Here is a 53,951-nt window from a genome sequence, read left to right as displayed (position 1 = left end):
ACTACATGCGGCACATGACCGGATCGGTCTATGGCATCTTCGACAAGCCGGTGCGGATGTGGCGCGGCACCACCATGGCGGGGATCATTCAGGACGAGGCGCGGCACGATCCCTCGCGCGGCTTTGTCGGCGGCTACGAGATGGAGACGCTGAGCCTTGGCATCCCGTTCATGGCGGCCTTCCTTGATCCCGGCGGCTGGGGGCGCGAGTTCACCTCGGCGCTGGATGCCTACGAGAACATGGCGGGCATGTGGCTGGTGGGCGAGGACATGCCGCAGGAGACCAACCGCGTCACCCTGAACCACGCGGTGACGGACCAGTGGGGCCTGCCGGTCGCCAATGTGCATTTCAGCGACCATCCCAATGACGTGGCGATGCGCGCCCATGCCTATGGCCGGGGGCAGGCGGTCTATGAGGCGGTGGGGGCGACGCGCACCCTGCCGACGCCGCCTTATCCGTCGACGCATAACCTTGGCACCAACCGCATGTCGGAACATGCGCGCGACGGGGTGGTGAACCGCTGGGGGCAGACGCATGACATCCCCAACCTCTTCGTGTCGGACGGGTCGCAGTTCACCACGGGAGCGGCGGAGAATCCGACGCTGACCATCGTGGCGCTGGCGATCCGGCAGGCGGATCACATCGCGCGGGAAATGTCGGCCCGCAACATCTGACGGTTTGGCCGCAAGGGCAGGGGGGCGCTGCCCCCCTGCACCCCCCGGAGTTTAGGGGCAAGATGAAGGGCAGGACCGTCAGGGCAGCGGATCGGGCGCGGGATTGGCGCCGCAGAGCAGCACCGCCACCCGTTCGCCGGGGGCTGGCACATAGGCGCCGGAGCGCAGCGCGGCGAGGGCCGTGGCGCCCGCCGGTTCCAGCAGCAGGCGGTGGCTGTGCCAGAGCGTCCGCTGCGCCTCGAGGATCGCGGCATCGCTGACCCGCACGCTGGCGGCAAGATGGTCCTGCGCGAGACCAAGGCAGATCTCGCCGATGCGCCGGGCGCCAAGCGCGTTGGCGGCCACGCCCGAGACTGCCACATCCACCGGATGCCCCGCCTCCAGCGCCGCGTGCAGGGTGGGGGCGGTGTCCGGTTCCACCGCCACGATGCGGCGCGCGCCCCTGCTCCAGGCCAGGGCCCCCGCGATCAGCCCGCCGCCGCCCACGGCGATCAGCAGCGTGTCAGCCTCGAGCCCCTGCTCCTCCCATTCGCGCAGCAGCGTGCCCTGTCCCGCCACGGTGGCGGGGGCGTCATAGGCGTGGATCTGCAGCGCGCCGGTCTCTGCCTCCAGCTGGCGGGCGGCTTCGAGCGCGTTGGAATAATCGCCCGGCACCACGGTCAGGTCGCCGCCGCAGCGGTCGATCAGGGCGATCTTGGCGGGGCCTGCAAGTTCGGGCACGAAGATGCGGGCAGGGTGGCCCAGACGGCTGGCGGCATAGGCCACCGCCGCGCCGTGATTGCCGCCCGAGGCCGCGACCACGCCCGCCGCCGGCACGGGCAGGGACAGCAGGGTGTTGAAGGCGCCGCGCGCCTTGAAGCTGCCGGTGTGCTGCAGATGTTCCAGTTTCAGCGCCACGGGGTGATCCCACAGCACTGCGCTGTCCATCACCGGCGTGCGCTGCACATGGGGCGCGATCCGCGCGGCGGCGGCGGCGATCTCTGTCGTCCAGTCCATGGTGAATTCCCTTGTCGTCCGATCCGCCGCGCAGGCTATAGTTGGGAAAAGAGCAGGACAAGGACAGTCAGATCATGAATGACGACCGCCATTCCATCTTCCGCGATGCGGGCCATGACCGGAAGACCGCCGACCAGATTCCCGACACGCCGCAGACCCGGGCGCCGTCCTATCGGCTTGCCTTTGCCGACGAGGAATTCCTGTGCCGCGAGGAACTGCGCCCGGTGCGGCTGCAGCTGGAACTGCTGAAGCCGCAGATGCTGCTGGACGAACGCCGCATCACCTCCACCGTGGTGCTGTTCGGCGGCGCGCGCATTCCCGCCCCCGCAGAGGCCGGGCAGGCGCGCACGCAGACGCTGGCCGATCTGTCACGCTTCTATGAGGAGGCGCGGCTCTTCGCGCAGGCCATGACCGAGAAATCGCTGGCCAGCGGCAACCGGGATTTTGTGATCGCCACCGGCGGCGGCCCCGGCGTGATGGAGGCGGGCAACCGTGGCGCGCAGGAGGCGGGCGGCATTTCCATCGGGCTTAACATCGTGCTGCCGCATGAACAGGCGCCCAACGTCTATGTGACGCCGGATCTGTGTTTCAACTTCCATTACTTCGCCATCCGCAAGATGCATTTCCTGATGCGGGCGCGGGCGGTCTGCGTGTTTCCGGGCGGGTTCGGCACGCTGGACGAGCTGTTCGAGGCGCTGACCCTGATCCAGACCGGGCGCATGGACCGGGTGCCGTTCCTGCTGTTCGGGCGGGAGTTCTGGGAGCGCATCATCAACTGGGAGGCGCTGAGCGAGGCGGGCACCATCAGCCCCGAGGATCTGGACCTGTTCCGCTTCGTGGAAACCGCGCAGGAGGCGGTGCATGTGATCGAAGAATGGGATCCGGCGCCGCCGCGCGATGACATTCCCGGGCGCTGAGGCGCGACCATTGGGGGGGGCGGGTTGCCGCCCCTCCGCCGGGTCAGACGGTCTGCTTTTCCTCGGCGCGGACCGGGTCTTTTTCGCCGCGTTCCACCCAGCGCGCGATGATGGCGCGGGCCAGCGCCTCGTCGCGGGTGGTGATGGCGTGGCGCAGATCCTTGACCGCCGTCGCCACCTCGAATTCCGACAGATAACCTTCCTGCGCGCGCAGGATCTTGTGATGCGGCGTGGTCAGCATGTCCGGAGAGATCAGCAGTTCCTCGTGCAGCTTCTCGCCGCTGCGCAGGCCGGTGATCTTGATTTCGATGTCACCATCGGGGTTGCGGACGTCGCGCACGGTGTAGCCCGCGCCTTCGATCATCTGCCGGGCCAGTTTGCGGATCGGCACCGGGTTGCCCATGTCCAGCACGAAGACATCGCCGCCCCGGGCGAAGGATCCGGCCAGCAGCACCAGCCGGGCGGCTTCGGAGATGGTCATGAAATAGCGCGTGACGCGGGAATCGGTCAGCGTTACCGGGCCGCCACGGGCGATCTGCTCTTCGAACAGCGGAATGACCGAGCCTGAGGATCCCAGCACATTGCCGAAGCGCACCATGGAAAACCGGGTGTCGGCGCTGCGCGTGGCCAGATCCTGCACGATCAGTTCGGCCAGACGTTTCGACGCGCCCATGACATTGGTGGGCCGCACCGCCTTGTCGGAGGAGACGAGGATGAACCGTTCCACCCCGGCATCGCGCGCGGCTTCGGCGATGACCTTGGTGCCCAGCACGTTGTTGCGCATGCCGGAGATGACGTTGCTTTCGACGAGCGGCAGGTGCTTGTAGGCGGCGGCGTGCAGCACGACATCGATGCGGTATTCTGCCAGAAGCTGGGTCATCAGCGGCTCGTCCAGCACCGATCCCAGCACCGGCGCGATGGTCAGGCCTTCGGACAGGTCGCGCAGTTCCTTGTCGATGTTGTAGAGCGCCAGTTCGCTGTGATCGAGCAGCACGATGCAGTCGGGTTTGCAGCCGATCAGCTGGCGGCAGAGTTCGGATCCGATGGACCCGCCCGCGCCGGTGATCAGGATGCGGCGCCCGGTATAGGCATGGCTGACGCCGGGCAGTTCGCTTTCCAGACGGTTGCGGCCCAGCAGATCGTCCAGCGACACCGGGGCCACGCGCTTTTTCAGTTCGCCCTCGCCGACCAGTTCCGCGAAAGAGGGCAGGGCATGCACCTCGCAGCCGATGCTGCGCAGGCGGTGGGCGATTCGCGCCAGTTCCGGCTGACGGATCGACGGCATGGCCAGCACCACGCGGTCGATGCCCTTGCTGGCGATCAGATCCTTGATGGTCGAGGGGGCATGAACCCGCAGGCCCGAGATCACCAGCGACTGCAATGTGGGGTTGTCGTCGACGAAACACACCGGCTCGATCGCATCGTCATGGCGCAGGGCGGCCACAAGCTGCTGGCCGGTCTGGCCCGCGCCATAGATCAGCACCCGCATCCGCAGAGCGCCCTTGCGGTAGATCTGGATGGTGGCGTGCAGGGCAAGGATGCGCCACGTCGCGCAGAACACCAGCAGCAGCGTGGTGAAGATGAAATAGACCGCAGGCGGCAGCGGCGGGGCGATCAGGGAATCCAGCACAAATCCCGCAACCCCTGTCAGGGCCGCAAAAAATGCCGTGCGTGTGATGCCGCGCGTCTCATAGGCGGCAAGCTTGATCCGGGGCAGACCCAGCCGCCACGAGATCACGCCCCCCACCGCCATCAGCGCGCCGATCAGCGGCAGCAGCGCCATTGCCATGGACAGATCCGTGCGGACCGTCGCGTTCAGCACCAGCGCCGCGAACATCGCCAGCGCCACCATCGCCACGTCGAAACCGACAAAGACGATTTCTTTCTGGGTGCGCGTTAGGGTTGTGACAAGCCGGTAAAACATGTGTCTTGTCCTTCGCGACCGGAGTCGCCTGACCATTAAACCGAAACCAGCGCGGCCTTTGGACCTTGAACGTCTGAGGTGTGGGCGCTGCGTCATACATTCTGCCTGATTGGCGAGCAAAATCACATCCTGTGTAATCGTCTGCCCAAACTATGGACAAGGACCGAGATGCTGCACCTGCACAAATGGGCGGGTTTTCTCCGATCCTGACGTCTTCATGCCATGAATTGCAGCAGGAAGATACAGCCAAGGCCGGACGGCAGGAATTCCTGACCCTGTCTTTCCGGCGCTTCGGGGCGCCCGATCTGACGCGTCAAGTGGGGTTTGGGGCCAATCGGGCCTTCCGCCGCCGGGCGGCATGGGGTATGACCCGCGCTTGTCCGAAGCCGGGATTCACCCGGCGGCGGCAGTAACGAAGGGAGCCAGATCACATGGGCTACAAGGTCGTCATAGTGGGCGCCACGGGGAACGTGGGCCGCGAAATGCTGAACATCCTCGCCGAGCGCGAATTTCCGGTGGACGAGATCGCGGCGCTTGCGTCGCGCAGGTCGCTGGGAACCGAGGTGAGCTTTGGCGACAGGACGCTCAAGACCCAGGATCTGGCCACATTCGACTTCACCGGCTGGGACATGGCGCTGTTCGCCATCGGCTCTGACGCCACGAAGGAATATGCGCCCAAGGCCGCAGGCGCGGGCTGCGTGGTGATCGACAACTCGTCGCTCTATCGCTACGACCCCGACGTGCCGCTGGTGGTGCCCGAGGTCAACGCCGACGCGGTGCTGGGCTATACCAAGAAGAACATCATCGCCAACCCCAACTGCTCCACCGCGCAGATGGTCGTGGCGCTGAAGCCGCTGCATGACCGCGCCCGGATCAAGCGCGTGGTGGTCAGCACCTATCAGTCGGTGTCCGGCGCGGGCAAAGAGGGCATGGACGAGCTGTGGGACCAGACCAAGGCGGTCTACAACCCCGTGTCCGACGTGCCGCCGAGCAAGTTCACCAAGCAGATCGCCTTCAACGTCATTCCGCATATCGACGTCTTCATGGAAGACGGCTCGACCAAGGAAGAGTGGAAGATGGTGGCCGAGACCAAGAAGATCCTCGACCCCAAGATCAAGCTGACCGCGACCTGCGTGCGCGTGCCGGTGTTTGTCGGCCATTCCGAGGCGCTGAACATCGAATTCGAGGAATTCCTTGACGAGGACGAGGCGCGCGACATCCTGCGCGAGGCGCCCGGCATCATGGTGATCGACAAGCGCGAGGATGGCGGATACATCACGCCGGTGGAATGTGTTGGCGATTTCGCCACCTATATCAGCCGCATCCGTCAGGATTCCACGCTGGATAACGGTCTGAACCTGTGGTGCGTGTCCGACAACCTGCGCAAGGGCGCCGCCCTGAACGCGGTGCAGATCGCCGAGGTTCTGGGCCAGAAGGCGCTGAAAAAAGGCTGACCCGTCGGTCATGACAGATGCAGGGCCCGTCTCCGGCAGGAGGCGGGCCTTTGTCTTGGGCGCCCTGCGCTTTGGGATAGTCGCTTCTCTGCGGCAGAGCGCGGGGCCTATGCGGCGCCGGGCTGGGGCGGGGCCTGCGGGAATGTTAGACCTGCGGGACCAGAGCCCGTTCCCGCGAAGGAGAAGACCAAGACATGATGATCGATCTCACCGACATTGCCCGTGGCCGCCGCATCGTGGCACTGGCCGCGCGGGACATGCTGAGCCGGAGACGTCACCCGCGCCCGGTGCAGGACATGCTGACCCGCACGCTGCGGCGTCTGCGCCTGTCCTTCTAGACCGCTGGTCCGGCGCCCGTCTCTCTCCGGGGGCCGGGCTGGTGGTCTGCCGCGGAGGGGTGCGCCCCGCTCCGCGTCTTGCCGTGGTCTTTCAGAACAATCCCAGGCACGGGTCGGCGTGACGCCGTGCCATGGTCCGGGATCGGAACAGCCTTCGGGCTGAACCGAAAGGTCCGCGCCGCGCTGCCCCAATACGCCCCCGACGGGCCGCGCGGCGCGGGCCCATTGCCTCTGCCGCTGTCGCAGGATCAGACTGCGACGAAGCCGCCCGTTCTGGGATCGTAGCATTCCAGCGCGCCGCCGCCGATTTCGTGCCAGAGCCCGTGCAGCGACATGTCCCCCGCCTCCACGGCGGAGCGCACGAAGGGGAAGGTCATCAGGTTTTCCAGCGACACCACCACGGCCTCACGCTCCAGCAGCGCGGCGCGGCGGTCTTCCTCCTGATCCTTCACCCGTTCATAGCCGGGGCGCAGGATGTCCATCCAGCGGCCGACGAAGCTGGATTTCTCCTCCAGATGCGGGGCGTTGCCGGAACACATGTCCAGACAGCCCTTCACCCCGCCGCAGCCGGAATGACCCATCACGATCACATGCGCGACCTTCAGCGCGGTGACCGCATATTCCACCGCCGCAGAGGTGCCGTGCTGCTGCCCGTCGGGCAGGTAAGGCGGCACAAGGTTGGCGATGTTGCGATGGATGAAGAATTCCCCGGTATCCGCCCCAAAGATCGAGGTCACATGCACCCGGCTGTCACAGCAGGAAATGACCATGGCCCGCGGGTGCTGTCCTTCGGAGGACAGGCGTCGATACCATGCGGCATTCTCCGCATAGCTTGTCGCCTTCCAGCCATGGAACCGCTGGGCCAGATAGGTGGGAAGGGGTTTGGCATGCTGCATCACGAACCTCCACGCGCCGTCACGGCTTTTGGATTACGCGCAATTCGGCAGGAATTCGAGAGAAGAAACGCTGTGCGCCTAAGGTTTTGGGAACTTCGGGGCGCTACTCAGGGCAGGCCGTGGGGGCGGATCATGGGGATGCGTGTGGTGGAACAGGTTGCGGTGCTGTCTCCTTGCGAAAAGGCCGGGCTCGACCCGGAGCGGCTGGAACAGCTTTTTGCCCGGCTCGGGCCGCAGGAAGGTGAAAATGTCGTGTGCCGGGCGATGGAAGAACTGGCCTGCCGGCTGGGCCATGCCGACCGGCTGTTCACGCAGGGCGACTGGCCGGAGATGCGCAAATGCACCCGGGCGCTTGGCCGGATCGCGGAACAGATCGGCATGAGCGGGCTCAGCCGCATCAGCCGCGACGTGGTGCAGTGCATCGATGATGGCGATGGCGTGGCCCTGTCGGCGACGCTGGCGCGGATGGTGCGGATGGGGGAAAGCTCGCTTTACGCGCTCTGGGATCTGCAGGATCTGTCGGTCTGACCGGATCCCCTTGCGAGTGGCGCAGGCTCGGTTAGGCTCTGCGCTGACGTCCCAGAAGGAGCCTCCGCCATGACCCTGACCTTTGCCCCCGCCGGATCCGACGCGCTGCCGCTGCATGTGCTGGAGCCCGCCGGACTGGAGGCGTGGCTGGAGGATCAGCCCGAGGCCACCCGCGCATGGGTCGCGGCGAACGGCTTTCAGGCGGATCTGGGCAGCGCGCTGATGATCCCCGGCCCGGACGGTCGGCCCGTGGCGGGTCTGATGGGGTATGGCACCGAAGCGGCGCGGCGGCGCGGGCGCTTTGCGCTGGCAGGTGCGGTGGGGCGGCTGGGGCAGGGCCCTTGGCGCATCGCCAACAACCTGCCCGGCGGCCGCATCGAGGAGGAGGCGCTGGGATGGCTGCTGGCGGGCTACCGCTTTGCCCGTTACGCGGGCCGGGTGCCCGAGATGCCGCAGCTTGTCGCCCCCGAGGGCGTTGATGCGGCCCGGATCGAAACGCTGGCCGCCTCCGAGGCGCTGATCCGCGATCTGGTCAACACCCCCGCCTCTGACATGGGCCCCGAAGAGCTGGAGGCGGTGGCGCGCAGCCTTGCCACGCAGTTCGGCGCGGCGATCGAGGTGACCACCGGCGACGCGCTGCTGGAGCAGAATTTCCCGATGATCCACGCGGTGGGCCGTGCCAGCCCGCGCGCGCCGCGGCTCATTGACCTGCGTTGGGGCACGCGCGGTCCGCGGCTGACGCTGGTGGGCAAGGGCGTGTGTTTCGACACGGGCGGGCTCAACCTGAAATCCGGCGCCTCCATGGGGCTGATGAAAAAGGACATGGGGGGCGCCGCCAATGTGCTGGGGCTGGCGCGGTCGATCATGGCGCTGGATCTGCCGGTGCAACTGCGCGTGCTGATCCCGGCGGTGGAAAACTCGGTCTCTGGCAGCGCCTTCCGCCCGCAGGACATCCTGACCTCGCGCAAGGGTCTGACGGTGGAGATCAACAACACCGATGCCGAAGGACGGCTGGTGCTGGCCGACGCGCTGGCGCTTGCGGATGAGGAAAAGCCCGATCTGCTGCTGTCCATGGCGACGCTGACCGGCGCCGCGCGGGTGGCGGTGGGGCCGGATCTGGCGCCGTTCTACACCGGAGACGAGGCGTTTGCGGCGGCGCTGTCCCGTGCCTCCGGCCCGGCGGCGGATCCGGTCTGGCGCATGCCGTTCTGGGATCCCTACGAGGAAAAGATCGAGCCGGGCATCGCCGATCTGGACAACGCCCCCGCAGGCGGCATGGCCGGGTCGATCACCGCCGCGCTGTTCCTGCGCCGCTTTGTCACCGACACGCCGCGTTACGCGCATTTCGACATCTATTCGTGGCAGCCCGCCCCCGCGACGGCCCGCCCCAAGGGCGGGCTGGGGCAGGGGCCGCGCGCCATCCTCGCCGCCCTGCCAGAGGTGCTGGGCCTGTGACAGACCGTCGTCTGCTGCCTGCCAATGGCCGGGTGGCCGCCGCGCATCTGCGCGATCAGGTGACCGCCCCCCGCTATGAGCAGGGCCAGCCCGCCAGCCTTGGCGCGGCGGTGACCGATCTGCTGCGCGCGCCGGAGGGCGCGCGGGACCGGCAGCTTCTGCATGGCGCGGCGCTGACCGTCTATGACAGGCATCAGGGCTTTGCCTTCGTCCGGGCCGAGGCGGATGGCTATGTGGGCTATGTCGCGGAGGCGGCGCTGGCCCCGGCCTGCAAGGCCACGCATCGCGTCAGCAGCCGGGCCACCCATGCCTATCGCGATCCTGACCTGAAATCGCCCGACCGGCTGCTGCTGAGCCTTGGCGCGCGGGTCCGCGTGACTGCGCGGCAGGACCGGTTCTGCCAGACGCAGGCGGGCTGGGTGCCGGAGAGACATCTGGCCCCGATCGAGACCCCCGAGACCGATCCCGTTGCCGTGGCGCAGCGCCTGCTGGGCACGCCCTATCTCTGGGGCGGCAATTCGGCACTGGGGATCGACTGTTCCGGGCTGGTGCAGGCGGCGCTCTTGGCCTGCGGCCTGCCCTGTCCCGGCGACAGCGACCAGCAGGAGGCAGCGCTGGGGCAGACCCTGCCTGCGGGCAGCGCGCCTGAACGCGGCGATCTGCTGTTCTGGAAGGGCCATGTGGCGCTGGTTTCCGATCCGCAGACCCTGCTGCATGCCAATGCCTTTCACATGGCGGTGGCGCGCGAACCGCTGGCCCCCGCCCTGTCCCGCATCGAAACCACGGGCGGCGGGGCCGTGACCCGCCATGCCCGCCTGACCGGAGTCCTCTGATGACCAGCGATCCTTTCTTTCACCCCGTCTCCGGCATGGATCTGCCGCGCTTTGCGGGGATCCCCACCTTCATGCGGCTGCCGCTGGTGCAGCCCGACCATGCCCGGTTTTCCGAGGTCGAGATCGGGCTTGTCGGCGTGCCATGGGACAGCGGCACCACCAACCGCCCCGGCCCGCGCCATGGTCCGCGCCAGCTGCGCGACTATTCCACCATGATCCGCGCGCAGCATGCCGTGTCGGGCATCCGCCCGTTCGAGGCTGCGGCCTGCGCTGATCTGGGCGATGTGGGGCCGAACCCCGCCGATCTGCAGGACAGCATGGAGCGGATCACCGCCTTTTACGACAAGGTGGTGGCGGCGGGGATCCAGCCGCTGACCGGGGGCGGCGATCATCTGGTCTCGCTGCCGGTGCTGCGGGCTCTGGGCAAGGCAAAGCCCTTGGGCATGATCCATTTCGACAGCCATACCGACCTGTGGGACAGCTATTTCGGCGGGTTCAAATTCACCCACGGCACGCCCTTCCGCCGCGCGGTGGAGGAAGGCCTGCTGGATCCGAAGCGCGTGGTGCAGATCGGCATCCGTGGCCCGATGTATGACAGCGAGGACCGGGATTTCGCCAAGGCCGTGGGCATCCGCATCATCCCGATCGAGGAATTCCACGCCCGCGGCGTGGCCGACGTGATGGCCGAGGCGCGCGAGATCGTGGGCAGCGCGCCCACCTATGTCAGCTATGACATCGATTTTGTCGATCCGACCTTCGCCCCCGGCACCGGCACGCCGGAAATCGGCGGTCCGAACAGCTATCAGGCGCTGCAGGTGGTGCGCGAACTGACCGGCGTCAGCATCGCGGGCGCCGATCTGGTCGAAGTCTCGCCGCCCTTCGACAGCAGCGGCGGCACGGCGTTTCTGGGTGTGACGATCATGTTTGAACTGCTCTGCGCCATGGTGGCCCAGCCCGCCTGACACATGCCGCCCGGGGGCTAGTCCACCGGGCGGATCAGCTTGCGCTCCAGCACGCGGAGCACGGTCTTCAGGTCGTGCCCGCGTTTCAGCACCTGACCTTCCATGCCGAACACGGCATATTCGCCCTGACGGCTGCGCAGCTTCGGGCGCTTTTCGATCCGATACAGCGGATATTCCGCCGTGCGCCGGAACACCGAAAAGATCGCCACCTCCTTCAGCGAGGAGATGCCGTAATCCCGCCATTCCCCGGCGGCGACCATGCGCCCGTAAAGCGACAGGATCACGGCCAGTTCGGTCCGGTGAAAGGCCACGACCTCGGTCCCGGGACCGGAAAGCGGGGTAAGACTGTTCATCCCCGAAAGCTGCGCCCGATTTCGAGGAAAATCAAGATGCCGGGGCGTGGTCCGCCTTGCGCCGCCGGAGGGGCCACGCCACATAGGCGGCGCAACAACAGGAGCTTCCATGTCCTTTCGTGCCCGCCTTGATGCCCAGCTTGAGACCCCGCTTGTGCGTCACACGATCCTTGGGGTGATCCTGTTCAACGCGGTGATCCTTGGGCTTGAAACCTCGGATCAGGCGATGGCGGCGGCGGGGGGACTGATCCTTGCGCTGGATCTGCTGTGCCTTGCCATTTTCGTGGTCGAGCTTGCCGCCAAGATCCTTGCGCGGGGCGGGGCCTTTTTCCGCTCCGGCTGGAACATCTTCGATTTTGTCATCGTCGCCGTGTCGCTGGTGCCGGCGGGGCAGGGGCTGGCGGTGCTGCGAGCGCTGCGCATCCTGCGGCTCTTGCGCGTCGTGTCCATCGCGCCGACGCTGCGCCGCGTGGTCGAAGGTTTCCTATCGGCCCTGCCGGGCATGGCCTCGGTGTTCCTGCTGATGGGGGTGATCTTCTACATCGCCTCGGTCATGGCGACGAAGCTGTTTGGCGACAGCTTCCCCGACTGGTTCGGCACGCTGGGCATTTCCGCCTATACGCTGTTCCAGATCATGACGCTGGAAAGCTGGTCCATGGGCATCGTGCGCCCGGTGATGGAGGTGCATCCCGAGGCGTGGATGTTCTTTGTGCCCTTCATCCTTGTGACCACCTTCGCGGTGGTCAACCTTGTGGTGGGTCTGATCGTCAATTCCATGCAGGACGCGCATCAGGCCGAAAGCAACGCCGCCACCGATGATTACCGCGACGAGGTGATCCGCCGCCTGCGCGCCATCGAAGAACGGATGGACCGGCGCGACTGACCCGCGCCGCCGCGTTCCGGCACAGGAGTTTCCGATCGGCGTCAGGCCCGCGCGGTGATTGCGCAAATGCGACGCATCGCGCGCAGAATCCGGCTTGCCAGCCCGCAGGGGGCAGCGTATCCCCCACGGCGGGACACCCTTCCCCAACGAAGGGCTTGGTTCATTTTGATATTCTCCTTTCTTTACGGTCGCTTAGATTTGGCGCGCTCTCATTTTGTGCCAAATCCGTGCCAAAAATCGCATCAGTCACGGTCACATCGTCAAGCGCATGAGAATATGTGCGCAGGACGGTTGCAGCGTCTTTCCAGCCGCCACGCTTCGCGATGGTGGCCACGTCATAGCCTGCGCGCAGCATTGTAGTTGCAAAGCCGTGTCGGCAGCAGTGAGGCGACAAGTTCGCGATTTCTGCGCGCTTGGCGACGTTCGCCCAGACCTTGGCGGCAGAGCTGCGTTCCGCATATCCGAAAACCGTGTTCTCCGGATCCCGATTGCTGGGAATGTTGGCGAGCGCAGCGACGACACGCGGGGGCATGTGCGCGATGCGTGCCCACGGCTTAGGCTTGAATCCATATAGGCGGGCAGTGCCCTTCGACAGGTCTACATCCTTCCACTGCAAGCGGAGGGCTTCACTGATCCGTGCGGCGGTGCCGAACATGAACAAGCATAGCGCGGCAAGATGCGGCAGTCTGTCCTTGGTCGCTTGGGTCGCGAAAGCGTTGACCCATTCTAGCGTTGCCGGGGCCTTCTGTGCCGGATCGTGGTCAAACTTTCTTATGCGGATAGGGCTGCACCAACCCAGTTCGGCGGCATAGTTGATGATTGCCTTTGTGGGCGTCAAAACCTGCCTGTTCCACGTCGCGGGGGACACATGCGGATAGATTTTCCGCGCGGACAGCCGCACCGCCTCTCCGGTGATTTCCCGGATCGGTGTATCTTTCCAGTGGTCTTCGATCTCTTCCAGAAACCGCGTGGCCTTGCCCGCCTCACGATATGCGATTGCTGCTTGTGCCATGGTCACATGCGTTGCCGGTCCATCGAGGTGACTTCGCCAAGCCCTGTTTTCGACTTCTGCCGCGATCCTCTGCGCGATTGCTTTGTCCTGCGCGCCCGTAGAGCCTCGTAGTCGCCGGTTGGCAACGGTCCCTCGGTAGTGCCAGACCTTGCCGCGCCGATAGAGTTTGAGGGGCATCGCATCGCCTCCTTTAGGGCTTCGACATGCTCGGGAAAAATGACCATGTTCCTGCCAAGTTTCGCAAACGCGCCGATCTCCCGCAGCTTGCTGCGCAGGGTTCGCTCGGGCACCCCCAAGTGAGCGGCAAGCTCGGCCGGGGTGGTGTATGCTGGCAGAATGTCGGGGTTGCCTTGCATCGTCTGCTTCCGGGGTCAGTGGGGGCGCCAGCGTAGGGCGGGCGCCCGGTGTCGTCAGGCCTGCGCTACGCCATTGAGGCGGACGGCAACGGTCGGCGCGTCGGTGGTCGCGGCCTCGGTTGCCGCGCCGATCAGGGCGTTACCCGTGGCCGTGCCGGTCACATTGTTTGCGCTGGCGTCCCAATAGGCCTTCTGTCCTTTGGTCAGCGCGCCTGTTGCTTTCGGCAGGTCAAAGACGCCGGTCAAGGCGGCTTCAAAATTCTCCCCAACGGCGGCGCGGATCGTGGCGATGCCGAAAAGCGCGCCTTGCATGACGCCTTGCCCTGCGGTCACGGTGTCCTCTGCCGTGAACGTCAGGAAGTTGCCGGAATGCAGAAAGTTCCTCATCTCAAAAGCCTTTCGAGGATTTGAAGGTGACGCGGCGGGGGCGCTTGCCCCCGTCCGCCGCAATGCGCCGTTCGAGGTCTGCAATCGCAGAAGCCATCTCGGCGTCGCTTCCATATTCGGTGCGGTGGCCGTCATACATGACAACCCGGAGCCCCGATGCGCGCGCTCGCACCAGTTCGTCGCGCAGGGACTCCAGTTCTGTGCGGCTGATCGGCATCAGCCTACCCGGTGCCATCCGCGATGGTCGATCCAGCCGCACCCAAAGTCGAGCCGGACCTTCATCTGCACCCCGTCCACCTCGAAGCCTTGGCGGGTTTCGACCTGCGGTCCCGGCGCGCCTTCAAGGTAGGCGTATTCGAGGCCGTCAATCGTGGCCGGATCAGCGGTGATATACCACTGTTCGGCATTGGTCAGACGGGCCTCCACCAGCAGCGTGAGATTGTCGAAGGGGTTCACGTCTGCGGTTTTGGTTGCCGCGATCTCTGCAAGCGCCTGTTCCGCCGCCACTTCCAGTTCCGGGGGCACAACCACAAAGCGCGGGGCAGCATTGATAAGCTCACCCGCCAAGCCCTTCTGCCTGCGCATCGCGAGCCGTCCTGCCGCAAGGCTTGCCAGACTGGGGTCTGCAAAGGCTGCGGTCAGGTTGTGGTGGTCAGCATGAAAGACGGCGATTCCGTCGCTCATGGCGGGGTTCTCGGTCAGCTTGTCCACCAGCTGCTGCGCCTCAAATGCCCGCGCGGCATCGCCCAGCTTGGCCGGGATTTGGGTGAAGGCGCCCAGATCATCGTTCACAAGTGCCTGCCGGGAAATGGCGAAGATACGTCCGAAGGTTTCGACGCTGTAACCCTCTGCGGCCTCTTGGATGGTGCCGCGCTGAAATTCACCGCTTTCACCAACCTTTTTCAGGTCCGGGCCGGTGCCGAATTGCAGAGCGCGCTTGGCGCGAAAATCGCGGGCAGTCGTCTGCCGGGCGACCTGGCGAACGGCAGAGGGCGCGGCCTCATAGGCGCGGCGCAGTTCCCGGTTGACGGCATCGCCAAGGATCAGCGGAAAATCTGAGGTGGTGTGCAGCGCCCGCGTGATCACCGTATCAGCGGCAAGCCCGGTGAAGCTGCCGCCGGATCGCTGCAGACAGTCGCGCGCCAGATCCACGAACGAAAAGTTCGCATAGGGGCGGGCCGCGTCGGTCAGCTGGTGGTCGGGATGCGACCGGGCAAACAGTGCCTCACCCGCCCTTGTGGCGATCACTGCCGGGTCGGTGTGATCGGCAGTGATCGTCGCGCGGGTGGTGCGGGTTGCCGTGGTGGCGCTGCGCCGCTGCATCGCCTCGAAGGCTGCCCGGCGGGCATCTTCGGGCGTCACCTCGGCGTCGATCTGTTCATCCGCCCATGCGCGCGACAGACCGGCGGTTTCCGCGATGCTGCGAATCTCCACATTGATCTGCGCGCGCGTCATGGTCGGCGGCGGGGTCGGGGTGAGGGTTTCGCCCTCGGGCGGTGCATTGTCGGGCATTGCCGGATCTCCATTACGAAAGTGGGCGCCCGGATCTGCCGGGACGGGAACAAGGGACACCTCAACCGGCGTCCAGCGTTTGGCGGTGCGGACAAGGCGGCTTCCGTCGCGCCGCTCTTGCCAGTCGTTCACTTGGTAGCCGATGGACAGGCCGCGCAGCGTGCCGTCCTGAATGTCGGACAGAACGGCGGCGGCGGCGGGGTTGCTGCGAAACTTCATCCGCACCCAAATGCCTTCGCGCCGCAGCTCTGCCGCTTCGATTACCCCCAGCTGGTCACGGGTCGATGCCGATCTGTGGGCGTCCAGCACCGGCGCGCCGATCAGCCGGGACAGATCGGCGCCAGTCAGGTCCAGCCGCTCCACATAGCCTGCGCGGGGGGCATCTGCGCCCGTGGAGACAATCGCTTCCACGGTGCGGGCCACGGGGTCGACCGTGCTGGGGCTGGGGCTGAGACTGCGAAGATGTAGGCTCACGCGGGGGCGCTCCCTTGGTTGCGCCCGGCATCGCGGGCGATTTCGTCGTCTAGTTCGTCGATGTCGCGGCCCCGGCCTGCGACCACCTCGGCCCGGCTTTTCAGCCCCGCGTCGATCGCGCGAACGTCTGCCTCTACCTCGTTCTTGGGGTCGACCCACTGCCAGCCGGGCGGGACGAAGCGCACCGCGAGAAAGTCGGTCAGGTCAGGGCCGGGCACGTCCAGCTGTCCAGCAATCGCGCGGATCTCGATCCAGCGGCGCCAGAGCGGGCGCAGGATCGCGCCCTCGATCAGGTTGCGCTGCATCATTTCGGCGCGGCGGCGAAACTCCAGAAGCCCGACGCGGGCGGAGCTGTAGTTGGTCTGTGTCAGATCGCCGGTCAGGGCCTCAAAGGTCAGCCCTACCCCCGTCGCAATCTCGCGATCCTGCGCCCGCAGAAACTCCACCGCTTGCGTGAGACCTTGCCCCGGATTGGAAAAGGTCACGTCTGCGCCTTGGGGCAGGATGCGCATGGCGCCCGGTTCAAGCGCGACGTTCAGCGTATAGCCGTCTGTCGTTCCGTCGAATCCGGCAAGGCTGCCGTCGAGGTCACGGACATATCCGGTCATCAGGCTGGCGGTTTTCATCAGCATCAGAAGGGCGTCGGACGCTTCGTCGCGGTCCCGCAGTTTCAGCAGGACAGGCGCCAGCCACGACAGGCCGCGCACCTGCCCCGGAAAGAGCCGGTCAAAGACGTGCAGCACATCGCGCGCGGGAACACGCACGGCGGGGCCATAGGTGACAAACGGGGTGCCGGGGGCTTCGGGCAGGATATGGTAAGCAGTCACTTCGTCCTGCGCATCAAATTCGACCCCCGCCACGATGCGGGCGCCGCCGCCAAGATCGCGGTGAATGCTCGGGTCAACCTGTTCCGCAGGCACCGGCTTGACCCGGATTTCGCCATCGTCGGTGATGTGGATCCGGAGAAAGGCTTCCCCGTCGCGGACAAGGCAGCGTGCGGCCAGCGTCAGGACCGGCTGTGTCAGAGCCTCGAAAGCCTCATTCAAGGCGCGGGCGGTGGATTTATCCGGATGCAGGGACCGCACCTGCCAGCCCTTGCCGACCATGGCAGAAACCCAGCTTTCCACGATCCGCTGCCCGTGCGGGTTATTGAGATACTGCGCCCCCGCGCGCGCCTGTGCCGCGCCTCTGGCGGCAAGGGTCGAGGTCTGGGGCGCCGTCAGCAGGGCCGCGCCCTCCCAACGGCGCCCGCCAGACCCCGCCTCAATGCCGGAGCGGCGAAACAGCTTGGCGAGGCCGCGTTGCGCCGCGCGAAGGACTTGGCGGGTCTGCATCAAGCAAGTGCCGGAAACTTGGCGATCAATTCCGCCTCCAGCTTGTCCAGATTTATCAGCAGCAAGAACGAAGTCGTTTCTTGGCAAAGGAGTGACGGGACTTCGGACGCGGGAAGGATACGCTTGCGGATCGGCCCTCCAGCGAAATCCGCGAAAAGCGCCAGAACAGCTTGCGAGTTGTGCAGGCCGTGCAGGTTGGCGAGGCGCGATGCGAGAACGGTTTCCTTTTCCGCGCTGCCCCAAGCCGAAAGTTTGATCCCTTGGTTGAACAGGTTTTTTGTGATTGCTGCCCGCATCGTGTCGGCAAGGTCCCACATGCGAGGGCCGCCCGGCACCGGGGGACGCTCCGGTTTCAGAAAGCCGCGCGAAATCCACTGGTCTAGCCTGCTTCGGCTGATCCCTAAACCTTGGCAAAGTTCTGTGGTGTCGATCATTGGTCCGATCCTGTTCTGACAAATCGTCAGGAGGCAATCTGCCGTCCTCCTGACAATCTGTCAAGGCAGCCCTATCCACCTCATGTCTGCCGCGTTTGCAACCGGGGTGAGAGGCTGCTGGTCTGGCAGAAGCCCCTACGTTATCGGATAGCCGTCCAGCCCTGTGCAGGCGCGCCAGATCGCCATGACAGCGCGGCATTCGAGGGACTGCGCCCGTTCGGCGAACTCGACAGGGTCGATGCAGGCAGGGCTGATGTAGTCCCATGTCAGCGCAGCAAGCGCGCCGATCCCCTCCAGCGACGTGGCGGTGAGTGTAAGCATCCCGGCTTCGGCGGCATGTTCCCTGTCCCGCGCCTCAAGCGATCTAGGGTCATCCCAGTTTTCGTTTCCGGGCGCGGTTACCAGTGCAAGCCAGTCCCGGCGGGCTTCCATCCATTGCCGGTAAAGCGGCATCATCGGATCTTCGGGCGCTGCCGGTGCTATCGACGGCACAGCTAGGGCGGCGGTGCTGGCGGGCAGGGCGGTCAGAAGGGCGCGGCGGGACAGCGCTCCTCCGGTCCCGCAGGCGAGGTTTAGGCGTTTCATCGGTTTTCCTCCCTTGGGGTTTTGGTCAGCGGTCGCTGAGAAGGCGCTCTGTGTGGCGCAGGGCGGTGCGCATGTAGCTGCGCGCCTCCCGGTCTGTCTGGCTGTAACCGTCAGGACGCTCGGTCGCGTCCAAGGCCAGCACGAGGCAGTCGTGAATTTCGGTCAAGCGGACAGAAGGCAAGCCGTGGGCGGCTGCCAGAACGGGGTTCGGCATCAGTTGCTCCGTTGTCTCGGATTGCAGGAATGATTACACTGTATTCAAAACCATGAAATGAATACCCTGTCAACAGTTTTGGATACCATGATAACACCTGAGCAGTGCCGCATGGCACGAGCAGCGTTGCGGTTGGGCGTGCGCGACGTTGCCCGCTTATCTGGCGTGTCAGCGATGACCATTAGTCGCTTTGAAAACGGACAGTCTGGAGGGCAGGCGGAGACCCTGCGGCGATTGCAAGCCGCCTTCGAGCAAGAAGGGATTACTTTCATTCCGGCTAATGGCGGGGGGGCGGGAGTTCGTGCCAAGGCTTAATGTTATTTTACATCAGATTAGAAACAGTATTTCGTTGCAGGTAGTCGTTTCTGTGCTTTCTGCTCTATCGATGTTCTCGCTATACTTCTGGGCGCGTGCTTTCTCTATGCCTCGCCAAATTACAGCTATGATTGACGGTACCGCGATAGTTAGTGCAGGTCTGGAGATTGTAGGTCAAATCATCGTTTCTGTAGCAATAGTTAAGCTGTTTTCTTTTTGCGCTTCATCATTTTCTATCGGTATCCTTAGTTTGAGACATGTTTCTTATTTTCGAAAATATAGACGTCATTTCTTCCTTTTAATTAAGTTAAGACATGGTTTTCGAAAATTTAGTATGTTGATACTTGGAGGTTTGGTCTTTCTTTCTTTCTCCGTGCTTCATCTCGGTATCTTCCGTGGTGTAGGGTTTGTCCTTATTTTCTTTATACAATTTGTTTTATTTCAATTTGTTACGCATTCTGCTTATGTAGTTTCTGGTATTTTCTCTTTAAGGCGGGGGAGCTATTTAAGGAAGGGGGGCTTCTTCAGAAACCTTCCAGGTATTTTTGCTGCTGTTGTTAATTATTACCGAAAGTCCAAAGGCTCAAGAAAGCTCTCTGCATTTATGGCTGGACTGTCGCTTGTTTTAGTTATTTCAGTACTTCGATTGGCTGAGTGGAAAGGGCATTACATTATGGGGAAATTGGTTGATGTCGAGTTGATTACAAGTGAAGTTATTTCTGGGTCAATTTTTTTTAGGATGGAGGGTGGTGTCATCGTAAGGCGTGATCTTCCAATTGGATCAAAGCCGAATGTCTTTCTGTTTTTGACCTATGATGCTATTGTATCTATAAGTCCGACCGGCGATGATTAACGCGGATCTAAATGCGAGCTCTTTCAGGTCCTCCGCATCCAGCTTGACTGCAGCACCGGGCCGGGCCGTTTCGTCCTAGGCTGCATCTGGCCGAGTTCATCGCGCCGCGTGTCAGGGTTGATCGTGACCAGCTGGCGCGCGGCGACGGCGTAGACGGTGCAATCCAGCGCCTCGGCGCGTTTGCCGGGAATGCGTTCGAAGCTGCGCACCGGTTGGCCTCTGGAATACCGCACCACGGCGCGTTCCGATGCGAGCTGTTCATACCAGACGGCAGGCAGGGCTTCGGAAAAGCGCACATGCCCGGCGCGGGGCAGTCGGGCGAACAGCTGCGCCTTCACGGTATCGACCCCCACAATCCAGAGCCGGGCGCCGGTCTTGGTCTTGGAGCCTGCGCGTTCGATCACCGGGCGGTTGCCATGGGCGCCCTTGATCGCGGCGATCCTGCGCGCGGTGCGGCCACGGCAGAAGCTGGTAACGGTGTGCATGGTGGTGCCGTCGCCCGCGTCTATGGCGGCGGCGTCAATGCCGATCCTGCCGCCCAGCTGGTGCGGGAAGCGTTCGCTTAGCAGGGCGTCCAGATCGTGCCACGTCTCGTCCGCCTCGAAGCTGCCCCAGATCACGCGATGGGCGAGGATCAGCATGGCGCCCGATTCGGTCCAGCCGGTATAGGTCAGTTCCAGCCGGTCATGCTGCACATCGCAGCCCACGGTCAGGGCCAGAACCTCGGCGGGCACCGGATCCAGCCCGAAGGGTTCGGCGCGCGCGGCCAAGCTGGTTTCGTCCAGTTCGTCGCCGTCGCTGCGCCAGCCTTGGGCAAGGATCGTATTGACGAAGGTCTGCAGCGTGGTCGGATCGTCTTTCGAGGCGGCAAATTCTACCGCGAGTTTGCCCCATGCGGCATTTGCGTGAAGGCTAATCAGGGCATTCATGCGAAAGCCCGCGTGTCCCTGCACCTCGGGCCGGGTGGCGCGCCAGTGGCCTGCCGCGATCATCGCGGGCTTATGCCGTTCCTCGATCTGTGCGGCGCAATGGGGGCAGCGCCAGAAGGCCGACTCGGGCGCGCCCTCGGGCCAGCTGATCTGGTCCCATGTGATTTCTGAGAAGGCGCCGCAGTCGGGGCAGGGCACCTCATATACCCGCTGGTCGGACTGCGCATAGGCGCGCAGGACGTGGCTCGTTTCTTCGTGCACGGGGGTCGATCCCAGAACGATCTTGCGATCCGGGAAAGACAGGGTGCGACGTTCGGCCAGCAGCAGGGGCGAGCCTTCGGCGGTGGGGGCCATGCCGTCCACCTCGTCCATCAACAGAAACCGGACGTTGTGCCGGCGCAGGTTCCGCGGCGCCTTCGCGGCAACCACCTTGAGCGATCCGCCGGGGAAACGGCGCGACAGCAGCGTGTTGCGCCCGGCTTCGTCCAGATCGCCGCTCAGCGCCTCGGCCACAGCCGGGGAAGCGGCAAAGACCGGTTCAATGTCGGACACCACATAGTCGCGGCAATCGCTCTCAGCGGGCAGCAGGCAGAGAATGGGGGCGGGGTCATTGGCGACGAAGCTTGCAACGGCAGAGCTGAGAAGCGTGGTAAACCCGACGCGCACCGGCTTCACCAGCGTGACACGCTCGATCAGTGGATCCCCGATTGCGTCTGCGATCTCACGCTGAAAGGGCCAGAGGCGCACCGGGCCGGGCTGTGCGGTCACGCCTTCGGGCAGGTGCACTTCCTGTTCGATCCAGTCGGACAGGCGCAGGCGCGGCGGTGGCAGAAGCGCGCGCAGGGCCTCGGCCCGAACCTCACTCAGCCTTGTCATGGGCCAGTTCCTCCAGAGCGGTGCGAATTTCGCGGTCGAGTGCTGCCACATCGGCGGGCGTGAGTTGGGGCAGGGCGCTGCGAACACGCGAGGGAACGGCGAGGATGCGGGCGCGGACCTTGCGCAGCACCTCGGCCCATGTGCGCGTCACCTCGTCAGCCTTCACCAGTTCCCCGCGCGCCAGACCGTTCTTGAGCGCCTGAGCGTCTGCCTGTTCCTTGGCGAGCCGCGCGCGTTCGGCGGTAAGCTGCACTGCCTGATCGGCGGTGCCCCAGCCCGCCGCGATGCCGCGCAGGTGCTGGACATAGGCTTTCACGGTGGCCTCAAGGTCATAGGCATCATGGCCAAGATGCACGGCGATGCCGCGCTTTTTCAGATCGGTGAGCGCGCCGGACGACAGGTCGAGAAGTTCGCAAAGATCGCGCCCGCCGATGCGGGAAACCGCCCTGCCGTCCAAGGGAAGTTCGGTAAAAATCCTCATTATTTCTTACCCCTTAGCATTCTTTGCGTAGGCTAAACTCATGCGCTGTGCCGACCCGTATACGTTTGCCCTGGGAAGGACCCGCCGCAGCTGCCGAAGATCGTGCTCGATCTCGCTCTTCTCTTCGTGGAACCGCTCGGGCCTGCGGTGGTCAGGGCTGAGGCGCCGCACGCGCTGAACAAGATCCTCAAGGGCTTCTGAGACGTGCTGCCAGTCTTGTGCCTTCATCGTCGTGCCTCTCTCTACGTTCGAACGTTGCTCTCTAAGCCTCTCTGCTCATTGGAGAGGGTCGTTGTGATGGTCAGAAAGCGGGTTACTGCGGCAGGGGATGAAACCCCGCCTCCCGCCCTGACCACCGCGATCTTGCCTGCTCACCGGAGCCGGGCCGCCGCTTAGGCCAGACCTGCCTTTCCCTCGGCTCGGTCCGCTCTCCCATGTTCGCCGCCGTGAGGGTGGCAGCGGGGCCTTAGGGCTTGGAGAGACCGCCTGCGGCGGAATAGCTGCCCTTGTGCTGTGGCCCGTATCCCGGTAGCACTTTGATGCGGCGCCCCCGGCTAACCCGTGAAAGCCAGACGCCGCATAAGCCCGCCGTTGCGACCGGCGGGCTTTCTTGTTTCAGTCCTCGATCACGTTCAGCCCTTCGGGTGCGGTGCCCAGTTCGGACACCAGCCGCCGCATGATCTGCTCTTGCTTCTGAGAGGGGCGCCAAGCCGGGCGCTTGCCGTGCCGGGCGATGGATCGCACGAAGCCTTTCAGCCATTCGTCGGACCCGTCGGCCATCACGCGGCGCATCACGATGGGCCAGCGGAAGGTCAGCACCTCGTCCAATTCCTGCGCGGTCATGCCAGAGGCTCCCCATGCAGAATGCGGAAGATGGACGCTGACGCGGCATCATGGGCCAAATCGTCTGGCAGGCTTTCGAGGCTGCAGAAGGCAAGCGCGGCGCGCTCCTCCTCGGTCAGGTATCGCGCAAGGAGGAAGCTAAGCGCGCGCCATGCGGCTTCGTCGTTCAGCGTGAGGGCGTATCCCACTGCGCGGGCGATTCGCTTGTGTGCCGGTTTCGCGAATTCCGACATTGCCGACTTGATCGGTTTTGCGGTATTCTTGGCCCGCGAGAGTGTGACATTCTCAGCGATTTGAGCGCCGTTGCGGGGACCATCCGCAGCGGCGTTTTTCGTTGGTTTGTCCGAGACAAAGCGCGAACCTTCTGTGCCAGATTTGTGCCAATCGCCGCCGCTTGTTCGCGCAAAGTTCTGCTGAGGGGAAGGGGCACGTTCGGGCTTAGTGCAATGTTCACTTGCTATTTTTCCGGGGCAGGCGTAGTCCCGGCGGCGGGACACCCTTCCCCAACGAAGGGCGACTATCTGTAAGGTTAGGATACATGGCTAGACCCCAACCGGCTGCGCGCCCGGCCAATCCGCGCTTCTCTTCCGGCCCCTGTGCCAAGATCCCCCATTTCTCTGTCGACATGCTGTCCGACGCCCCGCTGGGCCGGTCGCATCGCGCCAAGGTGGGCAAGGACAAGCTCAAATCCGCCATCGACGGCACCCGCGAAATCCTCGGCATCCCCGAGGATTACCGCATCGGCATCGTTCCCGCCTCCGACACCGGGGCCGTGGAAATGGCCATGTGGTCGATGCTGGGCGCCCGCAAGGCCGAGATGCTGGCTTGGGAATCCTTTGGCGCGGGCTGGGTCACCGATGTGGTGAAACAGCTCAAGATCGACGCCGAGGTGAAGACCGCCGATTATGGCCACATCGTTGATCTGGCCACGGTCGATTTCGACAATGACGTGGTGTTCACGTGGAACGGCACCACCTCTGGCGTGCGTGTGCCGAATGGCGACGCGATCCCCGCCACCCGCGCGGGCCTGACCATCTGCGACGCGACCTCTGCCGCCTTCGCGCAGGATCTGCCGTGGGACAAGCTCGACGTCACCACCTTCTCCTGGCAGAAGGTGATGGGCGGCGAGGCGGCGCATGGCATGATCGTGCTCAGCCCCCGCGCGGTGGAGCGGCTGGAAAGCTACACCCCCGCATGGCCGCTGCCGAAGATCTTCCGCATGACCAAGGGCGGCAAGCTGATCGAAGGCATCTTTGTCGGCGAGACGATCAACACCCCCTCCATGCTGGCGGTGGAAGATTACCTCGTGGCGCTGGACTGGGGCCGCAAGGTCGGCGGGCTTGCCGGTCTGCGGGCACGGGCTGATGCCAATGCCAAGGTGCTGTGGGATTTCTGCGACCGTCACGACTGGATCGCCAATCTGGCCGAAGATCCGGCGACGCGCTCCAACACCTCCGTCTGCCTGAAATTCACCGATCCGCGCATCACCGATGGCGCCGCCTTTGCCAAGGCCGTGGCCAAGCGGCTGGAAACGGCGAACGTGGCCTATGACGTGGGCGCCTATCGCGACGCGCCTGCGGGCCTGCGCATCTGGTGCGGCGCCACGGTGGAGGCGTCGGACATCGAGGCGCTGACCCTCTGGCTGGTCTGGGCCTTCGAGACCGAGATCGAGGCGCTGGCCGCAGCGGCCTGACCCGGTGGCGGGGGAAACCCCGCCTCCTCCCTTTTTCCTGACTGACTGAGCCGCCGGGTGGATGCGTTCCGCCCGACCCCTCCCCTGTTATCAAAGGATCCCGCATCATGGCTCCCAAGGTTCTCATTTCCGACAAGCTGTCCGACGCCGCCGTGCAGATCTTCCGCGACCGCGGCATCGAGGTGGATTTCCGCCCCGAGCTGGGCAAGGACAAGGACGCGCTGGCCGAAGTCATCGGCCAGTATGACGGCCTTGCCATCCGGTCGGCCACCAAGGTCACGCCCAGCATTCTGGAACGCGCCACCAACCTCAAGGTGGTGGGCCGCGCGGGCATCGGCACCGACAATGTCGACAAGGAAGCCGCGTCCAAACATGGCGTGATCGTCATGAACACGCCCTTCGGCAACATGATCACCACCGCCGAACACGCCATCGCGCTGATGTTCGCCGTGGCCCGCCAGCTGCCCGAGGCCAGCGCCTCGACCCATGCGGGCAAGTGGGAAAAGAACGCCTTCATGGGCGTGGAACTGACCGGCAAGACGCTGGGCGTGATCGGCGCGGGCAATATCGGCGGCATCGTCTGCGACCGCGCCCGCGGGCTGAAGATGAAGGTCGTGGCCTTTGACCCGTTCCTGTCGGACGAGAAGGCCAAGACCATGCAGGTGGAAAAGGTCGATCTGGACGAGCTGCTGAAGCGCGCCGATTTCATCACCCTGCACGTTCCGCTGACCGACGGCACCCGCAACATCCTGAGCCGCGAGAATCTGGCCAAGACCAAGAAGGGCGTGCGCATCATCAACTGCGCCCGGGGCGGTCTGGTGGACGAGGAGGCGCTGGCCGATCTGCTGAAATCCGGCCATGTGGCGGGCGCGGGCTTTGACGTCTTCGCCGAAGAGCCCGCCAAGGAAAACCCGCTGTTCAACCTGCCCAACGTGGTCTGCACCCCGCATCTGGGCGCCTCCACCTCCGAAGCGCAGGAAAACGTGGCGCTGCAGGTGGCCGAACAGATGGCCGATTACCTGCTGACCGGGGCGGTCACCAACGCGCTGAACATGCCCAACGTCACCGCCGAAGAGGCGCGGATCATGGGGCCGTGGATCCGGCTCGCGGGCCATCTGGGCAATTTCATCAGCCAGATGACCGAAGAGCCGATCAAGGCCATCAACATCCTTTATGACGGCTCGGTTGCGGAAATGAACCTGCCCGCGCTGAACTGCTCGGTGATCGCGGGCATCATGAAGACCATCTCGCCCGAGGTGAACATGGTCTCCGCCCCGGTGATCGCCAAGGAGCGCGGCATCCAGATCTCGACCACCAATCAGGAACAGTCGGGCGCCTTTGACGGCTACATCAAGGTCACCGTGGTGACCGAAGAGCGCGAGCGGTCCATCGCGGGCACCGTGTTCAGCGACGGCAAGCCGCGCTTCATCCAGATCAAGGGCATCAACATCGACGCCGAGGTGGGCAGCCACATGCTGTACACCACCAACAACGACGTGCCGGGGATCATCGGCAAGCTCGGCTCGCTTCTGGGCGATCACAGCGTGAACCTTGCGAACTTCACGCTGGGCCGGGCCGCCAAGGGCGGCGAGGCCATCGCCATCGCCTATCTGGACGAGGCGCTGGATCCGTCCGTGGTCAAGGCGCTGATCGACACCGGGCTGTTCCGTCAGGTCAAGCCGCTGGAATTCGACGTGGCCTGAGCGCCTGCTCGCATGTCCAAGGGGGCGCCTTTCGGGGCGCCCTTTTTTATGGGTGGCAGGCGGCTTGCCCTTGCCGTCCCGCCGGGTCAAGTAAGGGCGGAAAGGAATCCGCATGACTCCCATTTTTGCCATTGGCGACATTCACGGCCAGATCGACCGCCTGCACGAGGCGCTGGACATGATCGAGCGCGACGCCGACCGCGACGCGCCGGTGGTGTTTCTGGGCGATTACGTGGATCGCGGCCCTGACTCGCGCGCGGTGATCGACACGCTGATGCGCGGGCAGGCGGAGGGGCGGCCATGGACCTGCCTGATGGGCAACCACGACCGCTACGTGCTGCGGTTTCTGGACAATCCGCTCTACGACGATCCGCAGACCTCCCGCCCGCTGCTCTGGACCGATCCGCCGCTGGGGGGGCGGGCGACGCTGGCCTCTTACGGGGTGGATGTGGGTGACCATCGCACGCTGACCGCCCTCCGCGACGACGCGGCAGAGGCGATCCCGCAGGCGCATCTGGACTGGATCGCGGCGCTGCCGCGCCTGCATGAGGCGGATCACCAGATCTTTGTCCATGCCGGTCTGCGCCCGGGCGTGCCGCTGGACGCGCAGGCCGAAGATGACCTGATCTGGATCCGCAAGCCGTTCCTTGAGACAGAGCACGACTGGGGCAGGCTGGTGGTGCACGGCCATACCGCGCTGGATTTCCCGCAGCTTTACGCCAACCGGCTCAATCTGGATGGCGGGGCGGGCTATGGCCGCCCGTTGTTCCCCGCGCTGCTACTGGGCCGCGAGGCCTTCCTGCTTGGCCCCGGGGGCCGCACCCGGCTGTAGCGCGCACCACGCGTCATATTGCGACAGGAACACGCGGCCCGTCAGGTCGTGCAGGAAATGCGACCGCTTGAGCCGGTCCATCACCGGGCCCTTCACCTCGGTCAGGTGCAGGCTGATCTGCATGTCCGACAGGCGGCGGTTCACCTCCTCCAGCGTTTCCAGCGCGCTCATGTCCACCTCGTTCACCGCCGGAAACATCAGCACCACATGGCGCAGGTCGCGGCATTCGGCGACGCGGTTCAGGATATACTCCTCCAGAAACCGGGCATTGGCGAAATACAGGCTTTCATCCACGCGCAGCGTCAGCACGCCGGGCAGGGTGTCGACCTTGTGGCGTTTGATGTTGCGGAAATGATGGGTGCCGGGCACCAGCCCCACCTCGGCCACATGCGGTTTCGAGGTCTTGTAAAGATGCAGGAAGATCGACAGCACCACCCCGGCGGACACGCCGATTTCCACCCCGACCAGCAGCGTGGTGACGATGGTGGCCAGCACGGCGGCAAAATCTAGCCGCGAATAGGTCCAGCTGCGTTTGAGGATGGAGAAATCCACAAGGCTCAGCACCGCGACGATGATCGTGGCGGCCAGCGTCGCCTTGGGCAGGAAATACAGCAGCGGCGTCAGCAGCAGCGCCGCCAGCAGGATGCCCACGGCTGTGAAGGCGCCAGCGGCGGGGGTTTCCGCACCCGCGTCGTAATTCACCACAGACCGCGCGAACCCGCCGGTGACCGGATAGCCCCCCGTCAGCGCCGCCGCCACGTTGGAGGCGCCCAGCCCGATCAGTTCCTGATCCGGCACGATGCGCTGGCGTTTCTTGGCGGCGAGCGTCTGCGCCACCGACACCGATTCGACAAAACCGATGACCGAGATCAGCAGCGCGGGCAGCAGCAGCTGGCGCCAGAGCGCGGGATCGGCGGAAGGCGGGGTCAGCGGCGGCAGGCCCGTGGGCACGGTGCCGACGATGGCCACGCCTCGGTCATGCAGCCCAAGCCCCCAGACCGCCAGCGTGGTCACGGCCACGGCGGCGACCGGCCCGGCCTTGGCAAGGATGTCCGCCGCCCGCGCGCCCAGCCCCAGGCGGCGCAGCAGCGGCTTCAGCCCGCGCCGCACCCAGAACAGGAAGGCGACGGAGGCGACACCGATCCCGAGCGTGATCAGGTTGGTCTGCGGCAGATCCCGCGCCAGCGCCAGCAGCGTGTCCAGCAGGGTATGGCCCTCGGCGCTGACCCCCAGAATATGCTTGAGCTGTGACGCGGCGATCAGGATCCCCGAGGCGGTGATGAAGCCCGCGATCACCGGATGGCTAAGGAAATTGGCCAGAAAGCCCAGTTTCAGCACGCCCATGGCCAGCAGGATCGCCCCGGACAGGAAGGCGAGCGTGCCCGCCGCCAGCGCGATCTGCGCGGGATCGGTCAGGCCCAGTTCGCCGATGGCTGCGGCTGTCATCAGCGACACCACCGCCACCGGCCCCACTGCCAGAGCCCGCGAGGTGCCGAAGATGGCATAGGCGACCAGCGGCAGGATCGACGCGTAAAGCCCCATTTCGGGCGGCAGCCCCGCCAGCAGCGCATAGGCCAGCGATTGCGGGATCAGCATGATGGTGACGATCAGCGCCGCAACCAGATCCGAGGTGGCGGTGTCGCGGTTGTAGCGGCTTGCCCAGTCCAGAACGGGAAGCGCGCGTCGCAGACCGGCGCGGGACAGGCGGGGGAGGGGCATGGTCAGACTCCTGCGCTGCGGCAGGGGGGGCCTGCCGGGATGCCTCCTTCATATATTCATTCTATGGAATTTGTGAAGCCGGAAACGCATGTTCCTGAAAATGGCTTGCAGGCGGGACGCTGTCCGCCATCTGACGCTGCTGGCAGAACGGGAATCCTTGGTCCAAGGACGCCCGGCTGTGTCAGGCAAACCGATGCCCGCAAAAGCAAAACGCCGCCCCCGGAGGAGCGGCGTCTGCAAAAAACGCGAAGCGCGTGGGATCAGAAGCCCAGACCTTCGTACTTCTTCTTGAACTTGGTGACGCGGCCACCGGCATCCATCAGGCGCGAGGAGCCGCCGGTCCATGCCGGGTGCACGCTGGGATCGATGTCCAGCTGCATCGAATCGCCTTCCTTGCCCCAGGTGCTGCGGGTCTGGAAGACGGTGCCGTCGGTCATCTTGACGTCGATGACGTGATAATCGGGGTGAATGCCCTTTTTCATGACGTGGCTCCTTATGCGCCGGCGCCGGCGAGCGGCTTGTAATTGGTCTGCTCGGCGATACGGGCGGATTTGCCGCGACGCTCGCGCAGGTAATACAGCTTGGCGCGACGGACCTTGCCGCGGCGCACCACCTCGATCGTGTCGATGTTGGTGGAGTAGAGCGGGAACACCCGTTCCACGCCTTCGCCGAAGGAAATCTTGCGGACGGTGAACGAGGCCGCGATGCCCTTGCCGTTCTTGCGGCTGATGCAGACGCCTTCATAGGCCTGCACCCGGGTGCGGGTGCCTTCGGTCACCTTGTAGCCGACGCGCACGGTGTCGCCCGGCTTGAAATCGGGAATGGTCTTCCCGAGGGCGGCAATCTGTTCCGCCTCGATCTGTTCGATCAGATTCATCTGATCTTCTCCTGAGCTGCTCACGGTTGTCCCGTGAAGGTGTCGAGGTTCCAGAGCTCCGCGCCTTCGTTCGGGTCCGCCGCAGCGCCCGCCGGAGTTGGACAACGTATTTTCCGTATCAGCGTCCGTGATCGTGCCGGGCGCTCTGCCGAAGGTGCAGGGCAGGGGACGAAACGAACGAATCCGCAGCCCCGGACGGGGACGCGGACCTGCGCCGTATAGGCGCGGCGCGGGGGTGTTTTCAAGGGAAAACTGCGGGTTTTGGCGGGGTCTGGCCGGTGAGGGGCGCTGCCCCTCACACTCCCCGGGATATTTGCGGTCAGAAGAAGGGGCTAGCCGCCGCTGCGGTCCAGATGTGCCTGCCACAGGTCGGGGCGGCGGGCGCGGGTCAGCGCCTCTGACTGCTCGCGGCGCCAGCGGGCGATGGCGGCGTGATTGCCCGACAGCAGCACCTCGGGGATGGCATGGCCCTGCCAGTCGGCGGGTTTGGTATATTGCGGATGTTCCAGCAGCCCGTTGGAAAAGCTTTCCTCTTCGGTGGAGGCGGCATTGCCCAGCACGCCGGGCAGCAGGCGGATCGTGGCGTCGAGCATCATCTGCGCCGCGAGTTCGCCGCCCGTGAGGACAAAATCGCCCAGCGACACCTCAAGGATGCGGTAATGGTCGATCACGCGCTGGTCCATGCCCTCGAACCGGCCACAGATCAGCGTGGCGCCGGGGGTCTGGGCCAGATGCTGCGCCATCTGCTGGTCAAAGCGGCGGCCCCGTGGCGAAAGGTAGATCAGCGGCGCGCGCGGGTCGATGCGGGCGCGGGCATGGTCGATGGCGCGCCCCATCACATCGGGGCGCAGCACCATGCCCGCGCCGCCCCCGGCGGGCGTGTCATCGACATTGCGGTGTCGGCCCTCGCCGAACTCGCGCAGCGGGATGGTGTCGAGCTGCCACAGCCCGTCCTGCAGGGCGCGCCCGGTCAGCGACAGGCCCAGCGTGCCGGGAAAGGCTTCGGGAAACAGCGTCAGGATCTGCGCGGTCCAGGCCCGTGCCAGGGCGGGCCTGTCCGTCATCAGCTCGCGCGGGGACAGGCTGGGGCGGATGGTCTTGCGGCCTTGGGCGCGCGCGGGGGTGTCGGTCATGGCGGCGGATCCTTCCTGCGCCTCCTCTAGCCGGGGCGCGGGGCGGGCTCAAGCCGGGGGCAGCAGGTAATCCACCGGTTCGGGGGCGGCGCAGAGCCCGCCATCCAGCTGCCATGCGGGGCGGGGCAGGGGGGCGCGCCCGTCATAGACGTCAAAAAGCCCCACGGGATCGGGCAGGCGCGGGCTGTCGGTCTGTTCGACGAGCCGGTCGAGCAGCCGCGCGACGTCCGGGGCGCTGCCCGCGACCTGATCGGCGGGGTCGAGCCCCAGCGCGCGCCCGGAATAGCGGCCCGCGCCCCAGTTCGCGAGGATTTCATCCAGCCGGGGCAGCACGCAGGAGTCGATGACGACGCCCTCCTGTGCCAGCCGGTGCAGCAGCAGCGCCACGCTGGCGCGGTGGCAGGTCAGCTGGCGCCCGCACCACAGCGCGGCATTGCGCTGTTCGGCCCGGGCGGGATCAAAATCGCAGATCACCTTGTGCCAGAGATCGGGATCGGGACGGTCCAGCGCCGCAAGCTGGTCGATGAGGCTTGCGGGGCGCGGGCTGGACCAGAGCCGCGAGGTGGCCTCGAACGCGGCGCATTGCCGGTCCCATGCATCACGGCGGCTGGTGATGGCGGCGAGCCGGTCGCGCAGGTCGAGCATGGCATCGGGTCTGCGGAAGGCCTGCGCCAGTTCCCCGGCCTTGCCCGGTGCGGCCCGCAGCAGCGCCACCAGCAGCCAGAGCCCGCGCAGATCCGCGCTGCCCGGATCGGACAGGTCGCGCCAGCCCTGCGTGGCCAGCGTGCTGGCGATGATCCGGCCAAGCGCATGGGCTTCGGTTTCCGGCTCCTGCGCCCAGCCACGGTCTGCCAGAGGCGGCGAGGCCAGCAGCAGCGGCGTCAGCTGGCGGCGGATTTCGGCGGGGCTGGGACAGTCAGGCAAGGGGACCGGGCTGTTGGCGGCGAGCAGCTGCAGCTTGCCCGGATTGGCGCGGGAGGTGCTGCGCGATCCCAAGAGAGCGCCAATCGCCACGGCCCAGCTGAGCCCCAGCAGAAGCGCGAGGTCCAGCGTCGCCAGCGGGGCGCCGTCGGGAAGCAGCGCCATGGCAAGCGCCGGGGTCAGGGCCAGACTGGCCCAGAGAGTGTTACGCATCGATGTGGGCATGTGCCGTGGCTCCGGCTGCTCGGACATGGCGGGAATGCCGATCGAATGTGGCGAAAACCAGGCGGGGTCGCGGCCATTCCGCGTAAAGGTGCCGCTGCGGCACCCATGCTCTGATTTCTGCGGAATTGTCTGCAATCCATAACCCAAAAATTAGGCACCGTTGCGGGGGCCTGCGGTGCAGGGGTGGTGGGTCCGGGAAAGGCGAGTCGCCCTTGGCCTGCGGCGCGAGGTTACTCCAGCAGACCTTCGGGCGGGTCGGCGACAATGCGGCCCGCCGTCAGATCCACGGTCGGCACCACGGCCAGCGTGAAGGGCAGCAGCACGCTGCGCGCCTCGCCTTTCAGCTGCACTTCCAGCAGGTCGCCCGCGCCGTGGTTCAGCACCGTCTTGACGCGGCCCAGTTCGGCCCCGCCGGTGTCATGCACGGCAAGCCCGATCAGGTCGGCATGGTAGTATTCGTCATCGGGCAGCGAGGGCAGGCGGTCGCGGGGCGCAAACAGCTTGAGCCCGCGCAGCGCGTCCGCCTCTTCCTTGCTGCGGATGCCCGACAGGCGCGCGGCAAAGCCGCCGCTGACGGGGCGGGTGATCTGCACGTCAAAGCTGCGGCTGCCATCTTCGGAGGTCAGCGGCGCATAGTCCGCAATCGCCTCCGGATCGGCGGTAAAGCTTTTTAGGCGCACTTCGCCATGGACCCCGAAAGCCCCTCCGATTGCGCCGACGCAGACCTTGTCGCTCACCCGTGCCTCCCCGTGTCCCGATGCGTCTGGATAGACCAGAGCACCGGGCAATGGCAATCGCGTCAGAACCGCAGGCGGAAGGTGCGGGTCAGACCCAGCCGCACGCCCCACTGGTCGTCGCTGCCCGCTTCCACGATGGGGCTGTCTTCGGCATCGTTCATGTAGCGGTCATAGGTCAGCGCGCCTTCGACGCCCCAGTCGTCATTGATGCGGTAGCGCGCGCCCACTTCCACCCCGGCGGAGAGCAGCCCGCCTTCGGCATCATAGGCGCCCAGCGAGGAGGACGCCGCCTCGGACGGGCTGACGCCGAAATAGGTGTCGGCATAGCCGTCAGAGCCCCAGAACAGGCGCGGGCCCGCGCTGAAACGCCAGCGGTCATCGGGGCGGTAGATCAGGTCCATCCCGGCCTCGCCGACCCAGGATTCATGGCCGCCAAAGCCGCGGCGCGCATCCAGGAAGGCGTAGAAATTGTCGGTGCCGTAGCCGACACCCAGACCCAGTTCGACTGCGTCATCGATGTCGTCAAGGCCGCGCAGTTCGTCAAAATCGCTGCTGTCGCGTTCGCCGATATAGCGGAACGCGCCATGCACGTTGAAGCCCAGCGATTCGGCCCAAGGATCGGCGCTGCCGAAGCCGCTGCCGTCGTTCAGCTGCAGGCTGTTGAAGCGGAAGCCCAGATCCGGCGCGGCGCTATACTCGTCCGAGCCGAAATATTCCGGGGTGGAGGCGACGCCGCCGCGCAGCGTGAAGGTCAGGCCGGGGCCATCCGACGGTGCGTTTTGCGCAACTGCGGCCCCGGAGCCAAGTGCCAGCGCAAGCGCTGCAGCGGAAGTCAGGCGGGAAAGGGTCATGGGCGGCTCCTGCAAGGCGGGCGGATCAAGGCGTTGATCTGCACATAGCATGGCCGCGGGCATGGGAAAGGCGCGCGGGGCCAGCCCGCGCGCCTTTTTGTCAACTGTTGCCGCAGGATTACTCGGCGGCGTCTTCCGCGGGGGCGGCAGCGGCTTCGGCAGCAGCGGCAGCCTTGGCGGCCTTGGCATCGGCGCGCTCTTTGGCGGCCTTGCCCGGGACGGCTTTCTTGGGGTTGCTGCGCTCGGTCTTGGCGACCAGACCTGCGGCTTCAAGGAAGCGGGCCACACGGTCGGTGGGCTGCGCGCCCTGGGTCAGCCAGTACTGCACGCGCTCCACATCCATGATGATGCGGCGTTCGTCATCCTTGGGCAGCAGCGGGTTGTAGGTGCCCAGCTTTTCCAGAAAGCGGCCGTCGCGCGGCATGCGCGCATCGGATGCCACGATGGCATAGTGGGGGCGCTTCTTGGAACCGCCGCGGGCGAGTCTGATCTTCATGGCCATTTTGGTGTCTCCTTTTAATGGCGTTGCATGACGGACGGGCCGTCAGGATTGGTGTTGTTCGTGGTGCTTGATGACTTCCTGAATGATGAAATTCAGGAATTTCTCGGCGAACTCGGGATCCAGATCCGCCGTGTTCGCCAGATCCTTCAGCCGCGCGATCTGCTGTTCTTCCCGCGCGGGATCGGAGGGGGGCAGGTCATGCGTGGCTTTCAGCAGCCCCACCGCCTGCGTGTGCTTGAACCGTTCGGCCAGCGTGAAGACAAGGATCGCATCCAGCCGGTCGATGCTGTGGCGATGCTCTTTCAGAAGCGCGGCGGCGCGCGCGACGGGATCTTGTGGTTCAGTCAATGGCCCAGCCTTTCGGTTTGAACAGGGGGTCGATGTAATTGGCGATTTCCATGTCGATGCCATGGGCCAGCTGGCTGCCGCGCAGCGCCTCGGGCGCGGGGTGGCGGTAGACCACGTCGCTGCCATCGACGCCGGGGGCAGAGGCGTCGCGCCGCGCGCCCAGCCGTTCCGCCAGCCGGATCGATTCAAGGTTCTTGGGATCGATGTAGCTGACCGCGCCGGTCCAGCCCGCCACGTCATAGAAATACTGCCGCACCCGCTGCGTGGCCTCCAGCGCATAGCCGCGCCCGCCCCGGTCGGGCCAGATGATCCACGCGATTTCCCGCTCCGGCCATTTGGCGGGGAACCAGCCGCCCGCCATGCCCACGGTTTCGCCGCTGTCGCGCAGATGCACCATCCACATGCCGAAGCCCCGGATCTGCCAGTGGCCGATCTCGGCGGCATAAAGCATCCACGCCTCATAGGCATTGAGCGGCCCGCCCATGAAGCGCGACCGGTAGGAGGCGAAGGTGGCCTTGAAATCGGGGTAATCCTGCGCCTCGGGGGCGCGCAGGACCAGCCGCCGCGTGTCCAGAACGGGAATGTCGCGCAAAGCCATCACGCCACCTCCGGCCGGTGGCGGTAGACGCAAAGCTCTGCATCGCCAAGGCTTTCCTCGGCGGCGGCGTCGCGTTTGGCGCCCAGACGGCGCATCAGCGCCCGGGCGCGGGCATTGGGCTTGGTCACGCAGGACACCACGCTGTCCCAGCCCAGATCGCCAAAGGCATGGCCGCGCGCGGCTTCCATCGCCTCGGTGGCATAACCCTGACCTTCGGCGTCGGCGCTGAGGATCACGCGCAGCTCCGCCTCGGGGGTGTCGTGGTCATAGCCCAGCAGGATGAACCCGGCAGAGGGGCGGGTTTCCGCGTCGATGGTCCAGAGCCCGTGCCCATGCAGCAGCCACAGCGCGGTATGGCTGGTGAACGCGCCCCAAGCCTGCGCGCGGGAATAGGGCCCGCCCATCAGCGCGGCGCGGTCCGACATCAGGATCGCGGCATAGGCGTCAAAATCATAGATGCGCGGCGCGCGCAGTTGCAGCCGCCGGGTGTCCAGCACCGGCAGGCGCCCGCCCAGACGGGCGGCGGCACGGGCGGCGGGGCCCGGACGGTGGCGTTCGCAGGGGGCGGTCATGCCAGCACCACCTCCGGGCCGGGATGGCGGAACAGCATGTCCTCGCCCATGTGGTGGTTCTGGTAGGTGCGTTCGTGCACCGCGCCCAGCCGTTCGGCCAAGGCGATCGACCTTCTATTGCCCGGCACGATGTTCGAGGTCAGCGTGGTCAGCCCCAGATCGGCATAGGCATAGCGCCGCGCACGCTCTGCCGCCTCGCGCGCGATGCCTTGGCCTTCGTAGCCTTCGAACACCACCCAGCCCAGTTCCGGCTCGGGCCAGCCTTCGGGATTCCAGATGCCGCAGATGCCCGCAGGCGTGCCGCTGTCCTTCATCTCGATGGTGAAATAGCCGTAGCCGCGCAGGTGCCAGTGCCCGACGTTCAGCGCGAACCAGCGCCACGCATCGCCGCGATGGTCATAGCCGCCAAAGCCGTCAGACCGGCTGCGGTCCAGCAGAAAGGCGATCATCGGCTCGGCATCGCGCGGCTCTGGCCCGCGCAGGATCAGCCGGTCCGTGACCAGACGGGGGGCGGAAACAAGGCTCATGCGTAAGCCTCGGGGCTGCCATCGGTGTCGGGCGCGTGCCGCCAGACCACGGTGTCTTCGGGGCCGTCGCCTTCGGGCAGGGCCGCGTCGGGATCATGGACCGCCCCCAGCCTGCGCGCCAGCGCGACCGAGCGGGCATTCTCCGGCGTGATGTAGCTGACCAGCGTCGCGAACCCGGCCTGCCAGCCCCAGCGCAGCGCGGCCAAGGCGGCCTCGGTCGCGTAGCCCTTGCCGTCATGGCCGTCAAACAGCAGCCAGCCGATTTCGCGCTCGGGGAAATGCGGGGGCTGGGTGATCGCCACCTGTCCCACCAGCGCGCCGTCCTGCGTCGTGATCGCCCATGCGCCGTGGCCCATCAGATCCCAGCTGCCCACTTCGGAGGCAAAGCCATACCAAAGCTGCGTGCGGGTGTTGGGGCGCCCCATGAACGCTGCCCTGTCCGTCGCATAAAACGCCTCCATCGCCGCCATGTCGTCAAGGACATGGGGCCGAAGGCGCAGGCGCGCGGTGGACAGGACGGGGGCGCTGCGCATCTTACTTCTTCTTGCCAAAGCCGCTCAGGCCGGGGGGCAGGGCGCTGCCGCCCATGCCGCCCATGCCGGGAAGACCGCCGGGCATGCGGCTGCCCATGGCCTTGGCCGCAGCCTCCATCGCCTTGGGGTCCATCTTGGACGGGTCCATGTCGGCGGGCATGCCGCCTTTGCCGAACATGCCCTTCATGGCCTGTTTCAGCATGCCGCCCTTGCCCATCTTGCCCATCTTTTTCATCATGTCGGACATCTGGCGCTGCATCTTCAGCAGCTTGTTCAGATCGGCCACGTCCATGCCCGCGCCCGCCGCGATCCGCTTCTTGCGGCTGGCCTGCAGAAGCTGCGGATTGGCGCGTTCCATCTTGGTCATGGAATTGATGAGCGCGACCTGCTGGCGCAGGATCTTGTCGTCAAGCCCGGCCTCGTCCATCTGCTTGGCCATCTTGCCGGCGCCGGGCATCATCTGCATCATGCCCTGCAGGCCGCCCATCTTCATCATCTGCTCAAGCTGCATCTTCAGGTCGTTCATGTTGAACTGACCCTTCTGGAAGCGCTTCATCATGCGCTCGGCCTGTTCGGCCTCCAGCGTCTGCTGCGCCTTCTCGACAAGGGCGACGATGTCGCCCATGCCAAGGATGCGGCCCGCGACCCGGTCCGGTTCGAAGGTCTCGAGCGCGTCCATCTTTTCGCCAAGGCCGACGAAGCGGATCGGCTTGCCGGTGATCGCGCGCATGGACAGGGCGGCACCGCCGCGCCCGTCGCCATCCATCCGGGTCAGCACCACGCCCGACACGCCGATCTTGTCGTCGAATTCGGTGGCGACGTTGACGGCGTCCTGACCGGTCAGGCCATCGACCACCAGCAGCGTTTCGCGCGGGTTCACCGCATCGCGCACCTGCGCCGCCTGTGCGATCAGATCGGCATCGATATGCAGCCGCCCGGCAGTGTCGAGCAGATAGACGTCATAACCGCCAAGGCTCGCCTGCGTCTTGGCGCGGCGGGCGATGGCGACGGGATCCTCGCCCTTGACGATGGGCAGCGTGTCGACGCCGATCTGCTGGCCCAGAATCTGCAGCTGTTCCATGGCGGCGGGACGGTTCACGTCCAGCGAGGCCATCAGCACCTTCTTGCGGTCGCGTTCCTTCAGCCGCTTGGCCAGCTTGGCGGTGGTGGTGGTCTTGCCCGAGCCCTGCAGACCCACCATCAGGATGGGCGCGGGGGCGTTGTCGATGCGGAGCGCGCCCGGATCGCCTTCGCCGGTCAGCACCGCGATCAGCTCGTCATGGACGATCTTGACGACCTGCTGGCCGGGGGTCACGGAGCGGGTGACCGACTGGCCGGTGGCCTTGCGTTCCACCGCCTTGATGAAGTCGCGCGCCACGGGCAGCGACACGTCGGCCTCCAGCAGGGCGACCCGGACCTCGCGCAGGGCGGTGCGGACATCGTCCTCGCTGAGGGCACCCTGCTTGGTCAGCCGGTCGAACACGCCGCCAAGGCGATCGGAAAGAGTCTCGAACATGGGTCTTCCTCTGGTCCGTTCCGTTTGCTTCTGCACCCCCAAGATGGGGCGCGCGCGGCGTTTCGCCAAATCCATTCGCCAAAGCGGAAATGCCTCCGTGGGCGCAACGCGCTGACGGAGGGCGATCCCGGGCATGGCCCATGGGACCGGAAGGCATGAAACTTCCGGCAATCGCGCGGCTCTTACGCCGGGACGGGCGCCGAGTCAACCGCCGAGCCTGCGGCGGGGTGCTGGCAAAAGTGGCACATTTCCACCGATTTCCCCGCCTGCGCCGGAATGGGCCGGATTCGCGCTGGCCCGAAAAGCGTTTTGGCGTTATGTGGGACTCGAAGTTCCTAATTTTGGTAGGTGACATATGACCCTGAACAAACTCTTCGCTTCCGCGGCCCTTGCTGGCCTGCTCGCCTCTTCCGCCGCCTATGCTGGCAGCCCCGCGCCGGTCGTGGTGGAAGAAGACCCCTATGCGGTCGTTCCCGTTGCCGCGGCTCCCGCGCCCAACACCGCACTGCTGGTTGCTGGCGGCGTCGCCGCGCTGGCCCTGATCGCGGCCGCTTCGGATTCCGACTCGTCGTCCTCCTCTTCCTCGGACTAATTCCGCAGGAAAGACGGGGCGCGGCAGTCTGACTGCCACACCTCTTTCTGCGCCCGGCTCCGGCCGGGCGTTTTGCGTTCTGCTCTTTACCCTGTCCGCGGCCTGCCCTTGCGGTCCGGGCGGGAACACGCTTTGTGCGCCGCACAGGGGCCGAACCGCGTAAAGGACTGACATGGAAAACTGGGACGAAATCCGCACCGCCTATCATGTCGCGCGGCTGGGAACGGTCAGCGGCGCCGCCGAGGTTCTGGGCGTGCATCATGCCACGGTCATCCGCCATATCGACGCGCTGGAGGCGCGGCTAGGGGTCAAGCTGTTCCAGCGCCACGCCCGCGGCTACACGCCCACCGAGGCGGGGCAGGATCTGGCGCGGGTCGCCCAGACCACCGATGACCAGTTCCACCAGCTGACCGGACGGATCAAGGGCCGGGGCGAGGCGGTGTCGGGCGAGCTTCTGGTCACCTCCCTCACCAATTTCGCGCCGCTGATCGTGGGGGCGCTGGTCAGCTTCCGCGCGCTTTACCCCGATGTGACCGCGCGCTTCCTGACCGGAGAGCGGCTGTTCCGTCTGGAATATGGCGAGGCCCATGTCGCCCTGCGCGCGGGCGCCGCCCCGCAGGAGCCCGACAATGTGGTGCAGCCCTTCTCGCGGCAGGCGGTCGCACTTTATGCCGCCGCCTCCTACGTGGAGGCGCGGGGGCTTCCCAAAGGCCCCGAGGAGTTTGGCACGCATGACTTTGTCGGCTTCGACGATCTTGATTCCCGCGCGCCGTCTGCCCGCTGGATGAAGGTCAACGTGCCCGCCGCCCGGGTGGTGTTCCGCACCAGCGACGACCGGGTGCAGCATCAGGCGGTGCGCGCCGGGGCGGGCATGGGGTTCATGCCGGTGACCGAAGCCGAAGGCGATGCCGGGCTGGTGCAGGTCATGCCGCCGCAGGAAGACTGGTCGGCGCCGCTGTGGCTGGTCACCCATGTCGATCTGCACCGCACACCAAAGGTGCAGGCGTTCGTCAAACATCTGAAAGCCTATGCCGGGGAAAAAGCCTAAGGCGCGCTGCCGGGATCCTCGGGCGGGTCCAGTTCGCTGCGCAGGAAGCGTTCGAACGAATCCAGATGCACGGGTTCGAACTGGCCGAAGCCCTGCATCCAGACGCTGGCAGTGCGCAGGGCGTCGGGTTCCAGCTGGCACCATTTCACCCGCCCGCGCTTTTCCTGACTGATCAGTCCGGCTGCGGCGAGGATGGCCAGATGTTTGGAAATCGCCGCCAGCGACATCTCGAAAGGCTGGGCCACATCGGTCACGGCCATGTCATCCTCCAGCAGCATGGCGAGGATGCGCCGACGGGTCGGGTCGGCAAGCGCGGCAAAGACGGTATCCAGATCGGGGGCCATAGGGTCATAAGCCCCGGCCCCGTGCCGCCGTCAAGCGCCGCGCTGCAAACTCAACCCGCGGGTTGAATATGCTCCGGAGGCCCTGTTGGCGCTGCCAGCCCGGCGGGGGAGGGGATGCCGCGCTGCAGCTTTCACGTTAAGCGAATGATAAAGAACGATAATTTAATCGTCCCGCAAGGGTTAACCGCGCCTTGACTCGGAGGCCCCCGCCGCATAGCAACACCGTCGACGGTCCGAACGGAGCGATGAAGGGTGAGCGATCCCGATCCAAAGCGGCAGCTTGACGCGCTGGAGGCCAAGATCGCGGCGGCGAGGGCCGCCCGGGAAACCCGGAAAGCGCATCAGGAGGAACACTATTCGCAGGCCAATGTGGCATGGCGGATGGTCACGGAAATGGTGGCCGGTCTGGGGATCGGCTTCGGCATTGGTTACGGGCTGGATCACCTTCTGGGGACGATGCCCGGATTCATGGTGCTGTTCACGGTGCTGGGTCTGGTGGCGGGCATCCGCGTGATGCTGCGGACCGCCGCAGAGATCGGAACAGACAAAACTTCCGGCCCCGCCGGAGAGGACAAAGCCCCCGATGCAGACGGGGCGAAGGACAAGAGGGATCGCGGCGATGGCGACTGAAGCGGCTCACGGTGCGGAAACGGCGGATCACGGGACCGGTCTCGTGTTCCACCCGATGGATCAGTTCATGGTCAAGCCGCTGTTCGGCGACGGGCCGGTGGGCTGGTTCACCATCACCAACGTGACCCTGTGGATGGCGATCTGCGTTCTGGCCATCTCTGCGCTGATGGTGCTGGGCACCTCGCGCCGCGCCATCATCCCGTCGCGCAGCCAGTCGGTTGCGGAACTGGCCTACGGCTTCATCCATAAGATGGTGGAAGACGTGACCGGCAAGGACGGTCTGAAGTATTTCCCCTACATCATGACGCTGTTCATGTTCATCGTGTTCTCGAACTTCCTCGGGCTGATCCCGATGAGCTTCACCACGACCAGCCACATCGCGGTGACCTTCGTTCTGGCGATCCTCGTCTTCGTGGGCATCACCGTTCTGGGCTTCGTCAAGCACGGCGCGCATTTCCTCGGCCTGTTCTGGGTGACCTCCGCGCCGCTGGCGCTGCGGCCCATCCTCGCCGTGATCGAGGTGGTGTCCTACTTCGTGCGCCCCGTCAGCCATTCCATCCGTCTTGCCGGCAACATCATGGCAGGTCACGCGGTTCTCAAGGTCTTCGCAGGCTTTGCCGCCATCGCCGCCGTGTCGCCGATTTCGGTTGTGGCCATCACCGCGATCTACGGGCTTGAAGTGCTCGTGGCCTTCGTGCAGGCCTATGTTTTCACCATCCTGACCTGCGTCTATCTGAAGGACGCGCTGCATCCTGCTCACTAAGACGCAGGCCGGTCGGGACCATCCTCAGCCCATTCCATCGTAAGGAGAGATCAATATGGAAGGCGAACTCGCAAACCTCGGTCAGTTCATCGGTGCCGGCCTCGCTGGCTTCGGCTCGGGCCTGGCCGCCCTCGGCGTCGGCAACGTTGCCGCAAACTTCCTCGCCGGTGCGCTGCGCAACCCCTCCGCGGCTGCGTCGCAGACCGCAACCCTCTTCATCGGCATCGCGTTCGCGGAAGCACTGGGGATCTTCTCGTTCCTCGTCGCGCTTCTGCTGATGTTCGCCGTCTGATCCTTCGGGCTTATCCTTACGCAGAGGGCGGCCCCGTCATGACGGGCCGCCCTCAGTAAAGACAACGTTCCGACGGAGGACGCTATGGCAGTCGAACCCATCATGGAAGAAATGGCCGGTGTCTGCGTCGATTCCAATGGCTCCGCCATCGGGATGCCGCAGCTTTGCGTGGATTGGATGCCCAACCAGATCGTCTGGCTGCTCATCACGCTGCTGGTCATCTTCTTCATCCTGTCGCGCATCGCGCTGCCGCGGATTGCCTCCGTTCTGGCCGAGCGTCAGGGCACCATCACCAACGACCTTTCCGCCGCCGAAGAGCTGAAGCGCCAGGCGCGCGACGCTGAAGCGGCTTACGAAAAGGCCCTTGCCGATGCCCGGGCGGAAGCTCAGGCCATCGCACAGAAAACCCGCGACGACATCAAGGCACAGCTTGATGCCGCCATCGCAGAGGCCGATGCCCGCATCGCCGACAAGACGGCAGAGTCGGAGCGCGCGCTTGCCGAAATCCGCGCCTCGTCGCTGGAGAACGTCGAGATCGTCGCCCGTGACACCGCCGAAGCCATTGTGGCAGCCCTTGGTCAGTCCGCTGATCAGGCCATGATTTCCGACGCTGTCGCCAACCGGATGAAAGGTTGATCCCATGCGCAAGCTGCTTTCCCTAAGCGCGCTCGGAACCCTGCTGGCCAGCCCCGCGCTGGCGGCCTCCGGCCCGTTCTTCTCGCTGCGCAACACCGATTTTGTGGTGCTGCTTGGCTTCCTGCTGTTCCTTGGGGTGCTCGTTTACTTCAAGGTGCCGCAGATGCTGACCGGTCAGCTGGACAAGCGCGCCGCAGGCATCCGCAGCGATCTGGAAGAAGCCCGCGCGCTGCGGGAAGAAGCCCAGACCCTGCTGGCCTCCTACGAGCGCAAGCAGCGCGAAGTGCAGGAGCAGGCCGACAAGATCGTGGCGCAGGCCCGCATCGATGCGGAAGCCGCTGCCGAACAGGCCCGCAAGGATCTGGATGTGTCCATCGCCCGCCGTCTTGCGTCGGCCGAAGGACAGATCGCGTCGGCGGAAGCTGCCGCCATCAAGGCCGTGCGCGATCAGGCGATCGTCGTGGCCGTGGCTGCCGCGCGCGATGTCATCGCCCGTCAGATGAGCGCCGAGGATCAGTCCCGGATGCTGGACGACTCGATCACGCAGGTCGGTGCCAAGCTGCACTGATCCGACCCCCCCAAAGATTTTGTCAAAGGCCCGGCCCCGCGCCGGGCCTTTGCCGTTTGGGCCTGCGGGTTGCGGCAGCAGCGCAACGCCCGCGCCACGGGGGCAGGGCGGGGGGCCTTCGCGCTTTTCCTGCGGCATCCCCCCGGCTAGCGTGGCGGCGCAAGGGCGCTGTGACCCGTCCGGGGTGGCAGGCAAAGGGGGGCACGTGGCGCATATCATCGTTGTCGGCAACGAAAAGGGTGGGGCCGGGAAATCCACCGTTTCCATGCATGTGGCCACCGCGCTGGCGCGCATGGGGCACCGTGTGGGGGTGCTGGATCTGGATCTGCGCCAGCGCAGTCTGGGCCGCTATGCCGAGAACCGCCGCAAATACCTGCAGTCAGAGGGGCTGACGCTGCCCGGCCCGGAGTATCTGGAGCTGCCCGAGGTGGCGCCCGAGACGCTGCCGCCCGGCGAGAACGCCTTTGACCACCGCCTGTCCCGCGCCATGGCGGATCTGGAGGCGCGGTCGGATTATGTGCTGATCGACTGCCCCGGCTCGCATACCCGGCTCAGTCAGGTGGCGCATTCGCTGGCCGACACGCTGGTGACGCCGCTCAACGACAGTTTTGTGGATTTCGACCTGCTGGCCCAGATCGACAGCGATGGCGAAACCATCCTCGGCCCGTCGGTCTATTCGGAAATGGTCTGGTCGGCGCGGCAGCTGCGCGCGCAGGCGGGGCTGCGGCCCATTGACTGGGTGGTGCTGCGCAATCGGCTGGGGCCGCAGAACATGGTCAACAAGATGAAGATGGAAAAGGCGCTGGCCCGTCTGTCGAAACGCATCGGCTTTCGGATCGCGCCGGGCTTTTCCGAACGGGTGATCTTTCGCGAGCTTTTCCCGCGCGGGCTGACGCTGCTGGATCTCAAGGATGTGGGCGTGGGGCAGCTCAACATCTCCAACGTGGCGGCCCGGCAGGAACTGCGCGATCTGGTCCGCACGCTGCGCCTGCCGGGGGTGGAGGTCAGCTTCTGACCCTCAGCCGTGGCGCAGATGCAGCGCCAGCGCGGTGGCCCCGGCGCCCGAGGTCAGCAGATCGACGCCAAGGAACAGGCCCAGCAGACCGGGCGCCGCTTCCGGAAGGAAGACAAGGATCATCAGCCCCAGCGCCAGTGACACGGCACCCGATCCGGCCAGCCAGCCCCAGCCGGGCCGGGTCCGCAGGCTCAGCCCGATCCACAGCCGCACCAGCCCGGTGCCGACAAAGAACAGCCCCACCAGCAGCGTCAGCGACAGCAGCCCGGCAAGCGGGTTGGCCATCAGCGACACGCCAAAGGCGAGGATCAGCAGCCCCAGCAGGCCAAGCGCCACGCGCCCGCCGGTCTCGCCGCCGCCATTGAAGGCGATCCACAGCTGCAGCACCCCCGCCAGCATGAACACGACAGCGGCGATCGCCACGGCGGTCAGCGAGGCGGCGAAGGGGTTCAGCAGCGCCACGATCCCGCCAAGGATCAGCAGCAGCCCCAGTGCCAGCGTCCAGCGCCAGTCGGGGCGGCGGCGCGGTCTCTGCGGGGTGGGGTCGGGATGATGGGTCATGACGTTTCTCCGGTCTAAGGGTTCAACGGCTGACAGCAGCTCCGGTTCCCGCGCCAGACTGTCGCGGGGCGGGCGGCTGTTAACGGCACCTTAACCCGTCCCCGCGCAGTCTGGCGCCATGAGACATCTGGTTCTTCTTCTTGTGCTGCTGGTTCTGGGCTGTGACACGGCCGGTCCCGGCTTTGGCGGGCTTCCCGCGCGGTCGGTCGAGGTGGAGGGCACCCGGTTCGATCTGCGCCTGCGCGAGGATGGCATGGCAGAGGCGATCCGCACCAGCATCGAATACCCGAACTATGCGCAGATCAGCCGCAGGGCGGGAATCGCCGCCGAACAGGTCTCGGGCTGCACGGCGGACTGGATCACTGGCGATCCGTCGGTGCTGAGCATCGGGCTTGTCTGTGACGGTCAGCGCGCGCCCGCGCAGCCCAGACGGGGCGGCACCGCTTGTGCGATGCTTGAACGGATGGCGGGGGCGGGCTGCGATCCCTGAGCCGCCCCGGCCTTCTGCGTCGGTCAGCGCAGCGTCACGTTGATCGCGGGATAGGCGAAATCGTCCTTTTCCGGATTGTTGTGGGCCGCCGCCACCGCGCCGATGATGATCGCCCCCAGCAGCCCGGTCCCGGCGGCAGAGCTTTGGCGCTGCTGCGCGGTCATGTTGATCGCGGTCACCGTCGCCGAACCCGACCGCTCTGCCACGACGCAGCGCACGAACAGCGCGGGCGAATTGGGGCCGTAATCCGGCACCACGATATTGGCGGGGGTCACGAAACTGGCGGAATACAGCCCGCTGTCCATGGTGCAGGGCACGCCGCTCAGTTCCGTGTGGCTACTGCTTTCGCCTTTGCCCCGGGTGCGCACCTGCACCGTCTTCTGGCCCCGGAAGCGTGGCACCGGATTGCCCCGCGCGCGGTCCTTGGCATAGACATCCACGCCCACGGCATTGGCCGGAACCTTCGGCACGATCATGACCGGTGGTGTGGTGATTTCTGCCCCGGCGCAGGCGGTCAGCGCCAGAAGCGCGACCAGCAGGATATGTGACTTCATCTGTTCCTCGACGCTGTTTGGCGTCAAGTGATCACGTTTTCGTCAAATTGCAATCGCTATGTCAGCGGCTTCTCGTAAAACAGGCTGGAGCTGTTGGCGACATAGCTGCCGAACGGCCCGCAGCGGACAAAACCCATCCGGTCATAAAGCGCCACGGCGGCGGCGAGCTTGTCGCCGGTTTCCAGCCGCAGCAGCGGAATGCCCTCCTGCCGCGCCAGATCCTCCAGATGCGCCAGCAGCCGCCGCGCCACCCCCAGCCCGCGCGCCTCGGGCGCCACGAACATGGATTTCACCTCGGCATAGCCCGCCTGCCGCGACAGGGCCGCACAGCCAAGCGCCGCGCCATCCTGCACCGCCGCACAAAGCGTGATCTGCGGCGCGCAGAGCGCATCCACGTCCAGCGCAAAATTCTCCTCCGGCGGGAACAGGTGATCCATCAGCGCATGGCTGGCCTGCAGCAGGGCGAGGATCTGCGGATCACGGGCAGAGACGGTGCGAATCTCTAGGGGCATGGCGGTTTCCTTTGGCGATCCAATGGGATATGGCGGCGTCCGGGCCAGGGTCAAGCGGCTGTGTCCGTGCCAAAGTTCCGCAATATCTTGTGGACAATCGGCGCAGCCCCGCCATATGCGGGCCAATCCGTTTGACTAAAGACCATGCCGACCGGCACATTCGGAAACAACTCAGAATCAAAGGCAGTTCAGGTGCGCTTCTCTCGTCTCCGGCTGACGGGCTTCAAAAGCTTCGTTGATCCCACCGACCTCGTGATTTCCGAGGGGCTGACCGGCGTGGTGGGTCCGAATGGCTGCGGCAAGTCCAACCTGCTGGAAGCGCTGCGCTGGGTGATGGGCGAAACCCGCGCCAAGGCGATGCGCGGCGCGGGCATGGAGGATGTGATCTTTGCCGGGGCCGCGACCCGGCCCGCCCGCAACTTCGCCGAGGTGGCGCTGACCATCGACAATGCCGACCGGCTGGCGCCTGCTGGCTTCAACGATGTCGACCAGATCGAGATCGTCCGCCGCATCACCCGCGACGTGGGATCGGCCTACAAGGCCAATTCCAAGGAGGTGCGGGCGCGCGACATCCAGATGCTGTTCGCCGATGCCTCCACGGGGGCGCATTCGCCCGCGCTGGTGCGGCAGGGCCAGATTGCCGAACTCATCAACGCCAAGCCGAAAAGCCGCCGCCGCATTCTGGAAGAAGCGGCGGGCATTTCCGGGCTCTATCAGCGCCGTCACGAGGCGGAACTGCGGCTCAACAGCACCGAAGCCAACCTGCTGCGCGTCGATGACGTGGTGGAGCAGCTGGCAGGCCAGATGGCGCAGCTTGACCGTCAGGCGAAACAGGCGGCCCGCTATCGCGCCATCGGGGCAGAGCTGCGCCGGGCCGAGGGGCTGCTGCTGTACCGCCGCTGGCGCGAGGCCGATGCCGCCCGGCTGCTGGCCGACAGCGCGCTGCGCGCCCGCGTGACCGAGGCCGCGCAGGCCGAAGCCGCCGCCCGCACCGCCGCCCGGCTGCGGCAGGACAGCGACGCGGCGCTGCCCGCGCTGCGCGAGGAGGAAGCGATTGCCGCCGCCATCCTGCAGCGGCTGATCGTGCAGCGCGATGCGCTGGCCGATCAGGAGGCCCGCGCCGCCGAAACCATCGCCGCGCTGCGCCGCCGCATCGACCAGCTGAGCCATGACATGGACCGCGAGGCGGGGCTCAACCACGACGCGGGCGACACCATCACCCGGCTGGAGCGGGAGGCGGAGGAGATCGCGGCGGCGGGCGAGGGCCATGGCGACCGGCTGGCCGAGGCCGCCGAGACCGCGCGCGAGGCGGCCTTCGTGCTGCAGGACCGCGAGGCGGCGCTGGGGCAGCAGACCGAGGATGTGGCGCGGCTTGCCGCCCGGCACCAGTCCGCGCACCGCTACCTGACCGATCTGCGCCGCACGCTGGACCGCCACGAGGCCGAGGCGCAGCGCGCCCGCGACGCCATGGCCGAGGCGAAGGCGACGCTTGCTGCCGCCAGCGCCGCGCTGACCGAAGCCCATGCCCGCGCCGCTGCCGCCGAAGAACAGGCGCAGCGCTGCGAGGAGCGGCTGCAGGCCGCCGACGAGGCCCGCGCCGATGCCCAGACCGCCGAGGCGGAGGCCCGCGCCGAACGGTCGGAGGCCGAGGGCGTGTTTGCCGCGCTTCGCGCCGAGGTGGGCGCGCTGTCGCGGCTGCTGGACCGGGACGGGACCGAGGGCGGCCAGATCCTTGACCGGCTGACCGTGGCGCAGGGCTATGAAAAGGCGCTTGGCGCCGCGCTGGCCGATGATCTGCGCGCGCCGGAAATCGGCACCGACGGCGGATCTGGCTGGGCGGAGCTGCCGGATTATGACGCGCCGCAGGCGCTGCCGGACGGGGTGGCGCCGCTTTCTGCGCATGTCACCGTGCCCGGCGTGCTGATGCGGCGCATGGGGCAGGTGGGGCTGGTGGCGGCGGATCAGGGCGCGGCCCTGCAGCCGCTGCTGCGTCCGGGCCAGCGGCTGGTCAGCCGCGACGGCGATCTGTGGCGCTGGGACGGGTTCCGCGCCGGGGCGGGGGATGCGCCCTCGGCGGCGGCGCTGCGGCTGGAACAGATGAACCGGCTGGAGGCGCTGCGCCGCGACAGCGCCGAGGCCGAGGCGCAGGTCGAGGATCTGCGCGCCGCGCATGAGGCGCGCGCGGCCCGGCTGGCCGACCTGACCCGCGCTGACAAGGCCGCGCGCGAGGCCCGGCGCGAGGCTGACCAGCAGCTGAACGAGGCCACCCGCGCCGCCAGCCGCGCCGAGGCGGACCGCAACATGGCCGAGGGCAAGCTTGACAGCCTTGCCATGGCGGTGACCCGGCACGAGGACGAGGCGACCACCGCCGCCTCGCAGGTGCAGGAGGCGGAGGGCGCGCTGGCCGGGCTTGGCAGTCTGGAGGAGGCGCGCGCGCTGGCCGAGGACGTGCGCATGACGGTCGAGGCGGCGCGCATGACCATGATGACCCGCCGCTCCGCCCATGACGAACTGCGCCGCGAAGGCGAGGCCCGCACCGCGCGCGCCGCGCAGGTGGAGAAGGATCTGGCAAGCTGGCGTCACCGGCTGGAAACCGCCGCGCGCCGCAGCACCGAACTGGCCGACCGCCGCGCCGCCACCGAGGAGGAGCTGCACGAGGCTGCGGCCCTGCCCGGCGATCTGGCGGCCAAGCGCGAGGAACTGGGCGAGTCCATCGCCACGGCGGAGGAGCGCAAGGCGCTGGCCTCTGACCGGCTGGCCGAGGCCGAGACCGCGACGCGCAGCGCCATCGCCGCCGAACGCGACGCCGAACGCAGCGCGTCGGAGGCGCGCGAGGCCCGCGCCCGCGCCGAGGCCCGGCTGGAGGCCGCGCGCGAGGCGGCGGAGCAGGCGGCGCAGCGCATCACCGAAGAGCAGGAGACAACGCCCGCGCAGCTGCTGGAGCGGCTGGGGGGCGATCCCGACGCGATGCCGGGGCTGGACGAGATCGAGGCGGATGTGAACCGGCTCAAGCGCCAGCGCGACGCGCTGGGGGCGGTGAACCTGCGCGCCGAAGAGGATGCGCGCGAGGTCAAGGGCGAGCATGACACGCTGGTCAGCGAAAAGCAGGATCTGGAAGAGGCGATCCGCACCCTGCGCGCGGGCATTGCCTCGCTCAACCGCGAGGGGCGGGAACGGCTGCTGACCGCGTTCGAGCAGGTGAACAGCAATTTCCGGATGCTGTTCACCCATCTGTTCAACGGCGGCGAAGCCAATCTGGTGATGGTAGAATCCGATGATCCGCTGGAAGCCGGGCTGGAGATCCTCTGCCAGCCGCCGGGCAAGAAACTGTCCACCCTGTCGCTGCTGTCGGGGGGCGAACAGACGCTGACCGCGCTGGCGCTGATCTTTGCGGTCTTCCTTGCCAATCCCGCGCCGATCTGCGTGCTGGACGAGGTGGACGCGCCGCTGGACGATGCCAACGTCACCCGCTTCTGCGATCTCTTGGACGAGATGTGCCGCCGCACCGACACGCGCTTTCTCATCATCACCCACCATGCGGTGACCATGGCGCGCATGGACCGGCTTTATGGCGTGACCATGCAGGAACAGGGCGTGTCGCAGCTGGTGTCGGTCGATCTGAAAAAGGCCGCGCGGCTTGTCGCCTGAGCCGCAACCTTCCGGGCGTCTCGGTCTGCTGATCTGCGTCACCATGCTGGCTTTTGCCGCCAATTCGCTGCTGAACCGCGCGGCCCTCAGCGGCGGTGGCATCGATGCCGTCAGCTTCGGCACGCTGCGGCTGCTGGCGGGGGCCGCGATGCTGGCGGCGCTGGCCCTGCTGCTGCGCGGCGGGCTGCGCTTCGGCGGGCGCGGGCGGCTGGCCGGGGTGATCGGGCTCGTGCTCTATATCTACGGGTTTTCCGCCGCCTATTCCGGGCTGGAGGCGGGGCTGGGCGCGCTGCTGCTGTTCGGCATGGTGCAGGTCACGATGTTTGCGGGCAGCCTCTTGGGCGGCGAGGTGGTGCCCGCGCGGCGCTGGACCGGGGCGGCGCTGGCCTTTGCCGGGCTGCTCTGGCTGCTCTGGCCGGGGGGGTCGGCGCCGCTCAGCCTCTGGCATGCCGGAGCCATGGCGCTGGCCGGGATCGGCTGGGGCATCTATTCGCTGGCGGGACGCGGCGCGCAGGACGCGCTGATGTCGGCCAGCGCCACGATGATCCTTGCCGCAACTGCGGGCGTGGCGCTGCAACTGGCGGGGCCGGGCCTGCCTGCCCGCGTCAGCCCCGGCGCGCTGGGGCTGGCGGTCATCTCCGGCGCCGTCACCTCGGGGCTGGGATATGCGCTCTGGTATTCGGTGCTGCCACGCATCCCCGGATCGGTGGCGGCGGTGGCGCAGCTGACCGTGCCGGTGCTGGCCATGGCGGGCGGCATGGTCCTGCTGGGCGAGGCGCTGACCCTGCGCTTCGTGCTGGCCGCGCTCTTGGTGCTGGGGGGCGTGGCGCTGTCGCTGCGCCCCCCGCGTCCGGCTGGCCGCTGAACCGTCATTCCGTCCAGCGCACCTGCGTCAGATCGGTGGCCTGCGTCGGCATGTTGGTCCAGAGCCCGCGCAGCCGCGCATCCGCCACGGTGGGAAAGGCCAGCTGGAACAGATAGGCGTTGACGTAATCCTGCGCGATCCGCTCCTGCGCGCGGCGCAGCAGGTCGGACCGGGCGGCGGGATCGGTGGTGGCGGTCAGCTCGTCGATCAGCGCGCGGAACTCGGCGCTGTCATAGCCGAAATAATAGTCGGGCCGGGCATAGATATTGATGTCCATGGGTTCGGTATGGCTGATGACGGTCAGGCCAAAATCCCCGGCGCGGAACACCTCCTCCAGCCATTGCGCCCATTCCAGCGTGGTGATCTCTGTCTCGATCCCCACGGCGCGCAGCTGCGCCGCGACGATCTCGCCGCCGCGCCGTGCGTAAGAGGGCGGCGGCAGCTTCAGCGTGGTGCTGAACCCGTCGGCCAGCCCCGCCTCGGCCAGCAGCGCGCGGGCACGTTCGGGATCATGGGCGGAAAGACTGGTCAGGTCGGTGTAATCGGGATTGTGCGGGGCAAAATGCGTGCCGATGGGCGTGCCCAGCCCGAACATGGCGCCGTCGATGATCGCCTGCCGGTCGATGGCATGGGCCACCGCCTCGCGCACGCGCGGATCGGTAAAGGGCGCCTCGCGGTTGTTCATGGCAAGGATGGTCTCGCCCTCGGTGCTGCCCACCAGCACCTGAAACCGGGGATCGGCGTCGAACATCGGCAGGTTTTCCGGGGCGGGGAAGCCCGCGAAGGCGTCGATGTCCTGCGCCATCATCGCCGAGAACGCGGCGGTGGGATCAGAGATGAAGCGGAAGGTCGCGCGCTCCAGCGCGGGGGCGGTGCCCCAGTAGTCGGGGTTGCGCACCAGCTCGATCCGGTCGCCCTGCACCCAAGCGTCAAAGCGGAAGGGCCCGGTGCCCACCGGCGCCTGCTTGATGCCCTCGATGCTTTCGGGGGCGACGATCACCGCATCCCCCCATGCCATGTTGAACAGAAAGCCGCCATCGGGGGCTGCAAGCTGCACCTCGACGGTCTGCGGATCGACCACCCACACCTCGGAGATGCCCGCAAACAGCGCCTTCTGCGCGTTCTGGCTGTCGTCGGCCCGGGCGCGGTCCAGCGTGAATTTCACATCCTCCGCGTCCATGGCGCTGCCGTCATGGAAGGTGACGCCGGGCCGCAGGTGAAAGGTGTAAAGCGTGCCCTCGCCGGAAATCTCCCACCGCTCGGCCAGACCGGGCTGGACCGATCCATCCTCGGCAAAGCGCGTCAGCCCCTCGAACACGTTGCTGTAAAGCACGGAATCGATGGCCCCCGCCGCGGCGGAGGTCGGATCCAGATGCGGCGGTTCCAGCTGCAGCGCGATGGTCAGGTCGGTCTGCTGGGCGCTGGCGGCGGTGCCCGCAAGCAGCAGGGCGGCAAGCGACAGGCGGAGGCGGGACATGGGCTCTCTCCTAATGGGACGGGGCCAGTCTGCGCGCAAATCTGCTGCGCGTGCAAGATCTGGCGCGGCATTGCGACTGGCGCAGCGGCGGCAAGGCTGCTAGACCGCGCCAGCCTTGTGAACGAGAGGAGACGTCCATGAGCGCGACCGCGAAAAAGACCGCGCCGCTGCCCGATGACATCCGCGCCCGCAAGGGCGGCGTGCCGCTGGTCAGCCTGACCGCCTACACCACCCCCATGGCCGAGCTGATGGATCCGCATTGCGATTTCGTGCTGGTGGGCGATTCCGTCGGCATGGTGCTGCACGGCCTGTCTTCCACCCTTGGCGTCACGATGGAGATGATGATCCTGCACGGTCAGGCGGTGCGCCGCGGGCTGCGCCGGGCGATGATGGTGGTGGACATGCCCTTCGGCAGCTACGAACAGAGCCCGCAGCAGGCCTTTGCCAATGCCGCCCGGCTTATGGCGGAAACCGGCTGCGCTGCGGTGAAGCTGGAAGGCGGCGTGGCCATGGCCGACACGATCGCCTTTCTGGTGGCGCGCGGCGTGCCGGTGATGGCGCATGTCGGGCTGACCCCGCAAAGCATCAACACGCTGGGCGGCTACAAGGTGCAGGGCCGCGGGGCTGCGGCGGACCGGCTGCTGGCCGATGCCCGCGCCGTGGCCGAAGCCGGGGCCTTTGCCGTGGTGCTGGAAAAGCTGCCCGCCGCGCTGGCCGATCAGGTCACGCAGCAGGTGCCGATCCCCACCATCGGAATCGGGGCTTCGGCGGGATGTGACGGGCAGATCCTCGTGGTCGATGACATGCTGGGGCTGTTCACCGCCTTCCGCCCGAAATTCGTGAAACGCTATGCGTCGCTGGGCCATCAGGCCGAGGCCGCGATCGAGGAATATGCCGCCGAGGTGCGCGAGCGCAGTTTCCCCGGCCCCGAACATGTCTTCGCCGACACGACCCCCGCCGGAGGCGCGCAATGACCGCGCTGATCCGGACCCGCGCCGACCTGCGCCGCCGCGTCACCGCGTGGAAACGCGCGGGGCAGAGCGTGGGCGTGGTGCCGACCATGGGCGCGCTGCATGCGGGGCATCTGAGCCTTGTGGAGGCGGCAAAGGCCGCCTGCGACCGGGTGATCGTGACGATCTTCGTCAACCCCGCGCAGTTCAACAACCCCGCTGATCTGGCGGGCTATCCGCGCACCGAAGAGGCGGATGCGGTCAAGCTTGCGCCCTTGGCGGTGGATGTCATCTACGTGCCCGCCCCGGAGGAGATCTATCCCGAGGGGTTTGCCACCAAAGTCTCCGTGATCGGGCTGACCGAGGGCCTGTGCGGCGCGCACCGGCCCGGCCATTTCGACGGCGTGACGACGGTTGTGGCGAAGCTTTTTGCCCAGACCGGCGCCGACCGGGCCTATTTTGGCGAAAAGGACTACCAGCAGCTGCAGGTGGTCACGCGCATGGCCGCCGATCTCGATCTGCCGGTGGAGGTGGTGCCCTGTCCGACGGTGCGCGAACCCGACGGGCTTGCCATGTCCTCGCGCAATATGCGGCTGCCCTCCGAAGCCCGCGCCGCCGCCGCCACGCTTTACCGGGTGCTGACCGGCATGGCGGCAGATCTGGGGCAGGGCGCGGCGCTTGCGGACCTGCGTCCCGCTGCCGAGACCGCGCTGCAGGAGGCGGGCTTTGACCGGGTGGAGTATCTGGACCTGCGCGCGGCGCGGGATCTGGCGCCGCTGGACCGCGCCGGTCCTCCGGCCCGCCTGCTGGCGGCGGCTTGGCTGGGGGGCGTGCGGCTGATCGACAATATCGCGGTGGGCTGAGCGGAGCAGCGGGGGCGCTGCCCCCGCACCCCCGGGAT

The 53,951-nt window shown here is 66.3% G+C and carries 62 protein-coding genes (1 of these 62 running past the window's edge); 27 read left to right on the top strand and 35 right to left on the bottom strand.

Annotation, left to right across the window (positions count from 1 at the left end):
• Positions 1-674, top strand: the 3' end of a protein-coding gene (locus VK682_RS00530) for a GMC family oxidoreductase (RefSeq protein WP_230794632.1). Its footprint begins 898 nt before the window's first position; only the last 674 of its 1,572 coding nucleotides appear in the window; the start codon falls outside the window, past its left edge; it ends in the stop codon at positions 672-674.
• 78 nt (positions 675-752) lie between these two features.
• Here the strand turns inward: VK682_RS00530 and VK682_RS00525 are convergent, their stop codons facing one another.
• Positions 753-1,670: a threonine/serine dehydratase gene (locus VK682_RS00525; RefSeq protein ID WP_230794631.1), complete on the bottom strand. Its 918-nt coding sequence runs from the start codon at positions 1,668-1,670 to the stop codon at positions 753-755.
• A 74-nt stretch (positions 1,671-1,744) separates the two neighbouring features.
• Between VK682_RS00525 and VK682_RS00520 the strand changes: the two genes are divergently transcribed.
• Positions 1,745-2,587 carry an LOG family protein gene (locus VK682_RS00520; protein ID WP_089842019.1) on the top strand — a complete coding sequence of 281 codons (843 nt, stop codon included), beginning with the start codon at positions 1,745-1,747 and terminating at the stop codon, positions 2,585-2,587.
• Positions 2,588-2,630: 43 nt separating this feature from the next.
• Here VK682_RS00520 and VK682_RS00515 read toward each other — a convergent pair whose 3' ends face one another.
• Positions 2,631-4,511 (bottom strand): nucleoside-diphosphate sugar epimerase/dehydratase, encoded by a 1,881-nt coding sequence (locus VK682_RS00515; protein ID WP_089842016.1) that lies wholly within the window; start codon positions 4,509-4,511, stop codon positions 2,631-2,633.
• 431 nt (positions 4,512-4,942) lie between these two features.
• On the opposite strand from VK682_RS00515, the gene VK682_RS00510 reads away from it, so the two are divergent.
• Positions 4,943-5,965 carry an aspartate-semialdehyde dehydrogenase gene (locus VK682_RS00510; RefSeq protein WP_230794630.1) on the top strand — a complete coding sequence of 341 codons (1,023 nt, stop codon included), beginning with the start codon at positions 4,943-4,945 and terminating at the stop codon, positions 5,963-5,965.
• Between the two features lie 194 nt (positions 5,966-6,159).
• Positions 6,160-6,303 (top strand): hypothetical protein, encoded by a 144-nt coding sequence (locus VK682_RS00505; protein ID WP_165616706.1) that lies wholly within the window; start codon positions 6,160-6,162, stop codon positions 6,301-6,303.
• A 248-nt stretch (positions 6,304-6,551) separates the two neighbouring features.
• Here the strand turns inward: VK682_RS00505 and VK682_RS00500 are convergent, their stop codons facing one another.
• Positions 6,552-7,199 carry a carbonic anhydrase gene (locus VK682_RS00500; protein ID WP_089842010.1) on the bottom strand — a complete coding sequence of 216 codons (648 nt, stop codon included), beginning with the start codon at positions 7,197-7,199 and terminating at the stop codon, positions 6,552-6,554.
• A 132-nt stretch (positions 7,200-7,331) separates the two neighbouring features.
• Here VK682_RS00500 and VK682_RS00495 point away from each other — a divergent pair, with 132 nt between their 5' ends.
• The 4 genes from VK682_RS00495 (at position 7,332) to speB (ending at position 10,977) form a co-directional block, all read left to right on the top strand.
• Positions 7,332-7,727, top strand: coding sequence for a hypothetical protein (locus VK682_RS00495; RefSeq protein WP_230794629.1), 396 nt, complete (start codon positions 7,332-7,334; stop codon positions 7,725-7,727).
• A 69-nt stretch (positions 7,728-7,796) separates the two neighbouring features.
• Positions 7,797-9,182, top strand: a complete 1,386-nt coding sequence (locus tag VK682_RS00490) for a leucyl aminopeptidase family protein (RefSeq protein ID WP_230794628.1) — start codon at positions 7,797-7,799, stop codon at positions 9,180-9,182.
• A complete protein-coding gene (locus tag VK682_RS00485) occupies positions 9,179-10,015 on the top strand; it encodes a C40 family peptidase (protein ID WP_230794627.1) in 837 nt (278 codons plus the stop codon). Before VK682_RS00490 ends, VK682_RS00485 begins: the two co-directional genes overlap by 4 nt.
• Positions 10,015-10,977: an agmatinase gene (gene speB, locus VK682_RS00480; protein ID WP_230794626.1), complete on the top strand. Its 963-nt coding sequence runs from the start codon at positions 10,015-10,017 to the stop codon at positions 10,975-10,977. The genes VK682_RS00485 and speB overlap by 1 nt, the downstream gene beginning before the upstream one ends.
• A gap of 17 nt (positions 10,978-10,994) precedes the next feature.
• On the opposite strand, the gene VK682_RS00475 is transcribed toward speB, so the two are convergent.
• On the bottom strand, positions 10,995-11,330 hold the full coding sequence (locus tag VK682_RS00475) for a DUF2794 domain-containing protein (RefSeq protein ID WP_089841995.1): 336 nt from the start codon (positions 11,328-11,330) through the stop codon (positions 10,995-10,997).
• Positions 11,331-11,439: 109 nt separating this feature from the next.
• Here VK682_RS00475 and VK682_RS00470 point away from each other — a divergent pair, with 109 nt between their 5' ends.
• Positions 11,440-12,213 carry an ion transporter gene (locus VK682_RS00470; RefSeq protein WP_324781298.1) on the top strand — a complete coding sequence of 258 codons (774 nt, stop codon included), beginning with the start codon at positions 11,440-11,442 and terminating at the stop codon, positions 12,211-12,213.
• 160 nt (positions 12,214-12,373) lie between these two features.
• Here VK682_RS00470 and VK682_RS00465 read toward each other — a convergent pair whose 3' ends face one another.
• The 8 genes from VK682_RS00465 to VK682_RS00430 all read right to left on the bottom strand — a co-directional run bounded on the left by VK682_RS00465 (position 12,374) and on the right by VK682_RS00430 (position 18,521).
• The gene (locus tag VK682_RS00465; RefSeq protein ID WP_324781297.1) at positions 12,374-13,402 is read right to left on the bottom strand and encodes a tyrosine-type recombinase/integrase; all 1,029 of its coding nucleotides are present in this window, start codon (positions 13,400-13,402) and stop codon (positions 12,374-12,376) included.
• 233 nt (positions 13,403-13,635) lie between these two features.
• Positions 13,636-13,968: a DUF2190 family protein gene (locus tag VK682_RS00460; protein WP_324781296.1), complete on the bottom strand. Its 333-nt coding sequence runs from the start codon at positions 13,966-13,968 to the stop codon at positions 13,636-13,638.
• 1 nt (position 13,969) lies between these two features.
• Complete coding sequence (locus VK682_RS00455; RefSeq protein ID WP_324781295.1) at positions 13,970-14,185, bottom strand: phage head-tail joining protein; 216 nt, start codon at positions 14,183-14,185, stop codon at positions 13,970-13,972.
• Positions 14,185-15,954: a prohead protease/major capsid protein fusion protein gene (locus VK682_RS00450; protein ID WP_324781294.1), complete on the bottom strand. Its 1,770-nt coding sequence runs from the start codon at positions 15,952-15,954 to the stop codon at positions 14,185-14,187. The genes VK682_RS00455 and VK682_RS00450 overlap by 1 nt, the downstream gene beginning before the upstream one ends.
• Positions 15,951-17,288 carry a phage portal protein gene (locus VK682_RS00445; protein ID WP_324781293.1) on the bottom strand — a complete coding sequence of 446 codons (1,338 nt, stop codon included), beginning with the start codon at positions 17,286-17,288 and terminating at the stop codon, positions 15,951-15,953. The genes VK682_RS00450 and VK682_RS00445 overlap by 4 nt, the downstream gene beginning before the upstream one ends.
• The gene (locus VK682_RS00440; protein ID WP_324781292.1) at positions 17,288-17,722 is read right to left on the bottom strand and encodes a MerR family transcriptional regulator; all 435 of its coding nucleotides are present in this window, start codon (positions 17,720-17,722) and stop codon (positions 17,288-17,290) included. Before VK682_RS00440 ends, VK682_RS00445 begins: the two co-directional genes overlap by 1 nt.
• Positions 17,723-17,857: 135 nt before the next feature.
• On the bottom strand, positions 17,858-18,307 hold the full coding sequence (locus VK682_RS00435) for a hypothetical protein (protein WP_324781291.1): 450 nt from the start codon (positions 18,305-18,307) through the stop codon (positions 17,858-17,860).
• 25 nt (positions 18,308-18,332) lie between these two features.
• On the bottom strand, positions 18,333-18,521 hold the full coding sequence (locus VK682_RS00430; protein WP_324781290.1) for a hypothetical protein: 189 nt from the start codon (positions 18,519-18,521) through the stop codon (positions 18,333-18,335).
• A gap of 57 nt (positions 18,522-18,578) precedes the next feature.
• Here VK682_RS00430 and VK682_RS00425 point away from each other — a divergent pair, with 57 nt between their 5' ends.
• Both VK682_RS00425 and VK682_RS00420 read left to right on the top strand, forming a co-directional pair.
• A complete protein-coding gene (locus VK682_RS00425) occupies positions 18,579-18,836 on the top strand; it encodes a helix-turn-helix domain-containing protein (RefSeq protein WP_324781289.1) in 258 nt (85 codons plus the stop codon).
• A gap of 34 nt (positions 18,837-18,870) precedes the next feature.
• Positions 18,871-19,689, top strand: coding sequence for a hypothetical protein (locus VK682_RS00420; RefSeq protein WP_324781288.1), 819 nt, complete (start codon positions 18,871-18,873; stop codon positions 19,687-19,689).
• 23 nt (positions 19,690-19,712) lie between these two features.
• Here VK682_RS00420 and VK682_RS00415 read toward each other — a convergent pair whose 3' ends face one another.
• From VK682_RS00415 to VK682_RS00400, 4 genes are all read right to left on the bottom strand, one after another.
• Complete coding sequence (locus tag VK682_RS00415) at positions 19,713-21,494, bottom strand: phage terminase large subunit family protein (protein ID WP_324781287.1); 1,782 nt, start codon at positions 21,492-21,494, stop codon at positions 19,713-19,715.
• Entirely contained in the window at positions 21,478-21,975 is a 498-nt protein-coding gene (locus VK682_RS00410; RefSeq protein WP_324781286.1) for a terminase small subunit, read from the bottom strand. The genes VK682_RS00415 and VK682_RS00410 overlap by 17 nt, the downstream gene beginning before the upstream one ends.
• 615 nt (positions 21,976-22,590) lie before the next feature.
• Positions 22,591-22,818 carry a hypothetical protein gene (locus tag VK682_RS00405; protein ID WP_324781285.1) on the bottom strand — a complete coding sequence of 76 codons (228 nt, stop codon included), beginning with the start codon at positions 22,816-22,818 and terminating at the stop codon, positions 22,591-22,593.
• Positions 22,815-23,051, bottom strand: a complete 237-nt coding sequence (locus VK682_RS00400; RefSeq protein ID WP_324781284.1) for a hypothetical protein — start codon at positions 23,049-23,051, stop codon at positions 22,815-22,817. Before VK682_RS00400 ends, VK682_RS00405 begins: the two co-directional genes overlap by 4 nt.
• A 305-nt stretch (positions 23,052-23,356) precedes the next feature.
• Here VK682_RS00400 and VK682_RS00395 point away from each other — a divergent pair, with 305 nt between their 5' ends.
• The 3 genes from VK682_RS00395 (at position 23,357) to VK682_RS00385 (ending at position 27,046) form a co-directional block, all read left to right on the top strand.
• Positions 23,357-24,511 carry a phosphoserine transaminase gene (locus VK682_RS00395; protein ID WP_089841988.1) on the top strand — a complete coding sequence of 385 codons (1,155 nt, stop codon included), beginning with the start codon at positions 23,357-23,359 and terminating at the stop codon, positions 24,509-24,511.
• A gap of 107 nt (positions 24,512-24,618) precedes the next feature.
• Positions 24,619-26,214: a phosphoglycerate dehydrogenase gene (gene serA / locus VK682_RS00390; protein WP_089841985.1), complete on the top strand. Its 1,596-nt coding sequence runs from the start codon at positions 24,619-24,621 to the stop codon at positions 26,212-26,214.
• Positions 26,215-26,326: 112 nt separating this feature from the next.
• Entirely contained in the window at positions 26,327-27,046 is a 720-nt protein-coding gene (locus tag VK682_RS00385) for a metallophosphoesterase family protein (RefSeq protein WP_324781283.1), read from the top strand.
• Here the strand turns inward: VK682_RS00385 and VK682_RS00380 are convergent.
• The 14 genes from VK682_RS00380 to ffh form a co-directional block, all read right to left on the bottom strand.
• Positions 26,993-28,765 (bottom strand): SulP family inorganic anion transporter, encoded by a 1,773-nt coding sequence (locus tag VK682_RS00380; protein ID WP_230794623.1) that lies wholly within the window; start codon positions 28,763-28,765, stop codon positions 26,993-26,995. The genes VK682_RS00385 and VK682_RS00380 overlap by 54 nt on opposite strands.
• Before the next feature lie 260 nt (positions 28,766-29,025).
• A complete protein-coding gene (gene rpmE, locus VK682_RS00375) occupies positions 29,026-29,247 on the bottom strand; it encodes a 50S ribosomal protein L31 (RefSeq protein WP_089841975.1) in 222 nt (73 codons plus the stop codon).
• A gap of 11 nt (positions 29,248-29,258) precedes the next feature.
• Positions 29,259-29,642, bottom strand: a complete 384-nt coding sequence (gene rplS, locus VK682_RS00370; protein ID WP_089841972.1) for a 50S ribosomal protein L19 — start codon at positions 29,640-29,642, stop codon at positions 29,259-29,261.
• A 332-nt stretch (positions 29,643-29,974) separates the two neighbouring features.
• The gene (trmD, locus tag VK682_RS00365; protein WP_230794622.1) at positions 29,975-30,775 is read right to left on the bottom strand and encodes a tRNA (guanosine(37)-N1)-methyltransferase TrmD; all 801 of its coding nucleotides are present in this window, start codon (positions 30,773-30,775) and stop codon (positions 29,975-29,977) included.
• A gap of 48 nt (positions 30,776-30,823) precedes the next feature.
• Positions 30,824-31,921 carry a hypothetical protein gene (locus VK682_RS00360; RefSeq protein ID WP_324781282.1) on the bottom strand — a complete coding sequence of 366 codons (1,098 nt, stop codon included), beginning with the start codon at positions 31,919-31,921 and terminating at the stop codon, positions 30,824-30,826.
• A gap of 230 nt (positions 31,922-32,151) precedes the next feature.
• Positions 32,152-32,658 carry a ribosome maturation factor RimM gene (gene rimM, locus VK682_RS00355; protein ID WP_089841963.1) on the bottom strand — a complete coding sequence of 169 codons (507 nt, stop codon included), beginning with the start codon at positions 32,656-32,658 and terminating at the stop codon, positions 32,152-32,154.
• A 62-nt stretch (positions 32,659-32,720) separates the two neighbouring features.
• A complete protein-coding gene (locus tag VK682_RS00350) occupies positions 32,721-33,509 on the bottom strand; it encodes a MipA/OmpV family protein (RefSeq protein ID WP_230794620.1) in 789 nt (262 codons plus the stop codon).
• A 118-nt stretch (positions 33,510-33,627) separates the two neighbouring features.
• Positions 33,628-34,011, bottom strand: a complete 384-nt coding sequence (gene rpsP / locus VK682_RS00345) for a 30S ribosomal protein S16 (protein WP_089841954.1) — start codon at positions 34,009-34,011, stop codon at positions 33,628-33,630.
• A 42-nt stretch (positions 34,012-34,053) separates the two neighbouring features.
• Positions 34,054-34,359: a chorismate mutase gene (locus tag VK682_RS00340; protein WP_089841951.1), complete on the bottom strand. Its 306-nt coding sequence runs from the start codon at positions 34,357-34,359 to the stop codon at positions 34,054-34,056.
• On the bottom strand, positions 34,352-34,957 hold the full coding sequence (locus VK682_RS00335) for a GNAT family N-acetyltransferase (protein WP_230794619.1): 606 nt from the start codon (positions 34,955-34,957) through the stop codon (positions 34,352-34,354). The genes VK682_RS00340 and VK682_RS00335 overlap by 8 nt, the downstream gene beginning before the upstream one ends.
• A complete protein-coding gene (locus tag VK682_RS00330) occupies positions 34,957-35,529 on the bottom strand; it encodes a GNAT family N-acetyltransferase (protein ID WP_089841945.1) in 573 nt (190 codons plus the stop codon). The genes VK682_RS00335 and VK682_RS00330 overlap by 1 nt, the downstream gene beginning before the upstream one ends.
• Positions 35,526-36,056, bottom strand: a complete 531-nt coding sequence (locus tag VK682_RS00325; RefSeq protein ID WP_230794618.1) for a GNAT family N-acetyltransferase — start codon at positions 36,054-36,056, stop codon at positions 35,526-35,528. Before VK682_RS00325 ends, VK682_RS00330 begins: the two co-directional genes overlap by 4 nt.
• Positions 36,053-36,589: a GNAT family N-acetyltransferase gene (locus VK682_RS00320; RefSeq protein WP_230794617.1), complete on the bottom strand. Its 537-nt coding sequence runs from the start codon at positions 36,587-36,589 to the stop codon at positions 36,053-36,055. The genes VK682_RS00325 and VK682_RS00320 overlap by 4 nt, the downstream gene beginning before the upstream one ends.
• Before the next feature lies 1 nt (position 36,590).
• Positions 36,591-38,105 carry a signal recognition particle protein gene (ffh, locus tag VK682_RS00315; protein WP_089841936.1) on the bottom strand — a complete coding sequence of 505 codons (1,515 nt, stop codon included), beginning with the start codon at positions 38,103-38,105 and terminating at the stop codon, positions 36,591-36,593.
• A gap of 355 nt (positions 38,106-38,460) precedes the next feature.
• Between ffh and VK682_RS00310 the strand changes: the two genes are divergently transcribed.
• Together VK682_RS00310 and VK682_RS00305 are read left to right on the top strand one after the other, a co-directional pair.
• Positions 38,461-38,697 carry a hypothetical protein gene (locus VK682_RS00310; protein WP_089841932.1) on the top strand — a complete coding sequence of 79 codons (237 nt, stop codon included), beginning with the start codon at positions 38,461-38,463 and terminating at the stop codon, positions 38,695-38,697.
• 172 nt (positions 38,698-38,869) lie between these two features.
• Positions 38,870-39,745 (top strand): LysR family transcriptional regulator, encoded by an 876-nt coding sequence (locus VK682_RS00305; protein ID WP_089841928.1) that lies wholly within the window; start codon positions 38,870-38,872, stop codon positions 39,743-39,745.
• On the opposite strand, the gene VK682_RS00300 is transcribed toward VK682_RS00305, so the two are convergent.
• The gene (locus tag VK682_RS00300; RefSeq protein WP_230794615.1) at positions 39,742-40,089 is read right to left on the bottom strand and encodes an ArsR/SmtB family transcription factor; all 348 of its coding nucleotides are present in this window, start codon (positions 40,087-40,089) and stop codon (positions 39,742-39,744) included. The two genes, VK682_RS00305 and VK682_RS00300, sit on opposite strands and share 4 nt — an antisense overlap.
• Positions 40,090-40,341: 252 nt before the next feature.
• Here VK682_RS00300 and VK682_RS00295 point away from each other — a divergent pair, with 252 nt between their 5' ends.
• From VK682_RS00295 to VK682_RS00270, 6 genes are all read left to right on the top strand, one after another.
• Positions 40,342-40,719: an AtpZ/AtpI family protein gene (locus tag VK682_RS00295; RefSeq protein WP_089841922.1), complete on the top strand. Its 378-nt coding sequence runs from the start codon at positions 40,342-40,344 to the stop codon at positions 40,717-40,719.
• The gene (locus tag VK682_RS00290; protein WP_324781281.1) at positions 40,709-41,482 is read left to right on the top strand and encodes a F0F1 ATP synthase subunit A; all 774 of its coding nucleotides are present in this window, start codon (positions 40,709-40,711) and stop codon (positions 41,480-41,482) included. Before VK682_RS00295 ends, VK682_RS00290 begins: the two co-directional genes overlap by 11 nt.
• Positions 41,483-41,537: 55 nt before the next feature.
• Positions 41,538-41,774 (top strand): F0F1 ATP synthase subunit C, encoded by a 237-nt coding sequence (locus tag VK682_RS00285; RefSeq protein ID WP_089841915.1) that lies wholly within the window; start codon positions 41,538-41,540, stop codon positions 41,772-41,774.
• An 84-nt stretch (positions 41,775-41,858) separates the two neighbouring features.
• A complete protein-coding gene (locus tag VK682_RS00280; protein WP_089841911.1) occupies positions 41,859-42,410 on the top strand; it encodes a F0F1 ATP synthase subunit B' in 552 nt (183 codons plus the stop codon).
• Between the two features lie 4 nt (positions 42,411-42,414).
• Positions 42,415-42,978: a F0F1 ATP synthase subunit B gene (locus VK682_RS00275; protein ID WP_089841908.1), complete on the top strand. Its 564-nt coding sequence runs from the start codon at positions 42,415-42,417 to the stop codon at positions 42,976-42,978.
• A 205-nt stretch (positions 42,979-43,183) separates the two neighbouring features.
• Positions 43,184-43,993: a division plane positioning ATPase MipZ gene (locus VK682_RS00270; RefSeq protein ID WP_324781280.1), complete on the top strand. Its 810-nt coding sequence runs from the start codon at positions 43,184-43,186 to the stop codon at positions 43,991-43,993.
• 3 nt (positions 43,994-43,996) lie between these two features.
• Here the strand turns inward: VK682_RS00270 and VK682_RS00265 are convergent, their stop codons facing one another.
• Positions 43,997-44,554, bottom strand: coding sequence for an HdeD family acid-resistance protein (locus tag VK682_RS00265; RefSeq protein ID WP_230797801.1), 558 nt, complete (start codon positions 44,552-44,554; stop codon positions 43,997-43,999).
• 118 nt (positions 44,555-44,672) lie between these two features.
• On the opposite strand from VK682_RS00265, the gene VK682_RS00260 reads away from it, so the two are divergent.
• The gene (locus tag VK682_RS00260; protein ID WP_230797800.1) at positions 44,673-45,044 is read left to right on the top strand and encodes a hypothetical protein; all 372 of its coding nucleotides are present in this window, start codon (positions 44,673-44,675) and stop codon (positions 45,042-45,044) included.
• A gap of 23 nt (positions 45,045-45,067) precedes the next feature.
• Here VK682_RS00260 and VK682_RS00255 read toward each other — a convergent pair whose 3' ends face one another.
• Both VK682_RS00255 and VK682_RS00250 read right to left on the bottom strand, forming a co-directional pair.
• The gene (locus tag VK682_RS00255) at positions 45,068-45,598 is read right to left on the bottom strand and encodes a hypothetical protein (protein ID WP_324781279.1); all 531 of its coding nucleotides are present in this window, start codon (positions 45,596-45,598) and stop codon (positions 45,068-45,070) included.
• 56 nt (positions 45,599-45,654) lie between these two features.
• The gene (locus VK682_RS00250; protein WP_230797798.1) at positions 45,655-46,110 is read right to left on the bottom strand and encodes a GNAT family N-acetyltransferase; all 456 of its coding nucleotides are present in this window, start codon (positions 46,108-46,110) and stop codon (positions 45,655-45,657) included.
• A 192-nt stretch (positions 46,111-46,302) separates the two neighbouring features.
• On the opposite strand from VK682_RS00250, the gene VK682_RS00245 reads away from it, so the two are divergent.
• Both VK682_RS00245 and VK682_RS00240 read left to right on the top strand, forming a co-directional pair.
• Positions 46,303-49,758, top strand: a complete 3,456-nt coding sequence (locus VK682_RS00245; protein ID WP_324781278.1) for a chromosome segregation SMC family protein — start codon at positions 46,303-46,305, stop codon at positions 49,756-49,758.
• 43 nt (positions 49,759-49,801) lie between these two features.
• Positions 49,802-50,623, top strand: coding sequence for a DMT family transporter (locus VK682_RS00240; RefSeq protein ID WP_230797804.1), 822 nt, complete (start codon positions 49,802-49,804; stop codon positions 50,621-50,623).
• 4 nt (positions 50,624-50,627) lie between these two features.
• On the opposite strand, the gene VK682_RS00235 is transcribed toward VK682_RS00240, so the two are convergent.
• A complete protein-coding gene (locus tag VK682_RS00235) occupies positions 50,628-52,100 on the bottom strand; it encodes an ABC transporter substrate-binding protein (protein WP_324781277.1) in 1,473 nt (490 codons plus the stop codon).
• Positions 52,101-52,237: 137 nt separating this feature from the next.
• Between VK682_RS00235 and panB the strand changes: the two genes are divergently transcribed.
• On the top strand, positions 52,238-53,074 hold the full coding sequence (panB, locus tag VK682_RS00230; RefSeq protein ID WP_089841883.1) for a 3-methyl-2-oxobutanoate hydroxymethyltransferase: 837 nt from the start codon (positions 52,238-52,240) through the stop codon (positions 53,072-53,074).
• Positions 53,071-53,913: a pantoate--beta-alanine ligase gene (panC, locus tag VK682_RS00225; protein ID WP_230797794.1), complete on the top strand. Its 843-nt coding sequence runs from the start codon at positions 53,071-53,073 to the stop codon at positions 53,911-53,913. Before panB ends, panC begins: the two co-directional genes overlap by 4 nt.
• Positions 53,914-53,951: the final 38 nt, after the last annotated feature.

Source organism: Salipiger marinus (assembly GCF_035481585.1).
Lineage (GTDB): Bacteria > Pseudomonadota > Alphaproteobacteria > Rhodobacterales > Rhodobacteraceae > Salipiger > Salipiger marinus.
The sequence above is the reverse complement of the archived record's forward strand: the minus strand, read 5'-3'. Positions and strand labels throughout refer to the sequence as shown.

Coding starts and splice junctions, on each gene's coding strand:
- VK682_RS00525 (WP_230794631.1), bottom strand. CDS start 1,670: ATGGACTGGACGACAGAGATCGCCGCCGCCGCCGCGCGGATCGCGCCC.
- VK682_RS00520 (WP_089842019.1), top strand. CDS start 1,745: ATGAATGACGACCGCCATTCCATCTTCCGCGATGCGGGCCATGACCGG.
- VK682_RS00515 (WP_089842016.1), bottom strand. CDS start 4,511: ATGTTTTACCGGCTTGTCACAACCCTAACGCGCACCCAGAAAGAAATC.
- VK682_RS00510 (WP_230794630.1), top strand. CDS start 4,943: ATGGGCTACAAGGTCGTCATAGTGGGCGCCACGGGGAACGTGGGCCGC.
- VK682_RS00505 (WP_165616706.1), top strand. CDS start 6,160: ATGATGATCGATCTCACCGACATTGCCCGTGGCCGCCGCATCGTGGCA.
- VK682_RS00500 (WP_089842010.1), bottom strand. CDS start 7,199: ATGCAGCATGCCAAACCCCTTCCCACCTATCTGGCCCAGCGGTTCCAT.
- VK682_RS00495 (WP_230794629.1), top strand. CDS start 7,332: ATGGGGATGCGTGTGGTGGAACAGGTTGCGGTGCTGTCTCCTTGCGAA.
- VK682_RS00490 (WP_230794628.1), top strand. CDS start 7,797: ATGACCCTGACCTTTGCCCCCGCCGGATCCGACGCGCTGCCGCTGCAT.
- speB (WP_230794626.1), top strand. CDS start 10,015: ATGACCAGCGATCCTTTCTTTCACCCCGTCTCCGGCATGGATCTGCCG.
- VK682_RS00475 (WP_089841995.1), bottom strand. CDS start 11,330: ATGAACAGTCTTACCCCGCTTTCCGGTCCCGGGACCGAGGTCGTGGCC.
- VK682_RS00470 (WP_324781298.1), top strand. CDS start 11,440: ATGTCCTTTCGTGCCCGCCTTGATGCCCAGCTTGAGACCCCGCTTGTG.
- VK682_RS00465 (WP_324781297.1), bottom strand. CDS start 13,402: ATGCCCCTCAAACTCTATCGGCGCGGCAAGGTCTGGCACTACCGAGGG.
- VK682_RS00460 (WP_324781296.1), bottom strand. CDS start 13,968: ATGAGGAACTTTCTGCATTCCGGCAACTTCCTGACGTTCACGGCAGAG.
- VK682_RS00455 (WP_324781295.1), bottom strand. CDS start 14,185: ATGCCGATCAGCCGCACAGAACTGGAGTCCCTGCGCGACGAACTGGTG.
- VK682_RS00445 (WP_324781293.1), bottom strand. CDS start 17,288: ATGCAGACCCGCCAAGTCCTTCGCGCGGCGCAACGCGGCCTCGCCAAG.
- VK682_RS00440 (WP_324781292.1), bottom strand. CDS start 17,722: ATGATCGACACCACAGAACTTTGCCAAGGTTTAGGGATCAGCCGAAGC.
- VK682_RS00435 (WP_324781291.1), bottom strand. CDS start 18,307: ATGAAACGCCTAAACCTCGCCTGCGGGACCGGAGGAGCGCTGTCCCGC.
- VK682_RS00430 (WP_324781290.1), bottom strand. CDS start 18,521: ATGCCGAACCCCGTTCTGGCAGCCGCCCACGGCTTGCCTTCTGTCCGC.
- VK682_RS00425 (WP_324781289.1), top strand. CDS start 18,579: ATGAATACCCTGTCAACAGTTTTGGATACCATGATAACACCTGAGCAG.
- VK682_RS00415 (WP_324781287.1), bottom strand. CDS start 21,494: ATGACAAGGCTGAGTGAGGTTCGGGCCGAGGCCCTGCGCGCGCTTCTG.
- VK682_RS00410 (WP_324781286.1), bottom strand. CDS start 21,975: ATGAGGATTTTTACCGAACTTCCCTTGGACGGCAGGGCGGTTTCCCGC.
- VK682_RS00405 (WP_324781285.1), bottom strand. CDS start 22,818: ATGACCGCGCAGGAATTGGACGAGGTGCTGACCTTCCGCTGGCCCATC.
- VK682_RS00400 (WP_324781284.1), bottom strand. CDS start 23,051: ATGTCGGAATTCGCGAAACCGGCACACAAGCGAATCGCCCGCGCAGTG.
- VK682_RS00395 (WP_089841988.1), top strand. CDS start 23,357: ATGGCTAGACCCCAACCGGCTGCGCGCCCGGCCAATCCGCGCTTCTCT.
- serA (WP_089841985.1), top strand. CDS start 24,619: ATGGCTCCCAAGGTTCTCATTTCCGACAAGCTGTCCGACGCCGCCGTG.
- VK682_RS00385 (WP_324781283.1), top strand. CDS start 26,327: ATGACTCCCATTTTTGCCATTGGCGACATTCACGGCCAGATCGACCGC.
- VK682_RS00380 (WP_230794623.1), bottom strand. CDS start 28,765: ATGCCCCTCCCCCGCCTGTCCCGCGCCGGTCTGCGACGCGCGCTTCCC.
- rpmE (WP_089841975.1), bottom strand. CDS start 29,247: ATGAAAAAGGGCATTCACCCCGATTATCACGTCATCGACGTCAAGATG.
- rplS (WP_089841972.1), bottom strand. CDS start 29,642: ATGAATCTGATCGAACAGATCGAGGCGGAACAGATTGCCGCCCTCGGG.
- trmD (WP_230794622.1), bottom strand. CDS start 30,775: ATGACCGACACCCCCGCGCGCGCCCAAGGCCGCAAGACCATCCGCCCC.
- VK682_RS00360 (WP_324781282.1), bottom strand. CDS start 31,921: ATGCCCACATCGATGCGTAACACTCTCTGGGCCAGTCTGGCCCTGACC.
- VK682_RS00350 (WP_230794620.1), bottom strand. CDS start 33,509: ATGACCCTTTCCCGCCTGACTTCCGCTGCAGCGCTTGCGCTGGCACTT.
- rpsP (WP_089841954.1), bottom strand. CDS start 34,011: ATGGCCATGAAGATCAGACTCGCCCGCGGCGGTTCCAAGAAGCGCCCC.
- VK682_RS00335 (WP_230794619.1), bottom strand. CDS start 34,957: ATGGCTTTGCGCGACATTCCCGTTCTGGACACGCGGCGGCTGGTCCTG.
- VK682_RS00330 (WP_089841945.1), bottom strand. CDS start 35,529: ATGACCGCCCCCTGCGAACGCCACCGTCCGGGCCCCGCCGCCCGTGCC.
- VK682_RS00325 (WP_230794618.1), bottom strand. CDS start 36,056: ATGAGCCTTGTTTCCGCCCCCCGTCTGGTCACGGACCGGCTGATCCTG.
- VK682_RS00320 (WP_230794617.1), bottom strand. CDS start 36,589: ATGCGCAGCGCCCCCGTCCTGTCCACCGCGCGCCTGCGCCTTCGGCCC.
- ffh (WP_089841936.1), bottom strand. CDS start 38,105: ATGTTCGAGACTCTTTCCGATCGCCTTGGCGGCGTGTTCGACCGGCTG.
- VK682_RS00310 (WP_089841932.1), top strand. CDS start 38,461: ATGACCCTGAACAAACTCTTCGCTTCCGCGGCCCTTGCTGGCCTGCTC.
- VK682_RS00305 (WP_089841928.1), top strand. CDS start 38,870: ATGGAAAACTGGGACGAAATCCGCACCGCCTATCATGTCGCGCGGCTG.
- VK682_RS00300 (WP_230794615.1), bottom strand. CDS start 40,089: ATGGCCCCCGATCTGGATACCGTCTTTGCCGCGCTTGCCGACCCGACC.
- VK682_RS00290 (WP_324781281.1), top strand. CDS start 40,709: ATGGCGACTGAAGCGGCTCACGGTGCGGAAACGGCGGATCACGGGACC.
- VK682_RS00285 (WP_089841915.1), top strand. CDS start 41,538: ATGGAAGGCGAACTCGCAAACCTCGGTCAGTTCATCGGTGCCGGCCTC.
- VK682_RS00280 (WP_089841911.1), top strand. CDS start 41,859: ATGGCAGTCGAACCCATCATGGAAGAAATGGCCGGTGTCTGCGTCGAT.
- VK682_RS00275 (WP_089841908.1), top strand. CDS start 42,415: ATGCGCAAGCTGCTTTCCCTAAGCGCGCTCGGAACCCTGCTGGCCAGC.
- VK682_RS00265 (WP_230797801.1), bottom strand. CDS start 44,554: ATGACCCATCATCCCGACCCCACCCCGCAGAGACCGCGCCGCCGCCCC.
- VK682_RS00260 (WP_230797800.1), top strand. CDS start 44,673: ATGAGACATCTGGTTCTTCTTCTTGTGCTGCTGGTTCTGGGCTGTGAC.
- VK682_RS00255 (WP_324781279.1), bottom strand. CDS start 45,598: ATGAAGTCACATATCCTGCTGGTCGCGCTTCTGGCGCTGACCGCCTGC.
- VK682_RS00250 (WP_230797798.1), bottom strand. CDS start 46,110: ATGCCCCTAGAGATTCGCACCGTCTCTGCCCGTGATCCGCAGATCCTC.
- VK682_RS00240 (WP_230797804.1), top strand. CDS start 49,802: ATGCTGGCTTTTGCCGCCAATTCGCTGCTGAACCGCGCGGCCCTCAGC.
- VK682_RS00235 (WP_324781277.1), bottom strand. CDS start 52,100: ATGTCCCGCCTCCGCCTGTCGCTTGCCGCCCTGCTGCTTGCGGGCACC.
- panB (WP_089841883.1), top strand. CDS start 52,238: ATGAGCGCGACCGCGAAAAAGACCGCGCCGCTGCCCGATGACATCCGC.
- panC (WP_230797794.1), top strand. CDS start 53,071: ATGACCGCGCTGATCCGGACCCGCGCCGACCTGCGCCGCCGCGTCACC.